Source organism: Chryseobacterium soli, from assembly GCF_000737705.1.
Classification (GTDB): Bacteria; Bacteroidota; Bacteroidia; order Flavobacteriales; family Weeksellaceae; genus Chryseobacterium; species Chryseobacterium soli.
In genome coordinates this window covers 1-57671 of sequence record NZ_JPRH01000003.1, presented here as the reverse complement: position 1 = coordinate 57671, position 57671 = coordinate 1, and the positions used below count along the sequence as shown (strand labels likewise).

Here is a 57671-nt window from a genome sequence, read left to right as displayed (position 1 = left end):
ATTCCATTTTCCTTTAATGCGATGATTTTTCCTGACGGGGTCTGAAAAGTGTGGGTGCCGATATTCTGTTGTGATTTCATTCTCAAAAAAATAACTTCTCTCCTTAAAATTAATTCAGTTTTTTGAAAAGAGAAAACTTTTCCGATTGTTTTTTTCTTTTAGTCATGGTAGAAGGAGAGCATTTATTTAAAAAGAATTGCCTTTTTACATCACAGGAAAGTACTCCCCTTTTGTAAATGGAAGTCCATAAGCTGATCAATTATAGGTTTAAAGGGAAAATTTAATGCAATGTTTTATATTCACTAGGGGAAACCCCAACCTTTGTTTTAAAAAGTCTTGTAAAATGCTGGGGATATTTGAAACCCAGATCATAGGAGATCTCACTGATTGATTTTGCAGGAATAAAGATCTGTTCTTTGGCGACTTCTATGAGTTTATTATGAATAAATTCCTGGGCAGAAACCCCAAGTTCTTTTTTTATTAAATCTCCGAAATAATTGGCGGAAAGATTAAGCTGTTCTGCAAAATAGTTAACCATTGGAAACCCTAAGTTTTTAGGCTTGTCAGAACGCAGATAGTCATCAAGAAGATGTTCAAATTTACCAATGAATCCACGGTTCACATGATCTCTCGTCACAAACTGACGGTCATAAAAACGCATGCAGTAGTTTAAAAACAATTCGATATTATTGACGATTAAAGATTTACTGTGTTTATCAATAGCCTGTTCCAGTTCATGTCTGATATTTTTGAAACATTCAAGAATAATTTCCCGCTCTTTTTCGGAAAGGTGCAACGCTTCATGTACGTCATACGAAAAGAAAGAATAATCATTGATATGCTTCCCGAGATTGGTCCCTTTTATAAGATCCGGATGAAATAATAAGGCATATCCTGCAGGCTGTCTGTACGTTCCGTCACCGGTAATTCCGCTAATCTGCCCGGGCGCAATAAACACCAGTGTTCCTTCCTGATAATCATACGTGTGTTTGCCATAATACATATCTCCACAATTGACGTCTTTCAGAAAAACCGTATAAAACCCATAATTCCTGCGGTACTGACAGATCGGATCAGATTTTGAAAAATCGACCACACTTACCAGTGGATGAAGGGTTTCCTGATTCACCATTCTGTTATAATCCGAAACATTATCTATTATTTCAACTTCTTGATTATCCATGAAATGCATTTTAAGCGCATTCAAAATTACTACTTTCTGATTTACCTTCTATGATGTCTGTAAAATTGGTAAGTATTTCCGTAATTTGTATAAGTCCGGTTCATCTAAAAGTATCGAATTTTGCATCGTTATGAAAACATTCAATAATGGTCGTTTTCCTATGACGATATCGAATGAATGAAGCCGGTACCGGATGAGGAATAATAACAATATAGAGTACAAACAAATATTAATAAAAAAATTAAATGAGCACAATCACAGTAAAAGCTTACGGAACTGAGTCTAAGACAGCAGACTTACAGGAAATGAATATTGAAAGAAGAGAGACCACTCCCAAGGATGTAGAAATTGAAATTCTATATTGCGGGGTTTGTCATTCTGACCTTCATACGGCACGTAATGACTGGGGCGGAACAATGTATCCTGCTGTTCCGGGACATGAAATTGTAGGGAGAATTACCAAAATCGGGAATGATGTCACTAAATTTAAAGTAGGAGATCTGGCAGCAGTAGGTTGCTTAGTAGATTCATGCGGAACTTGCGAAAGCTGTAAAAAAGATTTGGAGCAATACTGCCTGAATGGATTTACAGGAACGTATAACGGAAATGATAAGCATTTAGGAGGTCATACTTTCGGAGGATATTCTGAGAAAGTAATGGTAGATGAAAATTTCGTTTTAAGAGTGCCAGAAAATTTAGATCTTGCTGCGGTAGCACCCCTTCTTTGTGCAGGAATTACTACATGGTCGCCTTTAAGACACTGGAACGTAGGTCCGGATTCTAAAGTAGCGGTTGTAGGATTAGGCGGACTTGGACACATGGCAATTAAACTGGCAAAAGGATTAGGCGCTGAAGTAACATTATTCTCCAGAACTCCCGGAAAAACTGAAGATGCTAAACAACTGGGTGCAGATCACGTCGTGATCTCTACAGACGAAAATCATATGGATTCTGTAAAAGGAAAATTCGATGTTATTATTGATACGGTTCCTTATGTACATGATGTAAATCCTTATGTAGCTACTTTAAATATCAGCGGAACTTTGGTTTTAGTAGGATATTTAGGTGGATTAGAGCCTATTTTAAATACAGTTCCGATGATTATGGGAAGAAGATCTGTAGCAGCTTCTTTAATCGGGGGTATTGCTGAGACTCAGGAAATGCTGGATTTCTGTGGCGAGCACAATATTGTTTCCGAAATCGAAATGATCAAAATGCAGGATATCAACGACGCCTACGAAAGAATGCTGAAAAGTGATGTAAGATACCGTTTCGTAATTGATATGAAATCGTTGTAAAAACTCTTTCATTATTATAATATCATAAGACTGTTTACGTATGTAGACAGTCTTTTTATTTTAATGGTAACTTTTTATGATGATAACTATATAAAATATTACTATTCAATTATTTGCAAGTATATTTTCCATCCATATCTTTAAATGCCCACTCTGCCATTTGATGAATAACAGGAATTAATCCCTTCCCGGATTCACTCAATTCATAGGTGACATGAGGCGGGATGACAGGTTTTGCCGTTCGAATCACCAATCCATCTGCCTCCAGTTGTTTTAAATGTTGAATCAACATCTTCTCGGTAACCGCAGGAATTGCCCGTTTCAATTCGCTGTATCTTTTATCACCGCCTGACAGATGATACAAAATAATAGGTTTCCAGAATCCACCGATTTTTTCCATAACATAGGTTACCGGACAAAGATCGAGGGCGTATTTTTTATTCTGCTGAATGGTTGAGCTTTCTTTAATGGCTGTCATGATACATACTTTAGGGTAAGTACTTGTATAAAAGTAAGTACAAATATACCTTTGTTATCAGAAATAAAAAAATATTTATTATGAAAATTATCATCACAGGTTCTCTGGGAAATGTAGCAAAGCCTTTATCCCAACAATTGATCGCAGAAGGTCATGATATTACAGTGATCAGCAGCAATCCATCGAAAAAAAATGAAATTGAAGCATTGGGAGCAAAAGCAGCCATCGGTTCTATTACCGACGTACATTTTTTAACCACCACTTTTGAAGGAGCAGATGCCGCTTTTTTGATGACACCTCCCAATATGGGATTTGAAAATATAGTGGAAAACACAATTCAAGGAGGCAAAAATTATGCAGAAGCTATTTCAAAAACAGGAATAAAAAAAGTGGTTATGCTCAGCAGCGTTGGAGCAGATTCTCCAATCGATAATGGTCCTATTAAAGGACTTCATCATATTGAAAACTTATACCGTACACTGGAAAATACCTCCGTTGTTTTTCTAAGAGCGGGTTATTTCTATATTAATTTCTTTAATGATATTCCCTTACTTAAAAATGCCGGAATTATCGGTGGAAATTATGCTGGAAATATAAGCATTCCTTTAGTACACCCTACTGATATTGCTAAAGCAGCCGCAGAAGAGTTGGTAAAAAATTCTGATGGCAAAAAGGTAAGATATATCGTAAGCGATGTTCGACCGGCTAATGATTTTGCTCAAGTGCTTGGCGCTGCGATTGCAAAACCCGAATTGCCATGGATAGAATTTAAAGACGAAGAATCTCTAAATGGAATGCTTCAGGCAGGTCTTCCACAGGAAATAGCTAAATTATACGTTGAAATGGGGAAAGGAATCAGAACAGGCGTTCTTCAGGCTGATTTTATCAAGCAGGGTTCTCCGGCTAACGGAAAGGTTACATTAGAAGAGTTTGCGAAGGAATTTGCGACTCAATATAATTCTTAAATTTATTATACATATAAATATTCCGGCGCACCTTTGGTGCGCCGGAATATTTTATAAGTAATCTTATTTAGTATGTCAAATCTATTTTTTCAAGACTTGTTTCAGTACTTTAAGTTTCCCATCTACATGCTGATCTATTTTTAGTCCTAATACATCTGCAACCAATGGATAGACGTTTACATTCGAAAATTCGTCAATCACCAGATTATTTTTAAATACAGGTCCCCAGGCATAGAACGTTGCTTTCATTTCCGGGACTGTTTTCGGATTATAGCCATGCTTTCCTACGGAAGTCTTCTTCCCTTTTTCTAAAAATATTTTGGGAGCTTTCGGAATCAGAAGAATCTGCCCGATTCTGTTATACCGGTCATCTCTGGTTGCAAAATGAAGATATTTGGGAAGCTTTTTATCTAAATATACTTCGTAATCATCTGTTTTTTCTGCAGCCAATTGCTTATAAACCGCTTTCACCTCATCCGGGTTTTTAACGTATACCCTTAATAACGTCTGAGAATTATAAAAATCAAACTGGTCTTTATTGAAGAGCATTGCAGGAATTTCCAAAGGAGCTCCCCCATCTACTTTAATCATCCCATGATCGGAAACAAAAACAAAGTTTACATTGTTCAATCCTAAATCATGGACTTTCTGAACAAGGTCTCCTACGGCTTTATCTATTAAATGAACAGCATCTTCCGTTTCCCTGGTGTCCGGTCCGAAATGATGCCCGCTTCCATCCACTTCCGGAAAGTATAATGAAATAAAATGCGGTCTTTTATCCATTGGTAATTTCAACCAATTGACTACTTTATCTACTTTTTCAGAAGGGGTAAATTTTTCGTGGTAAGGGTAATAATACGTTGGTCTCATGCCACCGGCATCACTTGCCGAACCTACCCACATCAAAGATGCGGCAAGCATTCCCTGCTTTTCGGCCAATCCCCAAAGTGGAGTTCCGCCGTACCAGCTTCCGTCTTCAGCATTTTTTTTATTGCTCATCGCATAGGTCTCTTTTCTTTTGTAATCATAAAAAAAGTTATCAATTAATCCATGATGAGAAGGGTAAAGGCCGGTAACTAAGCTCCAGTGGTTGGGAAAAGTGATGCTTGGATAACTTGGAATCATTGCTTTAGCCTGGACTCCTTCACCTGACAGTTGTAAAAGATTCTGAGCATTATACTTTTTAGCATAATCATAGCGGAAACCATCTGTAGAAATCATAATGACATACGGTTTGGTTTGTGCATCAACGGAGTTATATCGATTGGGAATTACTACCTGTGCTGTATCTACATTTTCTTTTTGTGCAAAAGCAGTTAAAGAAATCAACAGTAGTAAAAATTGTAATCCTCGTTTCATTATAGAAATTTTCTACAAAGTTACAGCCCGGAATTCTTACAGAAAAGTTTCATGGGTTAAAAAAACATTAAATTGAGAAAGAAGAACAGAATGAAAAGTATTACAATTGAATATTCTCAGGATTGTCTTTTTCCTGTATATGGTTTTTGAGAAGAAAAAAACATTTCGAAATGCCCATAAAAAATATATCAGGCTATGAGATAGAAAATAAGAAATTAATTATTTTTATTACACAGCAATAAATATAATACCAAACACGTCAGGATATATTATACTTTAAGAGGCATCACTAGTCAGCAGGTAGATACTATAAAGAAATCTCTCGAAAAAATATAAAAAAAGTATTCTAGCTTCATTATGTAAAAGAAGTTGAAGGCTTTCCTTTTTTAAACACTTTACTATAAATATGCTCTAATAAGCCAAAGATTCTTTAGCAAATAAACAAGGAATCAATGCATTTTACTATTGTAACAATCTAACAACCGTAACCTTCCATTGATAGAAGGCAGGCACAAGAGGCCCTATGTTCTGATATGTACGAAAAAATAAAAAAAAGCTTACCCACAACTATATTCCGAATATAGCTTAACTAAACTGTCATATTCCGAATATAACTCGATTAAAACACTGGTAAACAAAAACATAAATACTTTAAACTGTTGTTGGAAATTAGCTTATCCTTGTTTATTTTGATTTACTAAGACACATAAATTTGTAAAATTAAAATACAATTAACTCCCATAAGACCTCTACATTGAATATCCATTTTCTCATTAAAAAAATATTGATCAGCATGATGTTGGTCCTATTTATTTTTGCCAATGCGCGCGAGAATAATGATTCTGTAGATCAAAAAAATATAAACCAAGATCCAGAAAAAGCAAGCATCTTTATTTCTGAAGAAACATCTATTTACGGAAAGGAGATTATTTATAACGCAAATTATATTGTAGTAAGAAAGAAAAAATCCAAAACAAATTATAAGCTTTCACTCAATAAAAATAAGCCCGTAAAAACAAAAAATAATATACCTGTTATAAAGAGAAATTTTTTAAAAAACATAACTCTTTATAATCCTAAAGAACTTTTTCCTTCTACTGATCAAAAAGCTCAATATATAAGATTAATAGAGCGACATGAATTAGGTCTGACTGTTATTGATTACACAGGTATACAATTGCATTATTTTAGGATGATATTGTTATCTGCTTATAATCAAATTTCAATTGAGCATGATAAAAATATAATTTTGAGTATCAGACCTCCTCCAGCGAATGAGGTTAAATACATACAAACAATTAAAAGAAGAGCATAAAGCTTTTCTTTATTTACTCTAAAATTTAAACCCAATAAGATGAAAAATAAAATATTTTATATGTTCTTGCTGATATGTTTCTCTGTAAGAATATTTGGACAAGTAGGGATAAATACCTCTGCTCCTAATACTAAATCTGCATTAGATGTAGTTTCCAAAAGCAATAATACAGGAATCTTGATTCCCCGCCTTACGACTGCGCAAAGAGATGCTATTGGAGTAGCCTCTACTGAAGATGGATTAACCATCTATAATACAGATGAAAAATGCTACAACTATTATCAGTCAACTAATGCAGCATGGTTAAGCTTATGTGGTACCTATCAAAAAGCAGTATACACAGTAAACTGTGCTAACATTAAAGTATTTGGCACCTACACACAAGGGACGTCGCTAAATACCAGCAATTATATTACAATGCCTATTACCGTAACAAAGGCAGGTACTTATAGCATTATTGCTAAAACAACTAATGGATATTATTTCGAAAAATCCGGTGTATTTCCGAATACAGGTACTTTCACCATTACTTTAGATGCTTCCGGAGCTCCAGTTGCCGGACCACAAACCGATACGCTTTCTTTTATATATGATGGAGTAACAGATACTACATGTACCAGCAAAACGATCAGTGTTTTGGGCTCTCAGGTGAGCTATACTATCAATTGTGGCAGTGCAGTGGTAAACGGAACCTATATGCAGGGTGAGTCTCTGGATGCAAGTAATTATGTAACGATACCTTTGTCCGGTGTTACTACAGGAGGTACAGTTACTATTGCTACAGGTACTAATAATGGCGTTACGTTCTCTACTACAGAGACTATTACTACATCCAGTACTTCTATTACACTGAAAGGTCAGGGTATTCCAACAAGTGCTGGGACGTATACCTTCACCTTTATTACCAATGGTGCAACCCCCGTTACTTGTTCTTTTAACGTGAAGTTTAATACCACAGTTGGAACTTTCGCCAATCCGGCAGACAGATGCTACCAGATATTACAAGCTGACGCAAGTAAGACAGATGGAGAATACTGGATAAAAACAAGCTCTTCTGATGCTACCCCTGTAAAAACACTTTGTGATATGACGAATGGCGGCTATACCCTTTTATGGTCTTATTCTGAAAAAACAGCGTATGTATCACCAGCAGATTTGTACGGAAATAGTGCTAATAATATGGAGATATCTAGTGGTGATGCATCTCGTTTTACACAAAATAGACCAAGAAATGTAGTTACTGCTAATGGTTCAAATATAGCAGGTACTAACATCGGACTATATAATGATTACAGACTTTCTCTAGCTACCATGCAAAATGTACGTACTGCAAATCCCGGAGATTACAGGGTGAGGATCACCGTAAGCCCAACAGACATGAGCGATACATGGGGAGTGAATAATTTTTTCAGAATAAAACCCACCTCAGGTTATGACTATATCGCAACTGTTAGCGCTAGCACTTGTGCTGAGTCTATCGTGCCCGCGTCTGGTAAACTATTTGGTAGGTCTTATGATGGTACAACCAATACAGCAACATATAATGGTGTTAATACTCCTGGAGATATTTGTCCTTATGTAGGATCTGGATATGGAAACCATTTTGATGCAGGTACGAGAATTGCCAATAACCCTACCAATTATACTGTAATCCCTGGAGGGCAGACATTCAACGCTTATTATTTTAATAACCTGTTTGGTTTCTTTGGAGAAACAGAAATCAACCACCATTTTGGTAAATGTGGTGCAGGATCAGATGATTATCTCTTTACAACAAACAACTGTAGCAATACCCAGTTAGTTCCACACTCATTCAACAGTGGAGAAGGAAGGGTATTGCAGTGGTTTGTAAAATAATGAAAAAAGAAGCCAGTTTGTAAAGGCTGGTTTATTTTTCAACTTCAAATACAAACATAAATTGTATATAAAAATATCCTGCTGTCTCTTATTATATTTTTTTCATAGACAAAATATAAGATTCAGCGGGGTATTTAATTTCAACCCATTCATATCCGATTAACATACAATGATTTAAACAAATTATTTTCTATCCCAAAACACAACATTATGGACCTATTAGAAAAATTTTTCAGCATCAGTATGATTGAAATGATTCGGTACATATTAATATCAGGTATTTTTTATTTGATCTGTTATATGATCTATAAAAAATCATTGGCTTCTGCCAAAATACAAACAGCAGAAGTTTCAAATAAAGATGTAAGAAGAGAAATCTATCATTCTTTAGTCTCTTCTGTCATCATGACATTTCTTATATTTTTCATTATAAGCACACCTATTGCTGCGGATACCAAATTATATCTAAATATTTCTGATTATTCTATCGCTTGGCTTATAACAAGTATCCCTATTGGAATGTTTATGCACGACACTTATTTTTATTGGCTGCACCGCTTGCTGCATCATAAAAAAATATTCAGGCATGTACATCTTGTACATCATCAATCTAATAATCCCAGCCCTTTTTCATCTTATTCGTTTCATATTCTGGAAGCAATTGGAGAAGGATTGATTATTCCTCTGCTGTTATTCATTATTCCGCTTCATCCTATTGCCATTTATAGTTTCATTTTCTTTTCTTTTATCATTAATGTATATGGTCATCTCGGATACGAAATTGCTCCTAAATGGTTTAGAAAATCGTTTTTATTTAATATTCTCAACACCTCGGTGTATCATAATATGCATCACAGTAAATTTCATGGAAATTATGGTTTATATTTTAGGTTTTGGGACAAGATCATGCACACAGAAAATCCCAGGTACATAGAATTATATGATGAGATTCAGTGTAACAGATTCCCAAGTTAATCCCAAATCTATTTTTATGAAGGCAATATCATCATCAAAAACCCATTCATCCCTATAAATTAATTTCATCTCATGAACCAGGATTCAAAAGAAAAGTTCAAGCATATCCATATAGGAAAATATCTGAAAACAAAAGTCGAAGAGCAGCAAATATCACAAGATAGAATCTGTAATTTTTTGAATGTAACCGATGATGAAATTCGAACCATGTACAGATCTGAAAGCATAGATACATATCTGCTATTAAGATGGAGTAAATTGTTAGGATATGATTTTTTCAGGCTGCATTCTTATCATTTACTACTGTATTCCCCCCTCCCCAAAAAACATATAGCAGATACCAGCCTGCCTATATTCAGAAAGAATACTTATACTAAAGAAATTATAGATCTGATCTTAGAAATGGTGAATACCGGACAAAAAACCAAGAAACAGATTATTAATGAATACGGGATACCAAAAACTACGTTACTTGCGTGGATATCAAAACAAATCGATAAAACCCCATAACATTATATTACATAAAAAAAATCTCTCACTTTGTGAGAGATTTTTTTGTTATTTTATTATTCTTTAACCAATTTTTCATACGTCAAACCGCCATCTTGTAACGTTATTTCAAGATAGTAAGTTCCTGATTTCAGATCGGAAATACCAATATCCCCGCCGTTCAGTTGTAGGGATTTAACCTTTCTTCCCGTAGATTCATAAATGTCAATAGATTTGATCTTATCTGCATTTTTGAAATGGACTGTGGATTTTGCAGGGTTGGGATAAAGACTTATTTTTTGACTCTTTAAAGCCGCTTCATCAGTTCCTAAAGTCCCAGCAAAAGAAACAGCAGTGGTACCACAGCTGTTAGAACCATGATAAGCAATCGTAAAATTTGATAATCTACGAGCATAAGTAATGTTCAAAGGGCCTGCCGGAGGCATTGTAAAAACATAATCATTCGGATCTCCCGTGTTTAAAGCTCTTGTAGCTGTTACAGTACGTACGCCTGCTGTTACACTATTGGATGTTACTGTCCAATTTTGCATCCCGTCCAACGGTGGTACAATCCCTTGGCCGTTAAACGTTCTGTCTGTTAAATTTGTTCCGTCAAAAATTACAGCATCCTTTCCCAGGTCATCCATATTAGTGGTATTAAAAGCCATGCCCAGCCATCCTGTAGATGGTCCGACAAGGGTGAGGGTAACCAAAGAAGGGGTAAGGTCTATCTTAACTGAATAAGCTAAATCTGTTCCTCCCGGAGTAGAAAAGAGAGGGACAGTTCCTGTAGAATACGTTTGACTTTTCACATTAAAAAAAGTCAAAAATCCGATCAGTAATAGGGTAATTTTACATTTCATACGATCAATTTTTTAATAAGTTAATAATATCTTGATTTTTAGAAAATAAAGCATATTCAAAAACAGTTTTTCCCTGTTTATCGGATAGCTTTTTATCTGCTTTGTTCTTTAATAAAAGTTCTACCATCTCCTTATTCTGGGCCTGGACAGCATACATGAGTGGAGTTACCCCACTGGCATTTGCAATATTCGGATCAGCCTTATTTAGCAGTAATTTTTGAGTGATATTTTTATCTCCTTTAAATACTGAAGCTGTTAAAGCCGTTCCTTCTCCGCTTACATAGTTTATATCCTTAACATGAGTGATTAAAAATTCTGCAACGGGAGTATTTCCTCTATAACATGATAAAATCAATGGTGAAAATCCATTTTCATTGGTCTGGCTGATAATATTGGGATTCTGCTTCATAAGATCCTGAACCTCAGCTACCGTTCCGCTTCTCGCAATATCAAAGATTGATTTTGCTTTTTCCTGTGCCTGCAGGCTTAAACATAGCAAGAATGCTGTTAATAGGATTATATTTTTCATTGTTTTACCAATATATAATTATACTCTACCGAAACATTTTCAGCTACTTTTTTAGTAACCATTTTAGGAATGGTCACATTATAATCTACAGGTTTTGCTGCAAACGTTCCCTGCATATAGATCTTACCGTCCTTAGCATAAAGTGTTGCGGCAGAAGAAACTGCCCTGTCAACTCCATGAAAATTCAGTTTGCCCTGAACCGTATATTTCTGAGGAGCGGGCGTAAGTTTATCCTTATCAAAATTTAGAATTTTTCCGGTAAAGGTCGCTTTAGGATATTTTGTGGTTTCCGCATAGTTTTCATTGAAATGTTCTTCCATTAATTTGACTTTAAAATGGAAATTTTTAACAATTGAAATAGAAGCCATATCTCCTGTATCTGCATTCAGGACAACAATATTATTGTCATCCTGTGCATGCACGTCTTCAAACAATGGTACTGAGGCCTCAAAAGTGACTTTTCCTGTTTTCGAACTGTATTTTTGGGCAAAAGTCAGAGAGGTCAGCAGTAGCAACGCGGTACATAATAATATTTTTTTCATAGTAATTGATTTAGTTTTCAATAAGCCCGTCGGTATTCCATTTGATAAAAATAGCAATCTGGGTGGGCGATAATGAACCACCTTTCGGCATTTTCTGAGGATCTCCGTTCGGCCTTTGGATCCGGTCAAGGATGCTTGCAATATTTGTTTTAACCTCATTATAGTTCGTTAGCGGTTCATAAGCAGCGGATCCTCCCGGAGCGTGACATCCGATACAATTGGCTTCTACGATAGGCTTCACTTCTACTGCATATCTTACCTGATCAGGCACTGGGGTTTTATCTGAGATTTCTTCATAAGTCCTGCTGTCACAGGAAACCATGAAAATGATAACGGGTAATAGGTATATTAACTTTTTCATTCTAAAACACTCTGTAAAGATTAAACCCAAAGAAAATCTGTCCTTTAGCCCACTTTCCCGCAGCATTGCTGAGATAGCCTATGTCTGAATTGAGCTGAGAATTACTGAATACAAGCTGAAAGACATGTCCCCCCGTTTCTATATCCATCCCTACGGATAATGGATTTTTATAGTAACTGTGATTGTCAAAATTCACAAAATATTCTGCATTAATAGAAATTCTTTTGGAAATTTTATAGCGGCCACCTAAACCTGTCAGAAACTGATTTTTATCTTCAATATGCTGGTCATACAGGTTTTTGTGAATAAAAGACGGTGTAAGCTGCAATGAAAGATTATCATTAAACCTTCTGGAAATAAGGGCTTGCGTAAGGTAAGACAGCCTGTCGCTAAATTTGAGACCTGGATAATTATCTTTATCCAGATCTGTATTGATTGCCAATACATTATAGCCTACCAGATCAACAGGAATGTCATCGTTCTGTTTCAGCACCCTGTATTTTGCAGCCAATTCAAAAGTTTTCATATTGGTTTCTCTTGAAAGGCTTAAGGAAAGACCGTCTGTAAGTCCATAAATAACTCCCAGTTTAGTAGATGCTTCATCCAGTCCGAAGAAGTTTTTAAACCCTGTGCTAATGTCACCAAAACGATGGGCTACCACAATATACCATTCATTTTTTGCAGTAAGTTTTGTAGACTGTGCAGTGACAATCTGGAGTCCTTTGAAAGCTGGCGGTGAAATTTCGGTGTTTGTTTTGATCGTGTCGATATCTTTCAGCAAGTCTTCCTGAGAAAAGACCAGACCTGATGAAAGGACCGACAAAAATAATAGAGTTTTTGTCATATAAAATTTAAATTATAATATGACAAACTTATAGAGTTATGAATTCAAAAGTGTGTGATAAAAGTCACCGATCAAATAGTTTTTATCAATCATATTTATAAATCATTGAAACTTTATAAATTAGTAATGTCTAACATTTTCATTTACAGGAATTTTTATGCCTTCTTTGGTCTGAATAATTTCGCCTTCATTTTCAATTTTTTTCAAAACACGGCTCACTACTTCTCTTGAAGTCCCAAGATTATTGGCAATTTCCCGATGCGTCAATTTTATAGGATTATGACCTGTAATGGCAATCTGCTGTTTGATATAGCTTAAGATTCTTTTATCAAGCCTGTGGAATACTGCTTCATTGACCATATTCATAACATCCGAAAACCGTTTATCATATTCACTGTAAAAAACCCTGTTGATTTCAGGGTAGCGGATCAGCCAGTCATGCATCACGGATACCGGTATCAGCAAAACTTCCGAATCTTCTTCTGCGATGGCATACACCCGGCTTTTATAGTCACTGAAGATAGAGGAAAAGGTCATCATACAGCTGTCATTAGGTCTGATGTAATAGTAAATCAGCTCCCGGCCGTCATTCAGGGAATATACTTTGATTGATCCTTTGATAAGAAAGGGAACAAATTTTATCTTCTGACCCTCAGCGATTATTTCCGTTTTCGCCTTTATAATACCTACATCTGTATACTTCTGTATTTCTGTTGAAAAATTTTCACCCAGAAAGCCAAATTTATTAAGAATAAATTGTTCATATACCATATCTATTACCATTTTCAAAAACAAATATATAAAATGGAATACTGATATTCATAAAAAAAAATCAATATAAGAATAAAGACAATTATTTAACATTTGATTATTTAAAGAAAAACTGCTTCACTTATGTGAAACAGTTTTTTAAAATTATAATCTGTATTTTAAATTCAGCCCATAAAAGAAATAGGATTTGTTTGGACCAGGATTGAGATCCGTAGCGACTCCTTTCGGGTAACCATTGCCCGTATCCGAATCATTAATACTATTTCCTAAGAACAGGAATGTATAATTGATTTGATTGGTTAAGTTATTTCCCATTATATATGCATCAAGATCGAATCTTCCAAAAGATTTTTTATAACCTAATTTTGCATTAAGTAAGCCAAAACCTTTTACGAGATTGGTATTTGCAAAATCTGAGTATACATTACCCAGGTAATTATAAGTATTTACAAGATAAAAGCCAGGTTTTGTATACAAATCCAATCCTATTGCATATTTATTTCTTGGAACTCCCACAACAGTTTCATGATCATACGTTTGTTCGCCACCCAATAATCTTGTCTTAAAATCTTTATATTTCGCATCATAATAAGAAAGATTCACAAAAGATAATATTCTGTTAATGAATGAATTGTCATTTTTATATTGATATCCAATACTGACTTCCAGACCACTATTTTTCTGACTTCCTGTATTTGCCCAATAGGTCTGGTTGTTAGAATTAGGTATCGTCAATTGTGTTAATTTATTAGAATAATCTATTCTGAACAAAGAAACCTGATAATCCAGCTTGGTATCCAATAATAGCCCATGCACACTGAAATCTATCATCTTTGCACGTTCCGGCTGTAGATCATTATTAGCGGTATTGGTATAATTTATAAAAGATGAACTTGCTGTAGGAGCATTATACCCTTCACTATAACTCACATTAAAAATCTGATGTTTCCATTCTTTTTGCAAAGCAAAATGCGGAGTATAAGCCGTTTCATACTGTTTTCCGAATGACTGATCTTTTCGCCCAGCAATTAATCCAGGCAGCGCATACAAATCTCTTCTGTCATAATTAGTTTTATTTGCACTTATTCCTGCAAGTAAAGTTAAGCCCCAAGGTTTATATGTTAAATAATCTATTGCAAAATAAGTTGCCTGATTATTATTATACTTAAAATAAGTAGCACCAGCAATTCCTGTAGTTTCTAACGGATTTGTAATTGAACCTGTAAAACGATAGCTTGATGTAGTAGATATTGAATTCTGAATTTCTGTACCAAAATCCAACCTGTTTTCGAAGTCTTTAAATTCATTTTTTAATGTAAATGTGGAACGTAAGCCTACGTTTGGTGCGCTTGTTACTCCATAAGCTCCCGCAGAAACACTTTCCGTATTTCCATTGTAGTAAAATAAAGTGGTGTAATTCCTAAGGTTCGGAAGAATATTAACAGAGTTACTAAGTCCCACTCTGGTAGATTTTATCTTTGTTCCTGAATTTTTACGAATGTATGCAGGATTTCCGTTATCGATTCCTGCATAATAATCATCATAAGAAATCTGTCCCGACGTGTGCTCATAAGAATAAGCCTGGCTTCCAAAGAAGCTCAACTGATCATTTTTTCCAAGTTTTACCGTTCCGTTTACGTTAAAAAAGTTTTTTAAACCACTTCCGTTCGGTCTGTAGCCATCGGTTTCAAGATGACCATAAGCTGCATTCACCGAATAGTTTTCATCAGCAACATTCAACTGAGTACGAGACTGAAATGTTTTAAAAGCTCCCACCAAAGCATTTTCGGAAACTGTAGCTCTTTTTGTAAAATCAGGACGTGTATAAAAGCGAACCACTCCGCCTACTCCGCCGCCATACATTGTTGCTGCAGGACCTTTGATAACCTCAACATTATTTACATATGCAAAATCCACATCATCCAAAATGGTGATTCCTTCGGCATTCGTTAACGGCATATTATTCCAATATGCCTTTACTCCCCAGTTATTGAACTTTTGATCGTTTCCGTATCCACGGACAACTAATCTCTGACCTCCGAAATTAGTTCGCTTATCAACCTGTAATCCGGGCATTGTGGATAAAGTCTGATCAATTGCTGCCGGATTATTTCTGTTTAATTCTTCTTCCGAAAGTGTTTCTACAGATTGAGCGTGTCTTTTAAACTCTGCACGTTCCTGTTTTATTTTTTTTCTTCCCTGGATCACAACTTCATCTATATTGCTTTCTGATGATTGCTGGGCATTTGCAATTGCACAGCTTAGTAAAGCTGCAATGCATATATATTTTTTCATTGATTAAAAATTAATTATTTGTCGTTTAAAAGTTTTACAAGAGTTTAAAACCATTCTTCCGGAGGCGGAATTATAATTGACAAGCAAGATGTATTTTCTAATCTTTTTACATATCCGGATTTTAATTTTAAGTAAAAATTGAAAAACTGTAATTCTTCACAATCAAAAAAAGCAAAAATATTGGAGATTTTCATTAGTTTTTTCCCTTGTAAAGGCACATCGAAATGTCGCCATGCATATACTTTTTTGGTCACGAAAAACCCGGAGAATTTTAAAATGGAATTCAGAACTATATCTTTTTTATCCAGATAACAATAAAAATATTTAGTTCCGTTTATAAAATTAATGTTGATGACATCATAAGAAAAACCATTGAGTATAAATTCCTTTTCCTCTTTCCATTCGGCATTCGTTAAATCTTTTTCAGAAAAACAAATAGTTTCCGATTTATTAAATTTGCGTTCTAAAATATGATATTGTGTTTTTTCGTATACTCCACTTTTGATATAAAAAATAACAGGATTAATCATATTAAAAAATATGATTAATAAAGGAATACATAGAAATATAAAGAATAGTTTTTTGTGCAAATGAAAAAAATTATTGTCTTTGAGGAATTAATTCTCCCTCAGGTTCTGCCGAAACAAATTTCGGAATATGTATTTTGTAGATTTTTTTAGAATTTTTTGACGTGTACTCTATCCAATTATCTTTTGGATTTAAAACAAATGATGGTTTATGATGTTCAACAGTGGATCCGGAAGGCGCATTTTCAAAATTATCCGCCTGATCTGTACTTTGCAAATTACCTTTTACGGTAATCATATTTCCAGAATTAGTTTGAGTAAAATTAATGATATTTCCTTCGGCTTTCAAAGATTTAACACTGATATTATTTTGTGATTGTAATGTAACTGTATAAACCGTACCCCTCACTCCTGGCCTTCCTCCAAACCAATCTGTTTTTTTAGCCGAAACTAAAACCACACGATCCTGATATAATGAGGAAACCGGCGCTTTACAGGAAAACGCCAGTATCCAAAATATGATTATAAATAACTGATTATTCATTTTTTAATCGTCTTCTCCATTATCACTTATTTTGCCTAAAACCAAATAATTTCCACTGTAAATAACTTCACCTTTGGATTCAGCTTTAAGGATATAATTTCCAGGCATTAATCTTTGTCCAAATTCCTCATCAGATTTCACATTTTTCTTGCTGTACACTAATCTTCCGGAAGCATCAAAAATACTGATGTCCACAGAATTGTATTTAGCAGAATCAAATCTCAGGTGCGAAATTCCTTTTGACGGATTCGGATATACTCTGGTTATATCTTTTTTAGATTTTACCTCTCCTGTTGCTAATGTAACTGATGTGTTTTGAGTCGTCCAAGCTCCTCTTCCATAAGTAGAAACCAACACTGTTCTTGTTGCAGGTCTGTAATCTAAATTGGTAACTCTTACATTGCCAATATTTCCGGTAACGGAAGCCCAGGTTGGCAATGCAGAAAGGAAATTTGTCGTTCCCCATACTCCCATTTCTGTTCCTACAATTACTTCATTGGCATCATCCGGATTTCTTAAAACTGTTCTTACCGGCATATCAGGAAGGTTTCCTTCTTTATTTTGCCATGTTGTCCCTCCATCTGTAGAATAGAAAATACTTGTAAGATTATAGTTGGAGAATGTTACCATAATTTCGTTTTCATTGGCTCCAAATTCTATATCGGAAATTGTTCCTACCGCAGGTGTTGTAATGGCAGTTGAAACATACGAAGTTGTATTAGCATTGGTTATTTTAAAGATTCTTCCCAGGTTAGTTCCTACAAACAGTGTTGTAGAAGCAGTTGTGTAAGGAGAAACCTTCATCCAGGAAATCTGCTCGTTAGTTTGTGCAGTTCCGGCTGTAACGGTATTATTGGTAAATGTTGTCGCTGTAGCAGACAAACCACTTGTTCTGAATAGTGTTAACCCTGAACGATAAGAATAGAACACATTATTTATCCTGTCTAACGCGATCTCGTTTACAAAGTGTCCGTAAGCATTTCTATTAGCACTAGAGACAAGATAATATGTACTGCTTGTCAATAAATAGTGATTATTGTAAACATAACTTGCAATTTCATAGTTATCCTGATCGTCATATTCCGTATACATTCCGTCTCCACCTGTAGCAGATTGAGAAGTCAGAAAATTATTTGCCTGAGGAACACCATACAACCACCAAGACCCATTATCCTGGGCGCCGGCTAACAGCTCTTCATCTGCAGGAGTTTTAGTAGGATTTAACATTGCAGTGTAAAACTGTGTAACATTATATCTTGTATTCCTTGGAGCAAAGCCTGCTGTTGTTCCGATAGTATTTTTATTAGCCGCAAAATAAATTCCACCATCATTTCCAAACATCATCTGATTGGTAGAATAGTTATTAAAAGGATTAAACACTATTTCATGTTGGTCTGCATGCACCTGAGAAACCGGCAGGGTTGCCATATTGTTATTATTCGACCATTTTGAAATCTGCGTCCAGTTTACCCCTCCATTTGTAGATTTATACAGATCAATTCCTCCTATATAAACGGTATTATCATCCAAAGGATCTGCAGCAATGACAAGGTCATAGAAAGACTGACCTCTTGTAAAATCGTTTGCAGCAATACTCGTATCTGCGGCTGTAGGAAGCGTAATCACAGGCGTTGTATCATTAGTAGCCTGCCAGGTTGCACCTCCATCTGAAGATCTTGCAATTCGAATCGGCTCCGAAGTACTGTTTGCTCCCTGCATGAATGCGTACACTTTATTAGCATCTGTTCTGGAAAGTGTAAAATTCACTCTTGAACCATTATTTCCAACATTATACACTTCGTTAAAAGTATTTCCATCTGCAGATTTTAAAATTCTTCCTCCTGAAGCTATATTAGAAAATCTTGAAGATATGGTAGAAACCCAAACAGAATTATCTGCTCCAATTTCTATTTGCTCAATAGAATATCCCGTTGAGCTTGTGGTATTTGTGGTTGTATTCAGTGCTAATAAACTGGTATTTTTGGTAAATGTAGCTCCGCCATCTGTAGATTTGTATAATCCTGCCTGATTTAATCCTTGCCATGCTCCATCATTATAATTACCGCTTACTCCTGCATACACCTCAGAAACTCCTGCATTATTTCTAACTTTGATATCATTAATATAAAAGTTTCCGTTTCTTATCGTCCCAGAATAGGTTGGTGAAATGGTGAAAATTTGGGTCCAGGTAGTTCCTCCGTTTGTAGATTTCCAAATTCCCGAACCTATCGCATCAGCTGTAGAAGATTCTCCTGTTCCAACATATAAGATTTGTGGATTATTTGGATCAAAAGCTATACAAGCAATGGAAGTATTTGCCCAAAATGTACTTAACGGTGTCCATTCATTCGTACTTACGGAAGGATCCTGATTTATCCAAAGGCCACCGGAAACACTTCCTGCAAAAACTCTTTTCCCTGTAGGATCATTCGGATCAAACATTATAGCCCGAGTTCTTCCTCCTACACTGTAAGGACCTCTTTCTATCCATGGCTCATTTATTACTTTTGCTGTAGAAGATCCACCTGCAGTGATAAAAGACATTGGCTTTGTAGGAGCATACTTTCCTTCAGTAATTTCCTGATTCAGTTTGGCAAGCTTATCAAAATTAGTTCCTCCTGTAACTGGATCCATGGTTCTTTTATAATCTTCTTCATTATAAAGATTGGGTGGAATTCCCGCTGACTTCGAAGATTTATGTTTCTTTTTTAAACCTTTATCATATTTAGAATATAATTCCTGAAGATGTTTTTGATTAGCTTTAAGTGTATTATCTTGTGCATAGAGGTTTCCAGCCATACACAACATAATACCAAGAATAGTATATCGTTTCATTTTTTATATTTTCCACAAATATACTCAAGTACAATAATAATCACATTAATTTCTATAAAATATTACAAATTTTACAAAATAAAATCTTTTAAAATGTGAAAATACAATTATTATGTTAAATTAAAAAAAATACTCAACTAAACCGGGTCTCAACTTCTTTGATTTCTCCAAAATTGTTGCTCGTAGTTTATGATATTTTGCTGAAGAGCTATAAGTTGTAAATGAGAAAATTTGAGCCCCTGACTTGTTGATAGGAGTTGGCATAATTTCAAGATTTTATCAATCCTTTATAGTAGTTTCATAGGGATAACAACTTGCTAGAAAAAATAAATATATCAATTAAACACATTTACAACCATTCATGTGTGTCAATTTTATTCAATTTAATTATCAAATACATAATTGTTATTCATTATTTTTTATATATTTGATTTTAACCAAAACTAAATTATTACCATGAAAAAAACAATTGTACTTTTAACAAGTTTATTGCTCTTATCTTGCAGCACTTCGGAAACCAGTCTTTTAAATGACAATAACACCCAATTAAACTCTAAAGGAAATTCTGCAAAAACTGTTGATCCTCAGGTGGGATATGAATCTCCATATGATATTTCCAGGTTTGGTACAGATATGATTTATAAGTTTGAAAATGTAACTCCGTTTCAAATCAAAATTAAAGCGTATGTAGGCCTGGCTTACTATGACAGCAGCAATCCAACCTCACCTGATTATATGGGCGTTGATTTGAGTAATGGTTATTATCCATTACTTTATAGTTCCAGTTTAAAATATGGTAATACGATTGTTTCAGACGAATTAATTCTCCCAATATCTTCAAACGGATTTGGTGTTGATTCTACGATAGGACATTTCCCAATTTCTCCTATAAGCCCCAATGTTTTTCCTCAAAATATTGCTTTTAGTTTTATTACCTCTGGTGCAACTGATAAGGAATTAGACTTACTTTACAAGGCGGGAAAAATATATTATATGAGCTATGAAGTACTTGATGCAAGTAATAATCTTATCACTAACGGTTTCATAAATTCCGGCTTTAAGCCAGGTATTGGTTCGTTCGGTATACTTCCTTCCAATTGGGCACATCTTAGCTATGATGCTAATTTTGGTAGAGAATTGATTTCAGAAAATAATACAAATGAAATAGTTGTAACAGATGATCTGACCTCTTTCGGATCTGTAGTTGATTTTGCATATGGCGGAAGTAATTATCAGTTGAAAATGTATTCTTATCCCGATGTTGTAGCTTTCGGAGCATATACAAATTAAAATAAAGGTAAGAATATACAATTACTAGACTTTATTCCTTCTTATTTTGTTGTCATTCTGAATATAACGGAGTGAAATGAAGAATCTCATTTATGAAAAGATTCCTCCTTCGTAGGAATGACAATAATTGCAAAATTGTATCTTATTTGTTAACTGTCAAAAGCCTCTTTTCTTTCACAGTAAAGAATGATACTACAGGAGACACTATACATAAGAATGCCCCAGCTATAGCTGGGGCATTCTTATGTATTGATAAGATAAATCTTAAGCTTGTATGTTGTTTGTACCTAATACGAAAGGCTCAACTTCTTTGATTTCTCCAAATTGTTGCTCGTAGTTAGCGATGTTTTGTTGAAGAGCAGATAAAACTCTTTTAGCGTGAAGTGGAGCAAGAATGATTCTTGATCTTACTTTAGCTTGTTGAACACCTGGCATTAATTGGATGAAATCTACAACGAACTCAGATGGAGAGTGGTTTACCAATGCTAAGTTAGCATATACACCTGCAGCTACCATTTCGTTCAATTCGATGTTGATGTTTCCGTCTTGAGGATTTTGATTTTGATTGTCCATGTTTTCTTTAAATATTTTTTGTTTAAAAAGTTTCAGGCCTCTAATTTAAAATTTAAACTCGAATCCTGAAACTTTTCTTTATTTTTTAGTTAATATCTTCGAATTCCTTTTTAGAACCTACGATAACATTCTGGTACTCTTTAAGACCTGTACCTGCAGGGATTCTGTGTCCTACAATTACATTTTCTTTAAGACCACTTAAGTAATCAACTTTACCAGCAACTGCTGCTTCGTTCAATACTTTTGTAGTTTCCTGGAATGATGCTGCAGACATGAATGATTTAGTTTGAAGAGCTGCTCTTGTAATCCCTTGTAATACAGGCGTTGCTGTAGCAGGAAGTGCTTCTCTTACTTCAACTAATTTTTGATCTTCACGCTTCAACTTAGAGTTTTCGTCTCTTAATTCTCTTGCAGTAATCATCTGACCTGGCTTAAATTCTTTAGAATCACCAGCTTCAGTTACTACTTTAAGACCAAATACTCTGTTGTTTTCTTCTAAGAAATCATATTTGTGCTCCAATGCTCCTTCAAGGAATTGAGTATCACCTCCATCAACGATTGATACTTTCGTCATCATCTGTCTTACGATGATTTCAAAGTGCTTATCGTCAATTTTCACCCCTTGTAGACGGTAAACTTCCTGAATTTCATTTACCAGATATTCCTGAACCGCGGTTGGACCTTTGATTCTTAAGATATCGTCTGGTGTAATAGAACCGTCAGAAAGTGGAGATCCAGCTCTTACGAAGTCATTCTCCTGAACCAAGATCTGGTTTGAAAGTTTCACTAAGTAAATTTTTCTTTCTCCTGTTTTAGCTTCTACAATAAGTTCACGGTTACCTCTCTTGATTTTTCCGTAAGAAACTACCCCATCGATCTCTGTAACAACCGCCGGGTTTGAAGGGTTTCTTGCTTCGAATAATTCGGTAACTCTCGGAAGACCTCCGGTGATATCCCCTGCTTTTGCAGATTTTCTTGGGATCTTGATTAAAACTTTACCAGCCTTAATTTTTTCACCATCGTTTACCATTAAGTGGGCTCCTACCGGTAAGTTGTATGCTTTTTGCTCAACTCCTTTAGAATCTACCACCTTCAGGGTAGGTACGGCTTTCTTATTTCTAGATTCAGAGATTACTTTCTCTTCGAATCCTGTTTGTTCGTCAATTTCCAGTTGGAATGAAATACCCTGGATGATATCTTCATACTCTACCTTACCAGCAGATTCTGCAATAATAACCGCGTTATACGGATCCCATCTACAGATTACATCTCCTTTTTTCACTTTATCACCTGGTTTCACAGCTAATATAGATCCGTAAGGCACGTTAGCGATCATTAACGGTGTTTTGGATTCGTTATCAGCAACCAATCTAAATTCTGTAGAACGAGATACTACTACTTCAGCAGTTTTACCAGCTTCATCTTCAGATGTAATGGTTCTTACATCATCCATTTCAACGATACCATCTCTTCTTGCAACAATTGATGGATTTTCTGAAACGTTACCTGCAGTACCCCCTTGGTGGAAGGTTCTCAACGTTAACTGAGTTCCCGGTTCACCAATTGACTGTGCTCCGATTACCCCTACAGCTTCTCCCATATGGATTACTTTACCTGTTGCTAAGTTTCTACCGTAACATTTAGCACAGATACCTTTTTTAGCTTCACATGTTAATGGAGAACGAACTTCAACAGCTTCTAATCCTGTTGCTTCAATTCTTTTCGCTAATTCTTCATTGATTACCTGGTCAGCTTCAGCGATAAGCTCATCTGATTCAGGATCATAGATATTATGAAGAGAAACTCTACCTAAAATTCTTTCTGATATTTTCTCAACGATCTCATCATTTTTCTTCAATGCAGTAACTTCAGTACCTCTTAAAGTACCACAGTCTACTTCTGTAACGATAACATCCTGAGCAACGTCTACCAATCTTCTGGTTAAGTAACCCGCATCGGCAGTCTTAAGAGCGGTATCCGCAAGACCTTTACGTGCACCGTGAGTAGAGATAAAGTACTCAAGGATCGAAAGACCTTCTTTAAAGTTTGCAAGAATCGGGTTTTCAATGATCTCCGCACCAGTAGAACCGGCTTTCTGCGGTTTTGCCATCAAACCTCTCATCCCTGATAACTGACGGATCTGTTCTTTAGAACCCCTTGCCCCAGAATCAAGCATCATGTATACAGAGTTGAACCCACCTTGATCGGTTTTCATTCTGCTCATGATCATTTCAGTTAATCCTGCGTTGGTATTCGTCCAAACGTCAATTACCTGGTTGTAACGTTCTGTATCTGTAATAAGACCCATGTTATAGTTAGCTCTAATTTCATCTACTGTTTCAATTGCGGAAGCCACCATCTGCTTCTTCTCAACAGGAACTACAATATCCCCTAGTGAGAATGAAAGACCTCCTTTGAATGCATTTGAATATCCTAAGTCCTTCATTGCATCCAAGAACTTCACTGTTGTAGGGAAGTCTGTATCTGCAAGAACTTTACCGATAACATTTCTTAATGATTTCTTCGTTAGAAGTTCATTAATATATCCTGACTGTTTAGGTACGATCTGGTTGAATAAAATTCTACCTACAGAAGTTTCGATTAATCTTGTAACCAATTCTCCGTTTTCTTTTACCGGTAGTCTACATCTTACTTTAGCGTTAAGAGAAACTCTACCTTCTGCGTAAGCAATCTCTGCTTCTTCAGGAGAATAGAATGCCAGTCCTTCACCCAATACTTTCATATCATCTGTTGAACTAAGCTCTTTGGTCATGAAATAAAGACCAAGAACCATGTCCTGAGATGGTACTGTAATTGGAGAACCGTTCGCCGGGTTCAAGATATTCTGAGAACCTAACATCAATAACTGAGCTTCCAAGATCGCTTCAGGGCCTAACGGTAAGTGTACCGCCATCTGGTCACCATCGAAATCGGCGTTAAATGCCGTCGTTACTAACGGGTGTAGCTGGATTGCTTTTCCTTCGATCATTTTCGGCTGGAAAGCTTGGATACCTAGTCTGTGAAGCGTAGGAGCCCTGTTCAATAGAACCGGGTGACCTTTCATCACGTTTTCAAGGATATCGTATACTACTGGTTCTTTTCTATCAATAATTCTCTTCGCAGATTTTACTGTTTTTACAATCCCTCTTTCAATTAGTTTTCTAATGATAAACGGTTTGTATAATTCCGCAGCCATATCTTTAGGAATACCACACTCGTGAAGTTTTAGGTTTGGACCTACAACAATTACCGAACGTGCAGAGTAATCTACCCTTTTACCTAGTAAGTTCTGACGGAAACGACCTTGCTTACCTTTCAATGAATCTGAAAGTGATTTCAATGGTCTGTTTGATTCAGATTTTACAGCTGAAGATTTTCTTGTATTATCGAATAATGAATCTACAGATTCCTGAAGCATACGCTTCTCGTTTCTTAAGATTACTTCAGGAGCTTTGATCTCCAATAATCTTTTCAAACGGTTGTTTCTGATGATCACTCTTCTGTAAAGGTCATTTAAGTCAGAAGTTGCGAAACGTCCTCCATCCAATGGAACCAATGGTCTCAATTCTGGTGGAATTACAGGAAGTACACGCATGATCATCCACTCTGGTCTGTTGATCATTCTTGTATTAGCACCTCTTAATGCTTCTACAACATTTAATCTTTTCAGAGCTTCTGTTCTTCTTTGCTTAGAACCTTCGTTGTGAGCTTTGTGTCTTAAGTCGAAAGACAATGCATCAAGGTTGATTCTTTTTAATAGTTCCTCAACAGCTTCAGCACCCATTTTAGCGATGAATTTGTTTGGATCAGAATCATCAAGATACTGGTTTTCAACCGGAAGAGTTTCCATGATATCCAGGTATTCCTCTTCTGTAAGGAATTCTTTATCATCGAAATCTGAACCGTCTAATTTTTTAGCAATACCTTGCTGAATCACTACATATCTTTCGTAGTAGATGATCATATCTAATTTCTTAGAAGGTATTCCTAAAAGGTAACCGATTTTGTTTGGTAAAGAACGGAAATACCAGATGTGAGCGATAGGCACAACAAGGTTGATGTGTCCGATTCTCTCTCTTCTTACTTTTTTCTCCGTAACTTCTACCCCACAACGGTCACAAACGATCCCCTTGTAACGAATTCTCTTGTATTTACCACAAGCACATTCGTAATCCTTGATAGGACCGAAGATTTTTTCACAGAACAACCCGTCTCTCTCAGGTTTGTGCGTTCTGTAGTTAATAGTTTCCGGTTTTAGAACCTCTCCTCTTGAATCCTGTAAAATGGATTCCGGAGAAGCTAAACCGATGGTTATTTTATTAAATCTACTTGATTTATTTTTATTTGACATAATTTAATTTTTGATTAAAAGATTAAAAGATTGAAAGATTTAAAATCACTTTCTATCTTATCATCTCAGAGTTAATTAATTCTTTAATTTTTTAATAATTAAATCTTTTAATTATTCCTCCAATCTTACATCAAGTCCAAGTCCTTGTAACTCGTGAAGTAATACATTGAATGATTCCGGAATACCTGGTTCAGGCATTGCTTCCCCTTTCGCAATAGCTTCATAAGTTTTTGCTCTTCCAATCACGTCATCCGACTTCACCGTCAAGATTTCTCTCAGGATATTAGATGCTCCGAATGCTTCAAGAGCCCAAACCTCCATCTCTCCAAATCTCTGACCACCAAACTGAGCTTTACCTCCTAATGGCTGCTGAGTAATTAATGAGTATGGTCCGATAGAACGCGCGTGCATTTTATCATCAACCATGTGTCCTAATTTCAACATATAGATGATACCTACTGTTGCCGGCTGTGTAAATCTTTCTCCCGTACCTCCATCATAAAGGTAAGTGTGTCCGAATTTAGGAAGGCCTGCTTTTTCTGTATATTCAGTAATCTGATCAAGAGTAGCACCATCAAAGATCGGTGTAGCGAACGTCATTCCTAATTTCTGACCAGCCCATCCAAGAACTGTTTCATAAATCTGTCCGATGTTCATACGAGAAGGTACCCCTAGTGGATTCAATACGATATCTACCGGTGTTCCGTCCTCAAGGAATGGCATATCTTCTTCACGAACGATTCTTGAAACGATACCTTTGTTACCGTGACGTCCTGCCATTTTATCCCCTACATTCAGTTTACGTTTCTTAGCGATATACACTTTAGCTAACTTCATGATTCCTGCTGGAAGCTCATCTCCGATTGAAATTGCAAATTTCTCACGGTTTTTAACCCCTTGGATATCGTTGAATTTGATTTTGTAATTGTGAATTAATTGTTTGATCAATTCATTTTTATCATTATCAACAGTCCAATCTGCACCACTAACGTTTACGTAATCTTCAACTGAAGTTAACAATCTGTGAGTGAATTTCACTCCTTTTCCGATGATTTCCTCATCAAGGTCATTGGTAACTCCCTGAGAAGTTTTACCGCTAACAAGAGTATTTAATTTTTCAATTAAAGTATTTCTCAGCTCATCAAACTTAGCCTTGTAAGTGTTTTCAATTTCTTCAAGTTTAAGTTTTTCTTCGCTTCTCTTCTTTTTGTCTTTGATGTTTCTAGAGAACAACTTTTTGTTGATCACCACTCCTCTTAATGAAGAGTCTGCTTTTAGTGAAGCATCTTTTACATCACCCGCTTTATCACCAAAGATTGCTCTAAGAAGTTTTTCTTCAGGAGTTGGGTCAGATTCACCTTTAGGGGTAATCTTACCGATCATAATATCACCAGGCTTCACTTCAGCACCTATTCTGATCATACCGTTCTCATCAAGATCTTTAGTAGCTTCTTCAGAAACGTTAGGAATATCTGCTGTCAATTCTTCCATACCTAATTTGGTATCACGAACTTCAAGAGAGTATTCATCTACGTGGATTGAAGTAAACCAGTCTTCACGAACAACTTTTTCGTTGATCACGATCGCATCCTCAAAGTTATACCCTTTCCAAGGCATGAAGGCAACCACTAAGTTTCTACCAAGAGCTAATTCTCCGTTTTCAGTAGCATATCCGTCGCAAAGTACCTGTCCTTTTTGCACTGTTTCACCAATTCTTACGTTTGGTCTTAGTGTAATGGTAGTACTCTGGTTGGTTTTTCTGAACTTAGTTAAGTTATATGTTTTAGTTGCAGATTCGAATGATACAAGATCTTCGTCATCGCTTCTTTCATATTTAATAGTGATTTTATCAGCATCCACGTATTCTACAATACCTGTACCTTCTGCATTAATCAAAATTCTAGAATCTCTTGCCACCTGCTGCTCAAGCCCTGTACCTACAATTGGAGCTTGTGGCTTCAATAAAGGAACTGCCTGACGCATCATGTTGGATCCCATCAACGCACGGTTCGCATCATCATGTTCCAAGAAAGGAATCAATGAAGCGGAGATACCAGAAATCTGGTTTGGTGCAACGTCGATAAGGTCAACCTGCTGAGGCTCAACTACAGGGTAATCACCGTCTAGTCTTGCAATAATTCTATCTGTTAAGAATTCACCGTTATCATTCAGTTCTACGTTAGCCTGAGCAATTACTTTGTCTTCTTCGTCTTCTGCATTCAGGTAAATAGGATCAGCCGTAAGATTTACAGTACTGTTTTCTACTTTTCTGTATGGAGTTTCGATGAAGCCTAAGCTATTGATCTTCGCATAGATTCCTAATGAAGAGATCAAACCAATGTTTGGTCCTTCCGGAGTTTCAATCGGACAAATTCTACCGTAGTGAGTATGGTGAACGTCACGAACCTCGAAACCTGCTCTTTCTCTAGATAAACCACCAGGCCCTAATGCAGAAAGTCTACGCTTGTGCGTGATCTCTGATAGAGGATTGGTTTGGTCCATGAACTGAGAAAGCTGGTTGGTACCAAAGAATGAGTTAATTACTGATGTTAATGTCTTAGCATTTACCAAGTCAAGAGGAGTAAATATCTCGTTATCTCTAACGTTCATTCTTTCCTTGATTGTTCTGGCAATTCTTGAAAGACCTACCCCGAACTGTCCTGCTAACTGCTCTCCAACTGTTTTAATTCTTCTGTTAGAAAGGTGGTCAATATCATCAACCTCTGCTTTAGAGTTTACCAATTCGATCAAGTGTCTTACGATCGCAATGATATCTTCTTTAGTAAGAACTTCAGTTGTTGTAGGGATATTAAGACCTAACTTTTTGTTTAGTCTGTAACGTCCTACTTCACCAAGAGAGTATCTTTGCTCAGAGAAGAATAATTTTTCAATAATTCCTCTTGCTGTTTCCTCATCGGGTGGATCTGCATTTCTTAACTGACGATAGATGTATTCTACGGCTTCTTTTTCAGAGTTCGTAGGGTCTTTCTGTAATGTATTCTGGATGATAGAGAATTCATTGCTGTTTTCTTTGTGAATCAGGATAGATTTCACACCAGCATCAAGAATAAGATCTAAGTGTTCTTTTTCAAGAATCGTTTCTCTGTCTAGGATGATTTCGTTTCTTTCGATAGAAACAACTTCCCCGGTATCTTCGTCTACGAAATCCTCGAACCAAGTGTTCAATACTCTCGCAGCCAATGTTCTTCCTTCTACTTTCTTAAGGGCAGCTTTAGAAACTTTCACTTCTTCTGCAAGGTCGAAAATCTGAAGAATATCTTTATCAGATTCAAAACCGATCGCTCTTAAAAGCGTTGTTAATGGTAATTTTTTCTTACGGTCAATGTACGCATACATTACGCTGTTGATATCCGTAGTAAATTCCATCCAAGATCCTTTGAAAGGGATAATTCTTGAATAGTATAATTTAGTTCCGTTTGCGTGGTAAGTCTGTCCGAAGAATACACCAGGTGAACGGTGTAACTGCGTAACGATAACTCTCTCTGCACCATTGATGATGAAAGATCCGCTGGCCGTCATGTAAGGAACCGGGCCCAAATATACATCCTGAACTACGGTTTGGAAATCCTCGTGCTCAGGGTCTGTACAATACAATTTAAGTCTTGCTTTAAGAGGAACTGAATACGTCAATCCTCTTTCCACACACTCATTGATTGAATAACGTGGAGAATCTACTAAATAATCTAAAAACTCCAATACGAATTGGTTTCTAGAATCCGTGATCGGAAAATTCTCTTGGAAGGTTTTGTACAAACCTTCGCTACGTCTGTCTTCAGGAAGGGTATCAAGCTGGAAAAAATCTCTAAAAGACTCGATTTGGATATCCAAGAAGTCTGGAGTGATGATTTTTCCTTTCGCTGATGAGAAATTAATTCTCTGGTTTCCCCTAGTTGTTGCTGTTGTTTTACTCATAAAACTTTTAAGAAAGGGTTAAAAAATATTTTGATTTTACAAAAAATATCAGAAAAAGACTGACAGATAAAGAGGTAAGAGAAAAGACATTTGATGTTTGGCGCTATCAGAAGTGGTCTTTATTCTAATTCTTTATTCTTATACTCTAATTCTAACTGCAACGCTGGTATATCTTTTCACAGCGTAATGCAAAATATTTTTAATGACTTTTGAGGCAAAATGCCGTAACATGTATAAACAAGAAATCCCTTTCATAATTACGAAAGAGTTGATTTACAATATTTTACTGATTTACAAACAATTATTAGCGCCAAAAGAGTTGCAAATGTACAAAAAATAATTCAGATACACAATATAAACATCTTCATTTTGAAGCAGTTAAATAATTCCCAAATAAAAATACTTCGCTATGCAAAGAACCTTAAAACAAAAAAGCCTGAGCAGTTATGCCCAGGCTTATTATGTAAGAGTAAAATGAATTACTTCACTTCTACTTCAGCACCAGCTTCTTCAAGTTGCTTCTTAAGAGCTTCAGCTTCGTCTTTAGAGATACCAGTTTTGATAGCAGCAGGAGCTCCATCTACGATATCTTTAGCTTCTTTAAGACCAGCACCAGTTAAATCTTTTACTAATTTAACGATAGCCAATTTAGAAGCACCAGCAGCTTTAAGAATTACGTCGAATTCAGTTTTCTCTTCAGCAGCTTCTCCACCACCTGCAGCAACTACTACAGCAGCAGCAGCTGGCTCAATTCCGTACTCATCCTTAAGGATAGTAGCTAATTCGTTTACGTCTTTTACAGTTAGGTTTACTAGCGTTTCAGCTAAATTTTTTAAATCTGACATTGTTGTAATGTTTTTGTTGATTATTTATTTAATTTCTTGAGTGTAATTATTCAGCACTTGGAGTTTCTTCCGTGCTTTCTGCAGCAGCTTCTGGAGCTTCAGCAGGAGTTTCTTCTACAGCGGGAGCAGCTTCTTCAGCTTTAGCTTCTACCGTTTCAGATTTGTTTTGAAGAGCAGAAACAACTCTTTGAATTGGAGATTGAAGTAATCCGATGATTTCTCCGATCATTTCTTCTCTAGACTTGATGTTAGCAAGTGCAGTTAAGTTTTCGTCTCCAACGTAGAATGTTTCCTGAAGGTAAGCAGACTTTAAAGCTGGCTTCTCTTCTTTCTTTCTGAATCCCTGGATTAATTTCGCTGGACCGTTTGCAGTCTCAGAAACCATTAATGCAGTGTTTCCTTTAAAAGTCTGGAACATTTCAGAGTAATCTACTCCTTCAATTTGTTCCATTGCTTTTTGTAAAAGTGTATTTTTTACAACTTTTACTTTGATATTTTGCTTGAAAGCCTGTCTTCTGAATTCTGAAGACTTAGCCGCGTTCAATCCGTCTAGATCTGCTACGTATACTACTTTTGCATCCTGAAGCAAGTCTTTGATCTCTTGTATTGCTACAACTTTTTGGTCTTTTGTCATTGTCTTAAGGATTTATATTAGTTAACAGATTTAGTATCAATTGCAATACCTGGGCTCATTGTAGAAGACAAATAAATGCTTTTTACATAAGTTCCTTTAGCAGCAGTAGGCTTCATTTTGATCAATGTCGAGATTAACTCCTGAGCATTTTCCTTCAATTTATCAGCATCAAAAGATACTTTACCGATACCAGCATGGATAATACCATACTTATCTACTTTGAAGTCAATTTTACCTGCTTTTACTTCAGCTACTGCTTTACCAATTTCCATAGTTACAGTACCTGATTTAGGGTTAGGCATCAAACCTCTTGGTCCTAATACTCTACCTAAAGGTCCTAATTTACCCATAACAGCTGGCATAGTAACGATAACGTCAACGTCTGTCCAACCTTCTTTTATTTTTTGTAAATATTCGTCAAGACCCACATAATCAGCACCCGCTTCTTTAGCTTCAGCTTCTTTATCCGGAGTTACAAGAGCTAATACTTTAACATCTTTACCAGTTCCATGTGGAAGAGATACAACACCTCTTACCATTTGGTTTGCTTTTCTTGGATCTACACCCAATCTAACAGCGATATCTATAGAAGCATCAAACTTTGCAGTATTTACTTCTTTTACAAGAGCTGACCCTTCGTCAAGGCTATAAACTCTACCTTTTTCTACCTTGCTTAAAGCTTCTTTTTGCTTCTTCGTTAATTTTGCCATTTCTCTAAGTTTTAAGCGTTAGTTGGTTTTGTTCCTGTTACTCTCAATCCCATAGATCTAGCAGTACCTGCAACCATAGAAAGAGCAGAGTCTAAAGTAAAACAGTTAAGATCAACCATTTTATCTTCAGCAATTTTCTTTACTTGTTCCCAAGATACAGCACCTACTTTGTTTCTGTTTGGTTCCCCGGAACCTCCTTTGATTTTTGCAGCATCCATTAACTGAATTGCAGCAGGAGGAGTTTTGATTACGAATTCAAAAGACTTGTCTTCGTATACAGTAATTACTACTGGCAAAACTTGCCCAGGCTTATCCTGAGTTCTTCCGTTAAATTGTTTACAAAACTCCATGATGTTTACACCGGCAGAACCTAATGCAGGACCTACTGGTGGAGACGGGTTTGCTGCCCCTCCCTTCACCTGAAGCTTTACCATTTTAAAGACTTTTTTAGCCATTTTTTATTTTTTAAATTTGAATAATTAATGAGTTTGGAAGCATTATTTATTCAGCAGGTTACCGCACTCACATATAGTAAGCCTACTTTTCGGACTGCAAAATTATGAAATATTTTTGAATTACCAAATATTAATTCTCTAAATGCATGAATAAAAGTTAAATATGTACTTAAAAAAAATTACTGCTCATTTCTGAACAGTAATTTTTTTCTTACTAACAATTAATTGCTTTATTATTATTTTTTAATAAATTTTTCGGTTACCACTTTATTTTTTGTTTTGATTTCCAATAAATACATTCCCGACGGAATAGATTGTACATCTATTTTCTTTTCTTTCCCGGTATGATTTATGATTCTCTGTCCGGAAGCATTATAGACTGAAACTGATATTATTTCATCATCAGTCTGGATATTAATAAAATCACCGGTAGGATTTGGATAAATTTTAAATGAATCGGCAGCTGCTACTTTTTCATCTCCTTTCATTTTTGCTGTCAGTTTTATGACCTGATTATCTGCCACTTTACCGCCCGGCAAAGGAGTATTATCCGTATAGACGTAAAAATACCCGTTGTCTATTTTTGTATCAGGTAAAATTAAACAGTAACCGGTTCCTTCTACTTTTATACCATTCCAGGAAGAATCGTTTGCTGATCTCACATCTGCACCTTCAATGATAAAGTTGCTTCCGCTTTTAACAACAACCCTGCTTTGAGGGGCCATTATTAATTTGCAGGTTGCTTTTAAACTTGAATTATTATCAATTTTCACATTGGAATAATTCCTGAAGTTAATATCCCACAGCTCATCAGAATTTACGTTCAAGTAGGTATTTTTAAATGAGTTTTCTGTGAAGTACTGTCGTACATTTGTTATTGAAGCCGTTTGAAACATCATTGAAACATCTTCAACACTCAGATAATCATGATTCCCTGCTGAATAGCTCATAAGATTTGAACCGCAGTCATGATGATACAGTCCCAGATTGTGCCCTAATTCATGAACCATAGCTCTCGCTCCCAAATCAGAATAATACCACTGCTTTACCGTATCCCAGGTAGGACTTCCAAAAACAGGATTGCCTACGGTATCATGTTTCCTGTAAAGAAAACCATTATAAATATCCGGCCAGGACTGTCTTGATTTCGCATCAAACTGATTATAAAGCGGAAACTCTGAAGCGGCCCAGCCTAAAGGAATCTGGCTATAGTTACCATTTTGGAATTGAGAATAGATCTGTCCGTTATTGGCAAATGTAATATTAATTCCGGGAGGGATGCTTGGATCATTATCATAATAAGAATAGTAATAGGTAGATCCCGGTATTAAAACACTATTATTATCATACGGATTATTGTTGGCCGGGTTAAAACCTGTTACCAGATAATCCCATGCAGGATCTACTTTCCAAATTTTATTGACAATGACTCTTATCTTGGTATCAGAGATCTGCTGGGAAGCGTTTTCACATCCGCTTACCGGACTCCCCAGATTGGCCAGCCGATAATTAATCATATCAACAAAGCTGTTAAGAAACGCGGTGTGTTCTGGATTATTCTGTTCAAAATTACCAGTACCATCCGGTTTGGTAGGGAAAATAAAATTCAATTTCACATAGATCACATCATCGCTTATCTTAGGAATATATCGCGGATTATCATGATAATTCTGATTATAGTACAACGATGTATTGCCACAATTCGGAAGGTTTTTCTGGGATTCGTTAGCAGAATTCTTCTTACTGATATCTATTATACAGCTTCTTGACTGAATGTCTGTCTGTGATTTGAAAGTAACGAATACATTGCATACAATTAAGAAAAAGAGAATTTTTTTCATAATTTATGTTTTTCTAATTGTTGTATTTTTTTGTCCTGCTTTTCAATCTTTTCATTCAAATCAATCAGATGCAAGGTAAGTTCCTCTATTTTTTTCAATAAAAGGACATTCATTTCCTTTAATTCAACCCCGTTTTTTACAACTTCATCTGCAGAAGGAACTTCAGGCAGGTGTTTATTTAATGTGATAAATTTCTTTACTTCATCTAAAGACTGCAGTTTATAACTGTCACTGAATACATAATCAGCCCAGCCATTAGCACTGGCAATTTCCACTTTAATTTTTTCAGTTTTAATGCCATCCTTCACAAACAATCTGTAACTGCTGCAGTCTGTACAAGAAGCCAGAGAAGAATTGTACGCATTAACTCCCATTAGAATTTTTCCGTTTTCTCTTGCAGAAAATATAGGATACTGCCAGTTTGCAGTAGATATGCTTAAAAGCCCAACATCATTAGCCTGAGGGTGAACACTTTTAATCCACACCACATCTGTTCCACTATTCTTGTTCGGAGTGTTGTCAATAATGTCAATACCATCTCCATCAATTGTATTAATATTGAAAAACGCCCTGCCATCAGCAATTTTAAAACGCTCCTCATTATTAGTCTTGAAGACTAACTCTTTATTATCTGTTGTCCCGATAAAGTTTGTTGCAGGATTTGTTCCAGAGTTACCCGTTAATGACCAACTCTGTGCTTTATTAAAAGCCATACATGACAATAATGTCAAAAGAAAAATTTTCTTCATGTTATTAATTTTAGGTTTAGGTTTTAGTTTACTCTATAAATTTAAATAATATTTCTCAAACTAAAGATATACTTTAAGAAAATTTAACCCTGAATACTGCAGATAGGTTTCTTTTAAGTTGATTGCATTCGATGAAACTAAATTGTATTCTGATGTAAATTTTAAGATATAACATTTGAAAAAATAACATTCAGCACAAATGAGTTTAGCAGATCATTAAACAAGTTTCAAAATAATACAGAAAGTCTACTAAACAAAAAGATCATTTTTGACAAAATGATCTTCAATTTTTATATAGATAATCAGTTAAAACAAATTCACTGTTTCTTTGTCAGATGGTTGTTTTTTGTTTAAATATTTCAAAAATATAAATAATGCAATTACTGAGTTTTGTATCCATTCAAAATCCAGTTTAAACCGGATATTCGCTGCATGCCCTACCAGATAAGGAAAGGTAAAGCCGGCAAATACGACACACAGAAACAGGAAAAGTGATTTGTTATTTTTAAAAAAGTATAGTAAGCTTAACAATAATAAAATATTAATGATCATCACATAGGCTTTTCTTCCAACGAGGATGGATAAACTATTATCATCAAAATATCTTTTAGGAACATACCATAAACTGATCAGGTTATTGATTCCTTTCTTTAGGGGCGCCCACTGATCTGCTTCAATGATCTTATGAACTTCATTTTCATAAATCTGTTCCCCTACAAATTCATCATTTTCCCCTATATGAACAGCAATTTTTTTCTCATCCTGCTCAGTAATAAAATGATTATCCGGTAGGATCTGATATTCTGAAACATATCCCAGATATATATTCTGCCAAACGGGAGATTTACTCATCACTAGTTTATCAAAACTAATATAATTCCGAATTACCCAAGGAGAATAGCAAATCCCGGCTATTAAAAAAACAAGTGCTATATTTTTTACTAAAAGTTTTTTATAAAAAAATAGAAGTAAAATCATTAATATCATAAGAGGTATAGCCACCACCTGAGTTAATGCCAATATAGCCGTCATCACGGAAAAGGTTATTAACTTCCAGAGTGATCTCCTTTGCATCCACAATTCTGAATAAAGATAGAGCCAAACAGCAAAAAACAAAATAAATAGGTTAGTTGCCTCCAGAATATTGGAATAATAAAAATATGACGGAGAAAAAATAAAAAGATAGGCAGATAAAAAGCCTGCGACTTTCAAATTTAAGTTTTCAAAAGTTTTAATGATTACAACAGGAATACTAAAATAAAAAATGTGCTGGGTAATAATAATAAACTTCACAGCCCCCAGAGCTCCGAATATTTTTATAAAAAAGCTTAAAAACAAGGGATAAACAGGAAGCTTATATGCAGAACTACCGTATTTCAAATTTAATGAATATACTTCATCCAGAGCTACATTTTTAGCAATTCTCCAATCTTCAAAATACTCAGCACTAAAATTGTGATATACTGAAAAGAAAATTTTAATTGCGAAAATAAGTACATTAAAAATAAGAAAGGTTTTCCAATTAAGAAAAAAATCTGCAAAGCGCATTTTTTGGGGACTCAACATATATAAACTTCTAATAGACAAAAATAAGAAAAGCGGATTAAAAAATCCGCTTTTCTTGTATGTATTGTTTTCGTTTATACTTTTTCTACCTGCATGTAGCTAAGCTCCATTGGAGTTTTTCTACCGAAGATAAGTACAGAAACTTCAATTTTCTTTTTGTCTTCAAGAATTTTTTCAACAGTTCCGTTAAATCCATTGAAGGGTCCGTCAATTACTTTAACGTTTTCACCTACCACGAATGGAATTTCAACATCACTTGCAAATTCAGAAAGCTCGTCCATTCTTCCTAACATTCTGTTTACCTCAGATTTTCTCATTGGAACAGGATCTCCACCTTTGGTTAAACTCAAGAAAGAGATTACACCAGGGATGTTCTTAATCGCATGAGGAATTTCACCCATCAATTCTGCTTCGATCATTAAGTAACCAGGATAGTAAGGTCTTTCTTTAGGAACTTTTTTACCGTTTCTAATCTGAATTACCTTTTCCATAGGAATAACCACTTGAGTAACGTACTGCTCAAACCCTAAACGTTTGATTTCTGTCTCAATATAGTTTTTCACTTTATTTTCCTGTCCGCTGATTGCTTTCAGCACATACCATTTCAATTCGCTCATTATGGGAAAATACTTTTTGTTAGTTGAACAAGTTGATGAGTATTCCTATTATGTTGCTGATTGCTTTTGAAAACAATTCATCAACTCCAAAGGTAAATAATGCCAAAATAACTGTCGCTATAGTCACTACGATGGTAGAAGACTGCAGGTCAGCCCACTTCGGCCATTCAACTTTATGTCTGAATTCGTTATAAGAACCTTTTAAAAAATCAATTAATGAACTCATAATTTATATTTGCACGGGCACAAGGATTCGAACCCTGATCAACGGTTTTGGAGACCGGTATCCTACCATTGGACGATGCCCGTAGATAAAAAGCTTCCGTAATTCCTTACGGAAGCCTTATTTATTTTAAGATGATTAGTCTAAGATTTCAGTAACCTGACCTGAACCAACTGTTCTACCTCCTTCTCTGATCGCAAATCTAAGACCTACGTTAAGAGCGATTGGTTGTAACAATTCTACAGTGATTTCTAAGTTATCACCAGGCATTACCATTTCTACACCTTCTGGTAAGAAGATCTCACCTGTAACGTCAGTAGTTCTTACGTAGAACTGAGGACGGTACTTGTTGTGGAATGGAGTGTGACGTCCACCTTCTTCCTTAGAAAGGATATAAACAGATGCTTTGAATTTTTTGTGTGGCTTCACAGAGTCTTTCTTAGCGATAACCATACCTCTCTTGATGTCAGTTTTTTCAATACCTCTCAACAATAGACCTACGTTATCACCAGCTTCACCTCTGTCTAGGATTTTTCTGAACATCTCAACTCCTGTAATTGTAGAAGTTAATTTTTCTTCACCCATACCGATGATATCAACAGGATCACCTGTGTTGATAATACCAGCCTCGATTCTACCAGTTGCAACAGTACCTCTACCTGTAATAGAGAATACGTCTTCGATTGGCATCAAGAATGGCTTATCTGTATCTCTTGGTGGTTGCTCGATCCAAGTATCAACAGCATTCATTAATTCTTCAACACTTTTGAACCACTTATCTTCTGTGTTAACAGGAGTTGCAGTAGCTGCAGTAAGTGCTCCAAGTGCAGAACCTTGAATTACTGGAGAGTTATCTCCGTCGAAATCGTAAGTAGACAATAAGTCTCTAAGTTCCATTTCAACAAGCTCTAACAATTCTGGATCATCCACCATGTCAACTTTGTTCATGAAAACAACGATTCTAGGTACGTTTACCTGACGGCAAAGCAAGATGTGTTCTCTAGTTTGAGGCATTGGTCCGTCAGTAGCAGCACATACTACGATTGCACCGTCCATCTGAGCAGCACCAGTTACCATGTTCTTTACGTAATCCGCGTGACCTGGACAGTCAACGTGAGCGTAATGTCTATTTTCAGTTTCGTACTCAATGTGAGCCGTATTGATAGTAATACCTCTTTCTTTTTCTTCTGGAGCAGAGTCAATAGAAGAGAAATCTTTTTTCTCAGCAAGACCTTTGCTCGCTAATACAGCAGAAATAGCAGCTGTAAGAGTAGTTTTACCATGGTCAACGTGACCAATAGTACCAATGTTCAAGTGTGGTTTGTTACGATTAAACGTTTCCTTTGCCATGATTTAAAATTATTTATTTATTGTTTATTCAAATTTTCGGTGTGCAAATATAATGAATTTTTAAATACTAAAAACTTTTTTATACAAAAAAATCAATATTCAAATCCAAAGAATTACAAACTCTATATATTTCTATAATTGAGACTGCAAATCTACACAAAAATCTCTATTTAAAAAATCCTTACTCTCTATTTTAACGAATGTTTTAACAAAAACAGGTCCCTCTTTTGTTGGTTTTTCTTCTTTTCGTCTGATTTTCAGGAACATGTTTTATCCTTTTATGAACTTTTATTAAAAGGTATAGTGTAAAAAAACATATCAAAATCCACAATACATTTTATATCGTATATAGAATATGAATCCATAAAATATGTATTATGAAAAAACTATTACCTCTTTATTTAGCATTTTTTGCCTTTACCATCTTCTTTTCGTGTCATAATTCTGACGACAATCCCATGCCTGAAAATACAATCATTGGACCTGATCTTATGGTTTACGGAATAACAGGAACTAATGAACTGGTTTCTTTTAATACCAAAAATTCAAGCACATTTACTTCCAAAACATCCATTACAGGTATTACATCGGGTGAAAAATTGTTAAGCATCGATTTCAGACCGGCCACCGGCGAACTGTACGCTTTATCCAATGCAAGTAAGCTTTATATTATCAACCTTTCGAATGCTACAGCAAGAATGGTGGGAACTACTGCTTTTTCTCCTGCTATTTCGGGAACGTTTGCTTCTATTGACTTCAATCCAACGGTTGACCGAATTCGGTTGGTGAGCAATACCGGGCAAAATCTTCGCCTACATCCTGAAACTGGAGCCGTTGCCGCAACAGATATGAATATTAATGGTTCCGGAACTCCTTCCATAGCCGGAGTTGCTTACACCAACAGCAAGTCAGGCGCTTCTTCCACTACATTGTTTGATATTGATATGAGTTCCGGTAAATTATTTAAACAGGATCCACCGAACAATGGGACGCTGGTAGAAGTTGGTAATTTAGGAATAACCTTCACAGGTCAGGCTGCTTTTGATATCAAATATGACAATAGTGTTGCATTACTCGCTACCCAATCGGGAACCAATGGTCATCTTCATGTATTGGATTTAAATAACGGAAAGGTTGTTACTCTGGGAAGTCTTCAGCAGCCTATTCTGGATCTTGCGATTCCTACTGAAGCAGTTGCCTATGCGATTGACAATTCTAATAATTTACAAATCTTTAATCCCAACAACCCCAATCCGGTATCTAAAACCATTGCAGGCCTGCAAACCGGTGAGAATATTCTTGGAATTGATTTCCGTCCTGCAAACGGCCAGTTGTATGCTTTAGGAAGTTCCAGCAGACTGTATACAATTAATCTTGGAACGGGTGCAGCAACTGCAGTAGGCACCTCCCCTTTTCCCACTCTTCTTGCAGGAACGGATTTTGGATTTGATTTCAATCCAAGCGTTGATAAAATAAGGATCGTAAGCAATACCGGACAAAATCTACGTTTAAATCCCGCTGACGGAACTGTAGCAGCAGTAGACGGAGTGCTTAATCCGGGAATACCCTCTATAAGCGCAGCTGCCTATACCAATAATTTTGCAGGCACTACGACAACGACTTTGTTTGTGATTGATCATACCACTGATAAGCTGTATCAGCAAAATCCACCGAATAATGGTACTTTAACAGAAACCGGTTCTCTGGGAATCAATATAAGTAACGCTAATGGTTTCGATATTGGAAGTGTAAGCCAAAAAGCATATTTAATGGCCAGTGTCAATGGTTCCACAAAAATCTACACGGTAAATACCTCCAACGGAGCTGCAACACCGCTTGCTGATTTTCCGAATGCAGTAAAAGCATTTGCTGTAGGGTTAGGATTCTAACACAAATTATATATATTCAACAACAAAAGCCTGAAATACAATGTATTTCAGGCTTCAATTAATATAAAATAAAAGAACTCTAGATCTGTTGCGATTTTTTAGTTCGGTTAAAGATCCAGAAAATGATCGGGAAAATAAGAAGGGTGAGAACAGTCGCTGTAATAAGTCCGCCAATAATCACAATGGCAAGCGGTTTTTGCGACTCGGATCCGATACCGGTAGATAATGCAGCCGGCATAAGACCAATAGAGGCCATCAGAGCAGTCATTATTACAGGTCTGGTTCTGGATTTCACCCCATTTAATATGGCAAGGTCCAAATGCAGCCCGTTTTTAACATTTTGATGGAATTCTGTAATGAGGATTACCCCATTTTGTATACAGATTCCCAGAAGGGCAATCATTCCTACCCCGGCTGATATTCCAAAATTCATTCGGGTAACGTGCAAGGCAATAATTCCTCCGATTAAAGCAAAAGGAACATTGGCCAATACCAGCAGTGAATCTTTTATATTTCCGAAGAGAATAAACAACAGGAAGAAGATCATCAGAATACTTACCGGTACAACCTGCGCTAATCGGTGCGATGCCCGCTGCTGATTTTCAAACTGACCTGTCCATCCGACTGAATATCCGTCCGGAAGTTCAATTTTAGCTACTTTTTTCTGTGCATCAGCAATGGTACTTCCTAAATCACGGTCACGGATTGAAAACTTCACTCCAATATATCGTTTGATATCGTCCCTGTAGATAAAGGCAGCTCCATTGTCTTTAACAATCGTACTGATTTCTTTTAATGGAATTTTTGCTCCGTCCTGTGTAGGAACCATCAAAGCAGCAATATCATTTTCATCTTTTCTGTATTCCTGTGAATATCTGAGACGAATCGGGAATTTCCGTTCTCCATCAAACATTTCTGAAGCTGTTTTTCCTCCAAAAGCCATTTCAAGAACGGCCTGTGCGTCTGCAGGCATTACTCCGTAGGCCGCCATTTTATCCCTGTCTAATACCACACTTACTTCCGGCTGGCCAATATTTTTAATGATTCCCGGATCTTTTACCCCATCAACATCTTTCACCTGCTGTAAAACTTCTTCTGCCAGTCTGTCCAGGGTTTGCAGATTATCACCATAAATTTTAATTCCGTTTTCTGCTTTGAAACCGGCAACGGCTTCTGCTACGTTATCTGAAATAGGCTGGGAATAATTAAAGGTAATTCCCTGATAATTTCTCAGTTTTTTATCAATTTCTTCGATCAGTTTCTCATAGCTGATTTTACGTTTCCAATCTTCTCGGGGCTGAAGATTGACCGCAAACTGCACGAATCCAAATCCATTGGGATCGGTTCCGTCATTACTTCTTCCGGTTTGCGCCAGCACATCTGTTACCTCAGGGAAACTCATAATATCTTTCTTGAGAAGATCTGCTGTTTTCAAAGATTCCTTTAATGAAGAACTCATCGGCATTTCTGCAGTTATCCACAGGGAACCTTCATTAAGCTGCGGTAAAAATTCAGTTCCTAAAAATTTTCCAGAAAACAGCGTTACTGCCAGAAATGAAATGGCAACGATTAAGCTCATCCTTTTATGTCTGAAGGTATAGTTGAATCCTTTTATCACAATTCTGTCCCAGAAGTTGACAAACGGATTGTTCTTTTCTTTTACATTTTTGTTTAAAAGTATATGGGAAAGGACGGGTACTAACGTTAAGGTAAATATCAAAGCTCCTGTTAGCGCAAATCCCAAGGTAAAGGCTAATGGTGAAAACATTTTACCTTCTACTTTCTGGAAAGAAAAAATAGGGATCAATGAGGTAATAATAATCAATTTTGAAAAGAAAATTGCTTTTCCAAGGCCAGTTCCGGTTTGTTTGATCCAGCCTCCTTTAGCCATTTTATTAAACTTTTCTTTTCCGTATTTCTGAGCTTTGTGGTCGAGCATTACAAAGAGCCCCTCCACCATGACGACGGCTCCGTCAATAATAATCCCGAAATCTACGGCTCCCAATGAAAGCAGGTTGGCACTCATTCCAGCCAGTTTTAAGCACAAGAATGCAAACAACAGGGATAAAGGGATAATAATGGAAACAATCAACGTGGTTCTCCAGTCTGCCATGAAAATTAAGACAATCACCGTTACTAATACAATTCCTTCAATAAGGTTATGCATTACGGTGTGTGTGGTAAAATCCATCAGGTTGTCCCGATCATAGAAAGTGACCATTTTAACATCTTTTGGAAGGATCTTTTCATTCAGCTCTTTAATTTTTGCTTTTACACCTACCAACACATCGCGTGGATTTTCTCCTTTTCTCATCACGACAATACCCTCTACAGTATCTTCGTGGTTATTCAGTCCTGCCTGCCCTACTCTAGGCATTGAACTTTCATGAACATCTGCCACATTTTTAACTAAAACAGGATTTCCATTATCATTCTGAATCGTAATATTACCGATATCCGCAACAGATCTCACCAAACCTATTCCCCGTACGACATAAGCTTGTCCGTTTTTCTCAATCACATCTCCGCCAACATTTAAATTACTTTTGGTAACAGCATCATAAACCTGAAGCGGTGTCAGATTATATTTATCCAACGCTCTGGGGTCAATACTCAATTCAAAAACTTTATCCTGACCTCCGAAAACATTAATATCTGCGACTCCGGGGACTCCTCTCAAAGCCCTGTCTACTACCCAGTTCTGAAGGGTTAAGAGCTCGCGCGAATCTTTTTTCTTACTTTCAAGGGTGTATCTGAAAATTTCTCCGGTTGGCCCGTAGGGTGGTTGTACTTCCGGGTCTACGTCATCAGGAAGGCTGACTGTTCTTAACTGGTTATTGACCTGATTTCGTGCAAAAGTATCGTCCACCCCATCATCAAACAGAATTTTAACAATGGAAAGTCCAAACATGGTGGTACTCCTCACACTTGTTTTCTTCTGTACCGGGCTCATTGCCAATTCAATGGGTGTCGTCACAAAGCGTTCTACTTCTTCCGCGCTTCGTCCATTCCATTGGGTAATGATTACAATCTGTGTATTGGTAACATCAGGAAAAGCTTCAATAGGCATATTTTTGAAGCTTATAAATCCTGCAACCGCCAAAATTGCCACCCAAATAAAGGTAAACGCTTTATTTTTAAGGGAGAAAGCAATTATATTTTTGATAAATTTATTCATAACGCTATACTAAATCTGAAAGTGAAAACGAAGACTAAAAAAACTAACGGGTCCTCTTGATTGATTATATGCTGGATGATTTACAAATTGGTAATCGGCAGAAAGATTATAATATTTCATAAAACAAAGATTATAATAAGCTTCCAAAGCAGTCTCCCTTCCATAATTAAGATTTCCATCCCCTATGATAAATCCATAGTGTCCATCTTTAAGATAATTCTGATGATCTTTTGAAATTCCGTTGATAACTAAAGCAATTCCGAAATTATCATCCGATCTGTGCCAAAGTTTACCATTTACATTAACGCCTGCACTCAAACTATTATCGATCTCAGTAAACGCCCACGTCTCATTTTTACCATCATTCCAGGACGTTCTCATAAAGCCTGAAAGATGTTCGGATAATTTTTGATAAAGGTTAAGCGAAAGCCCATATTTTGTATTTCTCTCTCCATTTATTTCTGTCAGATTTACATTTTGCTGTATTGCTAATCTGTAGGGCACCATTGGAGCCTGATTTCTATATCCCAGCAACATAATTCTTGTAAACAGATTACCCTCTTTGTAAAAATCCTTTTGAATTTCAAAAGTCAGCCCAAAATCTTTTCCCATTTTGTAGCTTAAATCTGCTCCATTTGCTGTAGTAGGTTCCAATGCATAATTGGCTCTTAACGACCAGTTATTCCGGAATACATATTCTGCCAGCAGCCCCATCGTATAGCCTCTGACATTGGCGGGATAATCCCAGGCCCCGGAACTCATCAAAGACCAGTTCATAAACTGTGTTCTGGGATCATGTGCTATGGGATTGTTATCAAAGTAGTCTGCTAAGCAATATTTTCCGACAACAAACCTTAACTGATTATCATTCTTAAAATCAAATCTTTTTTCCAAGGCTAGTCTGGCAATATATACTTTAGGGGTTGGCTCACCCACTCTGAAAATTTCACCGTTTGGAAATCCTGCAACTCCTGTAGCCCCGCTTAACCCTTTCCCACCTGCCACTTCAGGAGTAAAGATTATTTGAGTATTTTTATTAAAATGATAATTAATATATAAGGTTGATGTTAAAGATGTTGCAGATTCAGAGTTTGGCTGTAAACTGTTATCCCCTGTATAATCTGCAGAAAATTTAGGATGATGCTGGCTGATGATTGTTGCCTGAAATCCTATATTCAGTTTATTTTTTAAGCTATCCTGAGGCTTCTCCTGTGCCAACAAATATGAAAAAGCTGATGAAAAAGCTGAGCTTACTGCTAATATTTTTTTCATGCTCATCATAATTAGTTATTTAATGAACGATAAATTAACAACTGGTTATTGGTGATTACTTCTTCACCTTCTTCTAATCCCTCTGAAACATAGGTCGTATCACCGGCCTGTTTCATGACTTTTATTTCTTTAACTTTCAGATCTGCTCTGGATTTATAGATGACCACAAAACTTCTGTTATCATCAAAAATTACGGCTTTGGAAGGAACCGTAAGTGCAGTACTGTTTTCAGACTTTGAAACTTTGATAGTCGCCTTGCTATCCGGAATCAATAATCCATTGGTATTATCCAGCACTACCCTGGCCTGCATTGCATTCGTCTGCGGATCTATAATTTTAAATATTTTATCAATTTTTCCGTAAAAAATTTTGTCCGGATAAGAGAGTGTGGAAACTTCGGCTTTCATGCCCAGATTTATCTTATCAATATCGGATTCGTTCACGTTCATAATTGCCCATACATTGCTTGTATTGGCTACATCAAAAATATTGTCGCTTCTGTCCGCTCTCAGCTGCATATCTTTATTGATATTTTTTTGAACAATATAACCGCTGATCGGGGCAACAACACTGTAAATATTTCCTCTTTTTACATTATATACTGTACTTACGGCATTGGCTCTCTGCATTTGGTCCTGCGCTTTCTGCAACTGGCTTTTAGCTTCAAGAACATCTCTTTCGGTATTCAGTTTTCCTTCGTACATTTCTTTGGCAACCCGCACATTATTTTGGGCCACTACAAGATCAGTCTTTGCATCACTTACATCTTTTTGCACTTCTGCAAGCTCTGTACTTCTTATGGTTGCCAGGATCTGCCCTTTCTTCACATAATCTCCAAGTTCTACATTCACACTCATAACATTTCCACCCACTAACGGATAAACATCAATGTAGCTGTTTTTATCCGCAGATATTTTTCCGTAAAAATTGTATCCATCTTCTATATATCTCTTTTCAACTTTCGCCAAAGTGATTGATTTAAGCATGGTATTGCTTAATTCAAAGCCTTTTTTTGCTTGCGGTGCCTTATTTTCCTCTTTTTTGGAACAGGATAATAAAGACAAGGCTACCCACACGATAATAATATATTTTTTCATTGTTTAATAGAAGATTTTCGTTTGTACTAGTTGATTGAGCTGTTCTGCCGACTGGATGATATCGTTTTTCATATCATAGATCTGAAGTGCGGTCTGCCGGTAACTTTCCATAAAGTCTGTAAATTCGATCAGGCTGACGTTACCGCTTCTGAAATTTTTCAGCATTCCGTTATAAACCAAATCCATATTATTAAGATCTGTAGCTTTAATTTCTGAAAACTGGTCGTATTGTGTTTTCCATGTTCTGAAAGCAGACTGGACCTTCGTTTCAAGATTTAATTTTTGGTATTCTGCGTTTTTCTGATTCTGCTGGATGGCAAATCCTGCTTTTTCCACATTTCCTTTATTGCTTTTCCAAAGCGGCAACGGAATCCCAATCATCAGGTTGACCTCATTCTGGAAAGTTCCTCCATTTTGGTCCCACCCTGCTCCGAGATTAAGATCCGGAACATTCAGTGATTTCTGCCATTGGGCAAAGAGTTTGCTGTTATCAATCAATTTTAAATTGTATAGATAATCTGCATTATGTTCCAGGGCTTTCTTTTTCAATTCCTCTTCGTCTCCAAAAGGCTGGGAGGCCAGAATATCTGTAGCTTCAGCATCTGAAAGCTGCGGTTCTATATCGTCCATAACTCCTGTTAATACTTTTAGCGTTTGCTCCACTTCCAAAATTGTTTTATTGATTTCTACCTTATCATTGTTGAGCTGAATAACAATACTCTGCAGCCTCACTTCGTCCTTAAGGGAAACATTCCCTTTTGCAGACTGTACTTTATAGGCATTCAGCAACTCTTTCATATATCCAAGTTGCTTGTTGGTGTTTTCGAGTTTTAGTTTTTGAAAGTAAAGATTGTAATAGGTGGTGTGGAGCTGTGTTTTAAGCTCAACCAAGAGTTGGGAAAACTGAATCTGAGCAAGTTCTTTATTTGATTTGGCAAAAGCAATCTCATTTTTCTTTTTGCCACCCATGTAAATGAGCTGTGTAACCTGCGCTCCTTTTGAATGGCCTGCATCAAAAACTTTTTTATCCTGAGGATTATATGCGTTGATTTGTCCGCTTAACTGCGGGAGTTCCCATATTTTAGCCTGCAGAATATCTGCATCTGCCATATTGATATTATATTGTTCAGCAAGCAGTTGAAGATTGTTCTTCTGGAAAGCTTCTTCGCAATCCAAAAGCGACATATTCTGTTGTGCTGCCATGAATGAGGAAATGACAATAAACAGCCCTGCAATTTTGTTCATTTTTTTACTTTTAAATTACAAAATTGCCTTGAATCGATTAAAACAAACTTAAAGGAGGATTAAAAAAAAATTAAATTTTTTCGCTAACAGCTGTGTTTATGGGATTTTTTTAATTGTTATTAAGATATAAAATGTGCATTTTTCATTAAAATTGTACCGAATTTTTATAAAAAATCAACAAAAAACCAATGCGCGTTTCACTAAATAAGGAATTATAAAATGAAAAAATTACTTTTCAAAGATCACGCTGAATTTGTTGGTGCTTTCTGCGGGAGAAGAATAGATAATCTCTGCGCCGTGATATTCCAAAATTCGCTTTACTATTCGCAACCCTAATCCTGAACCTGAAATATTCTGTGAATTATTCCCTCTCATAAAGGCCTCAAATAGTTTTGACTGTTCTTGTTCAGGAATTGTTTTTCCTCGAGAAATAACATCCACTATCAGTTTCAAATTTGTTTCGGTAATCAGTACATCTACTTCTGTATGATCTGAATATACTGCTGCATTTTTAAACAAATTGATAAAAACAATATCCAGCAGTGACTGGATTCCATTTATGGTTAAAAGAGGGTTTTCAGAAGTTTCCTCAGAAATTAAAAAGTCCATTTTTAGCGTTGGATAACTTTTTTCTACGGCTTCAAAGGATTCAAAAATGACTTCATCAATTCTCACTTCTTCATAAATACTTTGAATATTTTCTTTGTCAAATTTAGTAAGCAGTAATAAAGAATTTGTTAGATCCGACAATTGATACACATCTTTTTGAATCTGTTGTAAAGAAAGCAGGGTTTCTGGGGAATGCTGCTTGAGCTTGATTAGATTTTCCAGCTGAAAAGCCATCCTAGTAATGGGTGTCCGGATTTCATGGGAGGCACTTGCGGTAAAGTCTCTCTGTGACTGAAAAACATCATCTAATCTGGCGATCATGGTATTGAAGGACTTGGCCAGAACATTTATTTCGTCATTGGATTCCTGAACGGGAATTTGGGTGGTTAATTTATGAGCAGTAACTTCTGAGATCTCTTTATTTAAATCTTCCAAAGGGCGGAGAAACTGCCCCATAAAATAATAGCTGAAAAATCCGATAAGAAGCGTACTCATCACGTAAGCCGCAATCAGCAGGTATTTAAGATAATTCAGTTTGGATTTTCCATTGGTATCGAAAGCACTGGTAAGAATATAATAGTTTTCCCCATTAATTGTTCTCAGGGCCGCATAAATTTCAGGAACTGTTTTTTCAGTATAAATAATCTTCTTTTCATCCAGCTCTTTGAGCAAAGCACTGTCCCAGGTGACATTACGGTCTTTTATTGTACTGTATATCAGTTCTTTTTCACCATTGAAAATTAAAATAGTTTCATTGAGAAGTACATTGTCCGCATTTTCGTTAAAAAAAATGGGAGCCTCTTCTTCAAAATCTTTTGACTTTGAGATAAAATGCGTTGTAAATTCTAACCGCTGCCTGAATCTTTCTTTGAATTCATCTCTTCTGAAATCATTAAAAGAGAGATAAATCACCGCCATCACCACACCAAAAAGCAGTGAAAAGGCAATACTGATCGTGAGGGCTATCTTTCTCTTTAATGACATTTTATAATGGGCTTAAATAATATCCGAATCCGGAACGGGTATGAATCAGTTTAAGTTTAAAATCTTTGTCGATCTTTTTTCTTAGAAAATTAATGTACACTTCTACCGTATTGGTGTTCGTATTGAAATTATGCTCCCAGACATGTTCGGTAATCTGCTGTTTAGAAACCGTTCTGCCCTGTGCTTCTGCAAGGTAAGCCAGCAGTTGAAATTCTTTTAAGGTCAGGGTAATTTCATTCCCGCCGCGATACACTTTCTGTTCGGTTTTATTAATAATCAAATCGTCTATTCTGATGATGTCCTGATCTGTATTCTCTGAAGGCATTTTTCTTCTCAATAAAGAATTGATCCGTAGCAGAAGCTCTTCAAACTGAAAAGGTTTTACCAGATAATCATCTGCCAGTCGGTTGAAAGCATCTTTTTTATCGGAAATATCGCCGTATGCAGAAATGATGATGATGGGTGTACTTTTATCAAAAGAACGAATGGTTTGGCAGACATCAAGCCCGTTGATCTTGGGAACATTGATATCAAGCAGGTAGAGTTCATAACTATTGTTTTTAATCTGGCGAAGAAATGTCTCCCCATCATAAATCTTATCACAAGTAAAATTATTTGACTCTAAGAACTTACAAAGCTCTGCCGAAAGAATAAGGTCGTCCTCTAATAAAAGAATATTCATCAAATTTATTTTATACGAATTTAACGAAAATTTTTATGATTTTGAATCAATGATAGAAGGGACTTCACTTTCTCAGGTATTTTAATTAAATTTTAATAGAATGTAGTGTGTTGCGGAAGTTGTTTTCAGGGGAAGAATATTGAAACTGAAAAATGCTATTAAACAAATCTCTAAATATATTTTCGGTAATAGCTTTAATAGAACATATCATTGACTCCAAGTCAGAGAATTTCATGATAAATTTCGGGCAAAAAAAAATCCCGATAGTATCGGGATGAAAAGTGGAGCCAACTACGGGACTTGAACCCGTGACCTCTTCCTTACCAAGGAAGCACTCTACCGCTGAGCTAAGTCGGCCTGAAACAAAAAAATCACACTATCTAGCATGATTTTTTTTGAGCGGAAGACGAGGGTCGAACTCGCGACATTCAGCTTGGAAGGCTGACGCTCTACCAACTGAGCTACTTCCGCAATTTTGTTTCCAAAATTATTGGTAAACGCTTTGCAAATCTAAGAAAATTCTTTCTATTCTGCAAATTATTTTTTCAATATAAACTGTGGGAAGAGCAGGATTCGAACCTGCGAAGCCGAAGCAACTGAGTTACAGTCAGTCCCATTTAGCCACTCTGGAATCTTCCCTAATGTTTATATTAAAATTGAGCCTCCAGAGGGATTCGAACCCACGACCCCGAGATTACAAATCACGTGCTCTGGCCAGCTGAGCTATGGAGGCAATTTTAAAAAAAGTACTGAACACTTTAGAGAATGCTACTCTATGCAATTCAGCTGTAAAAAAAAACCACCCTGTTAAAGTGTGATTTTATTGAGCGGAAGACGAGGGTCGAACTCGCGACATTCAGCTTGGAAGGCTGACGCTCTACCAACTGAGCTACTTCCGCAATTTTGTTTCCAAAACTATTGGTTAACGCTTTGCAAAGCTAGGAAAATCCTTTTAAACCTGCAAATTTTTTATTAAATAAAATGTGGGGAGAGCAGGATTCGAACCTGCGAAGCCGAAGCAACTGAGTTACAGTCAGTCCCATTTAGCCACTCTGGAATCTCCCCATAAGTTTATATTAATGAGCCTCCAGAGGGATTCGAACCCACGACCCCGAGATTACAAATCACGTGCTCTGGCCAACTGAGCTATGGAGGCAAATAAAAAAGAATTCAAAAGATCAACTGTTCCCTTTTTGCGAGTGCAAATATAGAACTGATTTTTTGAATTCTCAAACTTTTTGCTAACTTTTTTTAACTTTTTTTTCTAAGCCATTTCTTTTTTCTTGATTAATAGCTTTTTAGCTGCATCAACGCAAAGATCCAGACTTTCTTCAAAAGAGCTAGAAGTCTTTTTTACTACAATATCGTCTCCCGGAACAGCCAATATCAACTCTGCAGTTTTGTTTGCTTTATCCGATGTGTTTTCTACTTTTAGGAAAATTTTACATTCATGAATCTTGTCATAAAATGTTTCCAGTTTACTAACTTTTTTTTCAATGTGTGATTCTAATGGTTCGTGTGGAGTTAAACCAATTGATTGAACTGTGATCTTCATAATTCTTCTTTTTTAGATGCTCTTGGATGAGCCTGATTAAACACTTTTTTCAATTGTTCAATATTGGCATTCGTATAGACCTGAGTACTTGCAAGACTGGAATGCCCTAATATTTTTTTTACTTTAGAGATCTCCGCCCCATTATCTAAAACGTGTGTAGCAAAGCTGTGTCTTAGAATATGAGGACTTTTTTTCTGTTTCGTAGTTACAAGACTAAGGTACTTATTAACGACAACATAAACAAATTTTCCTGAGAGTTTTTTCCCTTTCGGGTTGACAAAAAAACATGATTCTTGTTTGTCTTCCGGTTTCCTTATTTCCAGGTAACTTCTCAACAGATGAGTTAAATCTTCAGATATAGGAACAAAGCGTTCTTTATTTCCTTTACCTATAATTTTTAATTCATTTTCGTCTAACTTAACATTGTCAAACATCAGGCCACAAAGCTCTGCTTTTCGAATTCCTGTCTGATATAATACTTCAATAATACATTTTTCCAGCAGATTGGGCTCTTCTTCCAAAACACGGTCATTAAGAGCCTGCATTTCTTCTTTGGACATAGGAGTCTGCTTTTCAGCATAAAACTTAAGGGAAGGAATTGTTTCGGTAGGAGAAACTTTAATTTCGCCTATTTTTAAAAGAAATAAATAAAAACTTCGGAGTGAAGACAATTTCCGGTTGATGCTTCTTTTTGCAATATTATTTTCACTGAGATCAACGATAAAATTTCTGATTACTTTTTTATCTGCTTTGGAAATATCGTCGGATGATTCTGTTTTGAGATAGAAATGAAGGAAATCTTCAAGGTCTTTTTTATAGCTTGTAATGGTGTGAGGTGAATACCTCTTTTCGAATTGTAGATAATCTAAAAATTTTTCTAACATGGTTGGGGCGCAAATAAAAAATTCACTCCTCAAATATAGTATTTAAGAAGTGAATTTAATATGTGTTTAAGAAAAAATTCTTAAGCCTGCTCTTCCTTGCTAAGTCCTCTTTGCTTGTAAGCAGCTTTCAACCTAGCTTGTCTTAAAGTTACAGAAGGCTTGATAAACGCTTGTCTAGATCTTAATTGACGAACTGTACCTGTTTTATCAAATTTTCTTTTATATTTTTTTAAAGCTCTGTCGATGGATTCACCATCTTTTACTGGAATTATTAACATATTTTACATCTCATTTTGGATTGCAAAACTAGACATTTTTTATTTAACTGCAAAATTAAACTCCATTTTCTTTAAAAAAACACATTAATAAGTTATCCACAATTATGTGTAATAATGTGGATAAGTCTAATATCTTTACATTTGAGTTTTCCTGTATCATCCTTTATATTGTTAATAACACCCGTAAATATGGCTATCCCGGGATTATCTGAAATGTATGTCATATTATGAACGGTATGTAAACAAAAAGTTTTATATTTGCAATCACTTAATTCATGGGGTTGACTGGTTTCGACAGCAAGATCAATGGGTAAGTAAGCATGCAGAGAACCGTAGCGCGATCTCTTTAATCCCTTGCTACACAACTTTAACTGGCAACGAAGAGTTCGCTCTTGCAGCTTAATCCGAATAAAGTAAGATTCAAGCGCTTTCCCGAAGATAGTAAGGAAGCAAGATATCTCACAAATGCTCCGTTCTACGGCGTTTGATCCTGAGATATAGGAATGTAGAAATAAGGTTTCAGATGCTTCGGCTGAAACTCGAAAACCTTAGAAGATAAGCTGGATGTTGGGTGTCTGCCCTCTGCCTTCAGTCGAAAATCAATGGTAGAATAAGCATGTAGAAGTCTTATGTGTTGCTTGTTTGGACGAGGGTTCGAATCCCTCCAACTCCACTTTTTAAACTAAAGAGAATTTGTAAATTATTGAATTTTAAATAATTACATTTTCTCTTTTTTGTTTTTGTGTCCGAAATTGTTCCCAATTTCTATAAGCTTTCTAATTTTATTATCTAAAGAACGGATACATTATTAATATTCTACAAATATAAACAATTACATATTTTTGACTAATTTATTTATAGTGCGAAAATGTATGAAAAATCAATCAAGAGTCCAATCATCCAATTCATTAAAATTAATGATTCTTGAATTTCTTGAAATTACAGGAAATCGTGAGACTACAAAATGTTTTATCTCCTCTATATCTGTGACTTTCTTAATCAAATATTCACGTTCTTCCTCTTTTAATAAAGCTTTTTCATAATATCTACACAATCTATTATTGTTTCTTGCTATTAAATTATAATTCAGGCTAACTGTTGAAATATCAATGAAATTATTTTTACATTGAAAATTATAAACTTTATTGTCTTTAATTGTAATTACATCAAACTCTCGCCTATCAATTCGAACAATTTCGGTTAATAAAAATCCTTTTTCTTTAAGTATTTCAGAAACTCTATCTTCGAATACAAAACCAGAATTTATTTGAAAAGACCTATTTTTTAATAATTTATTTGTTAAAGTTTTATATATGAATCTTTGAAGTAAAACCACAGTAGAATAATAATTATTTTCTGATTTCTGAAAGGGGGCAAAACTGTTTAAATTGTCAAAATAAAAATCACTTTCTAAATATAGCTGTAATAGTTTATATTTATTGTTTATTCTATTAAATTCATATTTATCTAAAACAATTTCATAATCATCAACTACAAATACAGCAATATCCACTAAAAATAAATTTAACTCTTTGTAGACTTTCAGCTCATCAATATTATATTTTTTGAACGCAGCCTGAAATGATTTCATTGCATTTGCAACCTCTACAAATGAAAAAATCTTATTATAACTAGTCTCTAACATTTCGATTTCTCCAATCAAATCTTGTCTTAATTCTAATTGGTCAATAAGAGATAGTCTTTCTGGCTCTAAAAAGAAGTTTTCAAGATGTTTATACTTATAGTTTCCTGTCAAATATTTACCATTAGATTCCATTTCAAAATCTGGCAAACATTTATTTAAAACAAGATTATAATATGCTGTTGTTATATTTAATAAACAGGCCTCTAAACCTGGCAGTATTTGATTTATTGTGTCAATATAAGGAAACTCTTTCTGTCCCTTTGAAATTTTTGACACAAGATTTAATGTCGTTCCTAAATATATCCTCCTACTTTGAAAATATGCTATACTATTTTCTATATTATAAAGATTTAGCTCCCCCAAAAACTTTAAAGTTCCTTGAAGACTAAATGCTCCATTAATTGCAAAAGACATTAAAAATAAATCTTTAAATCGTTGGGAAACATCTGTCCCAAATCTAATTTCTAAAATATTACAAGTGCTTTTAATTAATTGTAAATTTTGAGCATCGGAGAAATCAGAACTAACTTTTAAGAAATTCTCACATTCATTGGCATCATATAACTCCAATGGGATATTTATAAGTTCATCTGTAGACCTAACAAGATTCCTAATATTATCAAAAAGGGTTACTTTTTCGAATCCCAGTAAAATCTCATGAAATGATTTTATGTGATAATCTATTGATTGTAAGAAAAAAGCTTCAAGCTTTTCTCCTGAAATTTTTCCAACAGGTAATTGCATTAAATTTTATTTAAAATTTCATTTTTTCATTATTCTCTTTTGATAACAAAGTTGTTAACATTATTAGAATTAATAATAATGCTCATCAGATATATTAAAATCAATTCTTACATTTTCGTTAATTACTTCTATTTCTATATCGTCAGAATAATTTTCAGCATTTTCAACCTCTACATAAATAATCATAGATGAGTCAAATTCTTTTTTGTAAGTCTCAGTTGTTGTTTCTAAGTAATGATAACTTCTATCATCAGAATCATAATATTGGTATTCTTCATCGTCTGTTAAAATATCTACTTCCACAATAACCTCAGCTGTTATTTCTATTACTACAGTATCTTTATCAATTTCAATAATACTATGCTGTAAATCTCCAACTTGAATACTTTTAATACTGATATCATAAACATCTTTCCAATTTACCGCCTGGTAATAAAGAGACATATCATCTAGATTTGTTTTATACCACTCTTTAAATTCATTTCTAATTTTGACTTCATTCGATATGACAACCTGCTCTGCAATTTTTGCTTTTTCAATATTGGAATACTCATCATTTAAAAAGGTTTCGTAATCTTTACTAATTGTAGCTTTAGAATTGAGATTTGAAAAATCATTATCTAAAGAAAAAATCACAATATCTGTCAATTTTTTTTCATCAATATACTTTTCAATTAATTCTGAAGTAAACGCATCAGGAAATTCATGCTTTTTATTACCTATTCCAAATGGCGGTTGGGAGTTAAAATAATTATCAAAAACATTTGAAATATCTAGAACTCCATAGGGAATGATTTTTAATTCACCAGTTTTCACTAAGTCGTCAAGCCTAGTTTTAAAATCATTAAACACCTCTTCTTTCTTTATTTCTTGAAAAAGAATTTTAAGTCTATCATTATTTCTTAAATACCGTGCATCTTTTTTAAACTTTTTGTACAATGTCAAAGATTCAAATGAAAACTCATTAAATTTTTTCAATATTTCGTTGTAAGTAATTTGAGTAATGTAAAGATTTATACGACCATTACTACTTAGTTTTATTAAAGAGTTTATTTTTCTACTATGAAGAAAATTTTCACTTACAAATACACAAGTATCTAAAATTATATTTTTCATAAAATAATTACCTATTAATTATATTTTAATTTTCGTTTGTCAAATGCAGGCATTGTCCCTTCAAGAACATCAACTATTGATTTATTTATTGTGGGGTCTTCAATACCGCCTGATATGAAGTTAAATTTATAATTGTTTTTTTTGTCAATTGACACATGTATAATTTGCTCCGAATCGGAAACTACAGCTAAGTTCGGATTATGAGTAACAATTATTAATTGTCGCTTAATCTTTGCTGATTTAATAAATGGAACAAGAATTTGAAATACACTTTGATTATCTAAATTGTCTTCTGGCTGGTCAAATATTAATGGTATGTCATTTTTATCAAGCAAAAGATAAAAAACAATTAGAACCGCCCCTCTTTCGCCAGGAGAAAGTTGGTCTATTTTTTTATCATTAAATCTAAGTTCATAAATTTCCTCTAGATAATCTAAAGAAAAAATATAATTATAAAGCTCTCCTAAACTATACCCATCTTTTATTTGATTAAAAATATCATCATTTTTTTCATTCAGACTTTCAGTATTGTATTCAAGGTTATAAACAACATTGTCTAAAATTGTATACAAATTGTCAAAGTGCATTAAGTCCTTATCTTCTATTAGGTTATATACCTTTAAATTGCTTTCATTAATACCTTTAAATGAACCTCTTTTACCTTTGTCAATAAATTCTAAAAATCTATTTTTAAAGTTACCTAACAAAAAAGCTACGTTTATAGAAATATTATACTCTTCTATTTCTTTATCTGTTAATGCATTATCTATATTTGTTTTAATTTGAGAATAAATTTCAATTATTTTTCTTTTTTCATTGTAAATTTTCTCAGCAATCTCTTTTCTCTTTGCTTTTAATTCAACAATACTTCTTTCCAATTCATTTGAAATATATTTTTTTTCATTCTTTAAATACCTTAATGTTTCAGGAGCTGGTATTATCTTACTTTTACCAATTAGAGACAATGCTCTTTCTCTCCACTCTTCGACTGCTTTTTTATAATCCTCATGCTTTTTTTGTTTTTCATTTAAAGAGTTAGCCAAAGTTTCATATCTCTTTTCAAGGTTATTAATTTTAGTTTTTAGAGATTCATAATTGATATCAAAAGAAGGAGGTTGAGGTAATAAGTTCATTTCGACTTTTAAAGTCAAAATTTCTTGTTCAATAGAACTTATTTGTTGAATAATTGGTTGTGTCTGAATAATTGGCAATGGAAAAATAATGTTAATATCAATATTAAAATTGTTAATCTTATTATTCAACGAATTCCTAAATTCAATAATTCTATTAAATTCCAATTCAATACTTTGTTTAATTAAGTTTAAT

At 35.4% G+C, this 57671-nt stretch carries 47 protein-coding genes, 8 tRNA genes, 1 other RNA gene and 1 pseudogene (1 of these 57 running past the window's edge); 9 read left to right on the top strand and 48 right to left on the bottom strand.

The genetic code is table 11. The features are described 5' to 3' along the window. Nucleotides 1-80, bottom strand: partial view of a carboxylesterase family protein gene (locus IW15_RS07575; RefSeq protein WP_034710384.1) — the start only. 1264 nt of this gene lie to the left of the window's left edge; only the first 80 of its 1344 coding nucleotides appear in the window; the start codon lies at nucleotides 78-80; its stop codon lies beyond the left edge, outside the window. Between the two features lie 200 nt (nucleotides 81-280). Beyond that, nucleotides 281-1183, bottom strand: coding sequence for a helix-turn-helix domain-containing protein (locus IW15_RS07570; protein WP_034710383.1), 903 nt, complete (start codon nucleotides 1181-1183; stop codon nucleotides 281-283). Between the two features lie 245 nt (nucleotides 1184-1428). Here IW15_RS07570 and IW15_RS07565 point away from each other — a divergent pair, with 245 nt between their 5' ends. Further along, the gene (locus IW15_RS07565; protein WP_034710382.1) at nucleotides 1429-2481 is read left to right on the top strand and encodes an NAD(P)-dependent alcohol dehydrogenase; all 1053 of its coding nucleotides are present in this window, start codon (nucleotides 1429-1431) and stop codon (nucleotides 2479-2481) included. A gap of 109 nt (nucleotides 2482-2590) precedes the next feature. Here the strand turns inward: IW15_RS07565 and IW15_RS07560 are convergent, their stop codons facing one another. Then, entirely contained in the window at nucleotides 2591-2959 is a 369-nt protein-coding gene (locus IW15_RS07560; RefSeq protein WP_034710380.1) for a winged helix-turn-helix transcriptional regulator, read from the bottom strand. 80 nt (nucleotides 2960-3039) lie between these two features. Here IW15_RS07560 and IW15_RS07555 point away from each other — a divergent pair, with 80 nt between their 5' ends. Next, nucleotides 3040-3924 (top strand): NAD(P)H-binding protein, encoded by an 885-nt coding sequence (locus tag IW15_RS07555; protein ID WP_034710379.1) that lies wholly within the window; start codon nucleotides 3040-3042, stop codon nucleotides 3922-3924. 81 nt (nucleotides 3925-4005) lie between these two features. On the opposite strand, the gene IW15_RS07550 is transcribed toward IW15_RS07555, so the two are convergent. After that, entirely contained in the window at nucleotides 4006-5283 is a 1278-nt protein-coding gene (locus IW15_RS07550) for an alkaline phosphatase family protein (RefSeq protein WP_034710378.1), read from the bottom strand. Nucleotides 5284-6076: 793 nt separating this feature from the next. On the opposite strand from IW15_RS07550, the gene IW15_RS07545 reads away from it, so the two are divergent. The 4 genes from IW15_RS07545 to IW15_RS07530 all read left to right on the top strand — a co-directional run bounded on the left by IW15_RS07545 (nucleotide 6077) and on the right by IW15_RS07530 (nucleotide 9940). Further along, on the top strand, nucleotides 6077-6598 hold the full coding sequence (locus IW15_RS07545) for a hypothetical protein (RefSeq protein ID WP_034710376.1): 522 nt from the start codon (nucleotides 6077-6079) through the stop codon (nucleotides 6596-6598). A 39-nt stretch (nucleotides 6599-6637) separates the two neighbouring features. After that, nucleotides 6638-8455: a fibrinogen-like YCDxxxxGGGW domain-containing protein gene (locus IW15_RS07540; protein WP_034710375.1), complete on the top strand. Its 1818-nt coding sequence runs from the start codon at nucleotides 6638-6640 to the stop codon at nucleotides 8453-8455. A gap of 210 nt (nucleotides 8456-8665) precedes the next feature. Beyond that, nucleotides 8666-9430 carry a sterol desaturase family protein gene (locus IW15_RS07535; protein WP_228384322.1) on the top strand — a complete coding sequence of 255 codons (765 nt, stop codon included), beginning with the start codon at nucleotides 8666-8668 and terminating at the stop codon, nucleotides 9428-9430. Nucleotides 9431-9502: 72 nt separating this feature from the next. Beyond that, the gene (locus IW15_RS07530) at nucleotides 9503-9940 is read left to right on the top strand and encodes a transposase (protein ID WP_034710372.1); all 438 of its coding nucleotides are present in this window, start codon (nucleotides 9503-9505) and stop codon (nucleotides 9938-9940) included. A 56-nt stretch (nucleotides 9941-9996) separates the two neighbouring features. On the opposite strand, the gene IW15_RS07525 is transcribed toward IW15_RS07530, so the two are convergent. The 10 genes from IW15_RS07525 to IW15_RS07480 all read right to left on the bottom strand — a co-directional run bounded on the left by IW15_RS07525 (nucleotide 9997) and on the right by IW15_RS07480 (nucleotide 20030). Beyond that, nucleotides 9997-10782: a T9SS type A sorting domain-containing protein gene (locus tag IW15_RS07525; RefSeq protein ID WP_084681383.1), complete on the bottom strand. Its 786-nt coding sequence runs from the start codon at nucleotides 10780-10782 to the stop codon at nucleotides 9997-9999. Nucleotides 10783-10786: 4 nt separating this feature from the next. Continuing rightward, nucleotides 10787-11311 carry an ankyrin repeat domain-containing protein gene (locus tag IW15_RS07520; RefSeq protein ID WP_034710371.1) on the bottom strand — a complete coding sequence of 175 codons (525 nt, stop codon included), beginning with the start codon at nucleotides 11309-11311 and terminating at the stop codon, nucleotides 10787-10789. Next, nucleotides 11308-11853, bottom strand: a complete 546-nt coding sequence (locus IW15_RS07515) for a YceI family protein (RefSeq protein ID WP_034711040.1) — start codon at nucleotides 11851-11853, stop codon at nucleotides 11308-11310. Before IW15_RS07515 ends, IW15_RS07520 begins: the two co-directional genes overlap by 4 nt. A gap of 10 nt (nucleotides 11854-11863) precedes the next feature. Then, nucleotides 11864-12214, bottom strand: a complete 351-nt coding sequence (locus tag IW15_RS07510) for a c-type cytochrome (protein ID WP_034710370.1) — start codon at nucleotides 12212-12214, stop codon at nucleotides 11864-11866. A 1-nt stretch (nucleotide 12215) separates the two neighbouring features. After that, nucleotides 12216-13058 carry a DUF5777 family beta-barrel protein gene (locus IW15_RS07505; RefSeq protein WP_034710369.1) on the bottom strand — a complete coding sequence of 281 codons (843 nt, stop codon included), beginning with the start codon at nucleotides 13056-13058 and terminating at the stop codon, nucleotides 12216-12218. A gap of 120 nt (nucleotides 13059-13178) precedes the next feature. Next, nucleotides 13179-13841: a Crp/Fnr family transcriptional regulator gene (locus tag IW15_RS07500; RefSeq protein ID WP_228384338.1), complete on the bottom strand. Its 663-nt coding sequence runs from the start codon at nucleotides 13839-13841 to the stop codon at nucleotides 13179-13181. A gap of 132 nt (nucleotides 13842-13973) precedes the next feature. After that, nucleotides 13974-16124 (bottom strand): TonB-dependent receptor, encoded by a 2151-nt coding sequence (locus IW15_RS07495; protein ID WP_034710368.1) that lies wholly within the window; start codon nucleotides 16122-16124, stop codon nucleotides 13974-13976. A 44-nt stretch (nucleotides 16125-16168) separates the two neighbouring features. Then, nucleotides 16169-16654 carry a hypothetical protein gene (locus IW15_RS07490; RefSeq protein ID WP_034710367.1) on the bottom strand — a complete coding sequence of 162 codons (486 nt, stop codon included), beginning with the start codon at nucleotides 16652-16654 and terminating at the stop codon, nucleotides 16169-16171. Nucleotides 16655-16724: 70 nt separating this feature from the next. Then, a complete protein-coding gene (locus IW15_RS07485) occupies nucleotides 16725-17195 on the bottom strand; it encodes a hypothetical protein (protein WP_034710365.1) in 471 nt (156 codons plus the stop codon). Between the two features lie 3 nt (nucleotides 17196-17198). Next, complete coding sequence (locus IW15_RS07480; RefSeq protein WP_051881839.1) at nucleotides 17199-20030, bottom strand: T9SS type A sorting domain-containing protein; 2832 nt, start codon at nucleotides 20028-20030, stop codon at nucleotides 17199-17201. Between the two features lie 456 nt (nucleotides 20031-20486). Here IW15_RS07480 and IW15_RS07475 point away from each other — a divergent pair, with 456 nt between their 5' ends. Beyond that, the gene (locus IW15_RS07475) at nucleotides 20487-21320 is read left to right on the top strand and encodes a hypothetical protein (protein WP_034710364.1); all 834 of its coding nucleotides are present in this window, start codon (nucleotides 20487-20489) and stop codon (nucleotides 21318-21320) included. Nucleotides 21321-21584: 264 nt separating this feature from the next. Here the strand turns inward: IW15_RS07475 and IW15_RS07470 are convergent, their stop codons facing one another. The 15 genes from IW15_RS07470 to tuf form a co-directional block, all read right to left on the bottom strand. Continuing rightward, on the bottom strand, nucleotides 21585-21893 hold the full coding sequence (locus IW15_RS07470) for a DUF3467 domain-containing protein (RefSeq protein WP_034710363.1): 309 nt from the start codon (nucleotides 21891-21893) through the stop codon (nucleotides 21585-21587). Nucleotides 21894-21978: 85 nt separating this feature from the next. Continuing rightward, nucleotides 21979-26244 carry a DNA-directed RNA polymerase subunit beta' gene (gene rpoC, locus IW15_RS07465; protein ID WP_034710362.1) on the bottom strand — a complete coding sequence of 1422 codons (4266 nt, stop codon included), beginning with the start codon at nucleotides 26242-26244 and terminating at the stop codon, nucleotides 21979-21981. Between the two features lie 111 nt (nucleotides 26245-26355). Next, complete coding sequence (gene rpoB / locus IW15_RS07460; protein WP_034710361.1) at nucleotides 26356-30177, bottom strand: DNA-directed RNA polymerase subunit beta; 3822 nt, start codon at nucleotides 30175-30177, stop codon at nucleotides 26356-26358. A 479-nt stretch (nucleotides 30178-30656) separates the two neighbouring features. Further along, nucleotides 30657-31022, bottom strand: a complete 366-nt coding sequence (rplL, locus tag IW15_RS07455; protein WP_034710359.1) for a 50S ribosomal protein L7/L12 — start codon at nucleotides 31020-31022, stop codon at nucleotides 30657-30659. Between the two features lie 46 nt (nucleotides 31023-31068). Beyond that, nucleotides 31069-31656: a 50S ribosomal protein L10 gene (gene rplJ / locus IW15_RS07450; protein WP_034710358.1), complete on the bottom strand. Its 588-nt coding sequence runs from the start codon at nucleotides 31654-31656 to the stop codon at nucleotides 31069-31071. Between the two features lie 17 nt (nucleotides 31657-31673). Further along, nucleotides 31674-32366 carry a 50S ribosomal protein L1 gene (gene rplA / locus IW15_RS07445; RefSeq protein WP_034710357.1) on the bottom strand — a complete coding sequence of 231 codons (693 nt, stop codon included), beginning with the start codon at nucleotides 32364-32366 and terminating at the stop codon, nucleotides 31674-31676. Nucleotides 32367-32377: 11 nt separating this feature from the next. Next, nucleotides 32378-32821 (bottom strand): 50S ribosomal protein L11, encoded by a 444-nt coding sequence (gene rplK / locus IW15_RS07440; protein ID WP_034710356.1) that lies wholly within the window; start codon nucleotides 32819-32821, stop codon nucleotides 32378-32380. Between the two features lie 236 nt (nucleotides 32822-33057). Continuing rightward, nucleotides 33058-34662 carry a zinc-dependent metalloprotease gene (locus tag IW15_RS07435; protein WP_034710354.1) on the bottom strand — a complete coding sequence of 535 codons (1605 nt, stop codon included), beginning with the start codon at nucleotides 34660-34662 and terminating at the stop codon, nucleotides 33058-33060. After that, on the bottom strand, nucleotides 34659-35411 hold the full coding sequence (locus IW15_RS21940) for a hypothetical protein (protein ID WP_131368519.1): 753 nt from the start codon (nucleotides 35409-35411) through the stop codon (nucleotides 34659-34661). The genes IW15_RS07435 and IW15_RS21940 overlap by 4 nt, the downstream gene beginning before the upstream one ends. 306 nt (nucleotides 35412-35717) lie before the next feature. Continuing rightward, nucleotides 35718-36263, bottom strand: coding sequence for a hypothetical protein (locus IW15_RS22995; RefSeq protein ID WP_228384321.1), 546 nt, complete (start codon nucleotides 36261-36263; stop codon nucleotides 35718-35720). A 100-nt stretch (nucleotides 36264-36363) separates the two neighbouring features. After that, nucleotides 36364-36513: a hypothetical protein gene (locus IW15_RS22990; RefSeq protein WP_228384320.1), complete on the bottom strand. Its 150-nt coding sequence runs from the start codon at nucleotides 36511-36513 to the stop codon at nucleotides 36364-36366. Between the two features lie 538 nt (nucleotides 36514-37051). Next, a complete protein-coding gene (gene nusG / locus IW15_RS07420) occupies nucleotides 37052-37594 on the bottom strand; it encodes a transcription termination/antitermination protein NusG (protein WP_034710351.1) in 543 nt (180 codons plus the stop codon). Nucleotides 37595-37613: 19 nt separating this feature from the next. Continuing rightward, nucleotides 37614-37820, bottom strand: coding sequence for a preprotein translocase subunit SecE (gene secE, locus IW15_RS07415; protein WP_034710350.1), 207 nt, complete (start codon nucleotides 37818-37820; stop codon nucleotides 37614-37616). A gap of 12 nt (nucleotides 37821-37832) precedes the next feature. Next, a tRNA-Trp gene (locus IW15_RS07410) sits at nucleotides 37833-37903 on the bottom strand. Nucleotides 37904-37955: 52 nt separating this feature from the next. Then, the gene (gene tuf / locus IW15_RS07405; protein ID WP_034710348.1) at nucleotides 37956-39167 is read right to left on the bottom strand and encodes an elongation factor Tu; all 1212 of its coding nucleotides are present in this window, start codon (nucleotides 39165-39167) and stop codon (nucleotides 37956-37958) included. A 377-nt stretch (nucleotides 39168-39544) separates the two neighbouring features. Between tuf and IW15_RS07400 the strand changes: the two genes are divergently transcribed. Beyond that, nucleotides 39545-41056, top strand: coding sequence for a DUF4394 domain-containing protein (locus tag IW15_RS07400; RefSeq protein WP_034710347.1), 1512 nt, complete (start codon nucleotides 39545-39547; stop codon nucleotides 41054-41056). 79 nt (nucleotides 41057-41135) lie between these two features. On the opposite strand, the gene IW15_RS07395 is transcribed toward IW15_RS07400, so the two are convergent. The 16 genes from IW15_RS07395 to rpsU form a co-directional block, all read right to left on the bottom strand. Beyond that, a complete protein-coding gene (locus tag IW15_RS07395) occupies nucleotides 41136-44234 on the bottom strand; it encodes an efflux RND transporter permease subunit (protein ID WP_034710345.1) in 3099 nt (1032 codons plus the stop codon). Between the two features lie 9 nt (nucleotides 44235-44243). Then, on the bottom strand, nucleotides 44244-45506 hold the full coding sequence (locus IW15_RS07390) for a carbohydrate porin (protein WP_084681407.1): 1263 nt from the start codon (nucleotides 45504-45506) through the stop codon (nucleotides 44244-44246). Between the two features lie 11 nt (nucleotides 45507-45517). After that, on the bottom strand, nucleotides 45518-46603 hold the full coding sequence (locus IW15_RS07385) for an efflux RND transporter periplasmic adaptor subunit (protein ID WP_034710343.1): 1086 nt from the start codon (nucleotides 46601-46603) through the stop codon (nucleotides 45518-45520). Nucleotides 46604-46606: 3 nt separating this feature from the next. Continuing rightward, nucleotides 46607-47848, bottom strand: coding sequence for a TolC family protein (locus IW15_RS07380; protein ID WP_084681381.1), 1242 nt, complete (start codon nucleotides 47846-47848; stop codon nucleotides 46607-46609). Nucleotides 47849-48076: 228 nt separating this feature from the next. Next, a complete protein-coding gene (locus IW15_RS07375; RefSeq protein WP_034710342.1) occupies nucleotides 48077-49441 on the bottom strand; it encodes an ATP-binding protein in 1365 nt (454 codons plus the stop codon). A 1-nt stretch (nucleotide 49442) separates the two neighbouring features. After that, nucleotides 49443-50123, bottom strand: a complete 681-nt coding sequence (locus tag IW15_RS07370) for a response regulator transcription factor (protein ID WP_034710341.1) — start codon at nucleotides 50121-50123, stop codon at nucleotides 49443-49445. Nucleotides 50124-50405: 282 nt separating this feature from the next. Beyond that, nucleotides 50406-50480 (bottom strand) — tRNA-Thr (locus IW15_RS07365). Between the two features lie 41 nt (nucleotides 50481-50521). Further along, nucleotides 50522-50594, bottom strand: a tRNA-Gly gene (locus IW15_RS07360). Between the two features lie 87 nt (nucleotides 50595-50681). Then, nucleotides 50682-50762, bottom strand: a tRNA-Tyr gene (locus IW15_RS07355). A 20-nt stretch (nucleotides 50763-50782) separates the two neighbouring features. Beyond that, nucleotides 50783-50856: transfer RNA gene (locus IW15_RS07350), tRNA-Thr, on the bottom strand. A 93-nt stretch (nucleotides 50857-50949) separates the two neighbouring features. Beyond that, nucleotides 50950-51022: transfer RNA gene (locus IW15_RS07345), tRNA-Gly, on the bottom strand. 85 nt (nucleotides 51023-51107) lie between these two features. After that, nucleotides 51108-51188 (bottom strand) — tRNA-Tyr (locus IW15_RS07340). A gap of 17 nt (nucleotides 51189-51205) precedes the next feature. Further along, a tRNA-Thr gene (locus IW15_RS07335) sits at nucleotides 51206-51279 on the bottom strand. A 108-nt stretch (nucleotides 51280-51387) separates the two neighbouring features. Further along, on the bottom strand, nucleotides 51388-51678 hold the full coding sequence (locus IW15_RS07330; protein WP_034710340.1) for an HPF/RaiA family ribosome-associated protein: 291 nt from the start codon (nucleotides 51676-51678) through the stop codon (nucleotides 51388-51390). Beyond that, nucleotides 51675-52562, bottom strand: a complete 888-nt coding sequence (locus tag IW15_RS07325; RefSeq protein ID WP_034710339.1) for a tyrosine-type recombinase/integrase — start codon at nucleotides 52560-52562, stop codon at nucleotides 51675-51677. Before IW15_RS07325 ends, IW15_RS07330 begins: the two co-directional genes overlap by 4 nt. An 80-nt stretch (nucleotides 52563-52642) precedes the next feature. Then, on the bottom strand, nucleotides 52643-52840 hold the full coding sequence (gene rpsU, locus IW15_RS07320) for a 30S ribosomal protein S21 (RefSeq protein ID WP_034702010.1): 198 nt from the start codon (nucleotides 52838-52840) through the stop codon (nucleotides 52643-52645). Nucleotides 52841-53117: 277 nt separating this feature from the next. On the opposite strand from rpsU, the gene ssrA reads away from it, so the two are divergent. Further along, nucleotides 53118-53516, top strand: a transfer-messenger RNA (tmRNA) gene (gene ssrA / locus IW15_RS22320). Between the two features lie 204 nt (nucleotides 53517-53720). On the opposite strand, the gene IW15_RS07315 is transcribed toward ssrA, so the two are convergent. From IW15_RS07315 to IW15_RS22725, 3 genes and pseudogenes are all read right to left on the bottom strand, one after another. Continuing rightward, on the bottom strand, nucleotides 53721-55229 hold the full coding sequence (locus tag IW15_RS07315) for a hypothetical protein (protein WP_034710338.1): 1509 nt from the start codon (nucleotides 55227-55229) through the stop codon (nucleotides 53721-53723). Between the two features lie 69 nt (nucleotides 55230-55298). Beyond that, nucleotides 55299-56345 (bottom strand): PIN domain-containing protein, encoded by a 1047-nt coding sequence (locus tag IW15_RS07310; RefSeq protein WP_131368518.1) that lies wholly within the window; start codon nucleotides 56343-56345, stop codon nucleotides 55299-55301. 14 nt (nucleotides 56346-56359) lie between these two features. Continuing rightward, nucleotides 56360-57671 (bottom strand): annotated as a pseudogene (locus tag IW15_RS22725) (TrlF family ATPase); the annotation flags it as partial.

What these genes read in the sequence shown, in the direction of transcription:
- IW15_RS07510 (WP_034710370.1), bottom strand. Translation starts at nt 12,214, where the DNA reads ATGAAAAAGTTAATATACCTATTACCCGTTATCATTTTCATGGTTTCC.
- IW15_RS07495 (WP_034710368.1), bottom strand. Translation starts at nt 16,124, where the DNA reads ATGAAAAAATATATATGCATTGCAGCTTTACTAAGCTGTGCAATTGCA.
- IW15_RS07525 (WP_084681383.1), bottom strand. Translation starts at nt 10,782, where the DNA reads ATGAAATGTAAAATTACCCTATTACTGATCGGATTTTTGACTTTTTTT.
- IW15_RS07540 (WP_034710375.1), top strand. Translation starts at nt 6,638, where the DNA reads ATGAAAAATAAAATATTTTATATGTTCTTGCTGATATGTTTCTCTGTA.
- rplK (WP_034710356.1), bottom strand. Translation starts at nt 32,821, where the DNA reads ATGGCTAAAAAAGTCTTTAAAATGGTAAAGCTTCAGGTGAAGGGAGGG.
- IW15_RS07545 (WP_034710376.1), top strand. Translation starts at nt 6,077, where the DNA reads ATGATGTTGGTCCTATTTATTTTTGCCAATGCGCGCGAGAATAATGAT.
- IW15_RS07485 (WP_034710365.1), bottom strand. Translation starts at nt 17,195, where the DNA reads ATGAATAATCAGTTATTTATAATCATATTTTGGATACTGGCGTTTTCC.
- IW15_RS21940 (WP_131368519.1), bottom strand. Translation starts at nt 35,411, where the DNA reads ATGAAGAAAATTTTTCTTTTGACATTATTGTCATGTATGGCTTTTAAT.
- IW15_RS07370 (WP_034710341.1), bottom strand. Translation starts at nt 50,123, where the DNA reads ATGAATATTCTTTTATTAGAGGACGACCTTATTCTTTCGGCAGAGCTT.
- secE (WP_034710350.1), bottom strand. Translation starts at nt 37,820, where the DNA reads ATGAGTTCATTAATTGATTTTTTAAAAGGTTCTTATAACGAATTCAGA.
- rplA (WP_034710357.1), bottom strand. Translation starts at nt 32,366, where the DNA reads ATGGCAAAATTAACGAAGAAGCAAAAAGAAGCTTTAAGCAAGGTAGAA.
- IW15_RS07570 (WP_034710383.1), bottom strand. Translation starts at nt 1,183, where the DNA reads ATGGATAATCAAGAAGTTGAAATAATAGATAATGTTTCGGATTATAAC.
- IW15_RS07520 (WP_034710371.1), bottom strand. Translation starts at nt 11,311, where the DNA reads ATGAAAAATATAATCCTATTAACAGCATTCTTGCTATGTTTAAGCCTG.
- IW15_RS07395 (WP_034710345.1), bottom strand. Translation starts at nt 44,234, where the DNA reads ATGAATAAATTTATCAAAAATATAATTGCTTTCTCCCTTAAAAATAAA.
- rpsU (WP_034702010.1), bottom strand. Translation starts at nt 52,840, where the DNA reads ATGTTAATAATTCCAGTAAAAGATGGTGAATCCATCGACAGAGCTTTA.
- IW15_RS07400 (WP_034710347.1), top strand. Translation starts at nt 39,545, where the DNA reads ATGAAAAAACTATTACCTCTTTATTTAGCATTTTTTGCCTTTACCATC.
- IW15_RS07555 (WP_034710379.1), top strand. Translation starts at nt 3,040, where the DNA reads ATGAAAATTATCATCACAGGTTCTCTGGGAAATGTAGCAAAGCCTTTA.
- IW15_RS07435 (WP_034710354.1), bottom strand. Translation starts at nt 34,662, where the DNA reads ATGAAAAAAATTCTCTTTTTCTTAATTGTATGCAATGTATTCGTTACT.
- IW15_RS07515 (WP_034711040.1), bottom strand. Translation starts at nt 11,853, where the DNA reads ATGAAAAAAATATTATTATGTACCGCGTTGCTACTGCTGACCTCTCTG.
- IW15_RS07490 (WP_034710367.1), bottom strand. Translation starts at nt 16,654, where the DNA reads ATGATTAATCCTGTTATTTTTTATATCAAAAGTGGAGTATACGAAAAA.
- rpoB (WP_034710361.1), bottom strand. Translation starts at nt 30,177, where the DNA reads ATGAGTAAAACAACAGCAACAACTAGGGGAAACCAGAGAATTAATTTC.
- IW15_RS07550 (WP_034710378.1), bottom strand. Translation starts at nt 5,283, where the DNA reads ATGAAACGAGGATTACAATTTTTACTACTGTTGATTTCTTTAACTGCT.
- rplJ (WP_034710358.1), bottom strand. Translation starts at nt 31,656, where the DNA reads ATGACAAAAGACCAAAAAGTTGTAGCAATACAAGAGATCAAAGACTTG.
- IW15_RS07310 (WP_131368518.1), bottom strand. Translation starts at nt 56,345, where the DNA reads ATGAAAAATATAATTTTAGATACTTGTGTATTTGTAAGTGAAAATTTT.
- tuf (WP_034710348.1), bottom strand. Translation starts at nt 39,167, where the DNA reads ATGGCAAAGGAAACGTTTAATCGTAACAAACCACACTTGAACATTGGT.
- IW15_RS07380 (WP_084681381.1), bottom strand. Translation starts at nt 47,848, where the DNA reads ATGAACAAAATTGCAGGGCTGTTTATTGTCATTTCCTCATTCATGGCA.
- IW15_RS07325 (WP_034710339.1), bottom strand. Translation starts at nt 52,562, where the DNA reads ATGTTAGAAAAATTTTTAGATTATCTACAATTCGAAAAGAGGTATTCA.
- IW15_RS07475 (WP_034710364.1), top strand. Translation starts at nt 20,487, where the DNA reads ATGAAAAAAACAATTGTACTTTTAACAAGTTTATTGCTCTTATCTTGC.
- IW15_RS22995 (WP_228384321.1), bottom strand. Translation starts at nt 36,263, where the DNA reads ATGAGTAAATCTCCCGTTTGGCAGAATATATATCTGGGATATGTTTCA.
- IW15_RS07560 (WP_034710380.1), bottom strand. Translation starts at nt 2,959, where the DNA reads ATGACAGCCATTAAAGAAAGCTCAACCATTCAGCAGAATAAAAAATAC.
- nusG (WP_034710351.1), bottom strand. Translation starts at nt 37,594, where the DNA reads ATGAGCGAATTGAAATGGTATGTGCTGAAAGCAATCAGCGGACAGGAA.
- IW15_RS07390 (WP_084681407.1), bottom strand. Translation starts at nt 45,506, where the DNA reads ATGAAAAAAATATTAGCAGTAAGCTCAGCTTTTTCATCAGCTTTTTCA.
- IW15_RS07470 (WP_034710363.1), bottom strand. Translation starts at nt 21,893, where the DNA reads ATGGACAATCAAAATCAAAATCCTCAAGACGGAAACATCAACATCGAA.
- IW15_RS07500 (WP_228384338.1), bottom strand. Translation starts at nt 13,841, where the DNA reads ATGGTAATAGATATGGTATATGAACAATTTATTCTTAATAAATTTGGC.
- IW15_RS07375 (WP_034710342.1), bottom strand. Translation starts at nt 49,441, where the DNA reads ATGTCATTAAAGAGAAAGATAGCCCTCACGATCAGTATTGCCTTTTCA.
- IW15_RS07330 (WP_034710340.1), bottom strand. Translation starts at nt 51,678, where the DNA reads ATGAAGATCACAGTTCAATCAATTGGTTTAACTCCACACGAACCATTA.
- IW15_RS07385 (WP_034710343.1), bottom strand. Translation starts at nt 46,603, where the DNA reads ATGAAAAAATATATTATTATCGTGTGGGTAGCCTTGTCTTTATTATCC.
- IW15_RS07535 (WP_228384322.1), top strand. Translation starts at nt 8,666, where the DNA reads ATGGACCTATTAGAAAAATTTTTCAGCATCAGTATGATTGAAATGATT.
- IW15_RS07530 (WP_034710372.1), top strand. Translation starts at nt 9,503, where the DNA reads ATGAACCAGGATTCAAAAGAAAAGTTCAAGCATATCCATATAGGAAAA.
- IW15_RS07505 (WP_034710369.1), bottom strand. Translation starts at nt 13,058, where the DNA reads ATGACAAAAACTCTATTATTTTTGTCGGTCCTTTCATCAGGTCTGGTC.
- rpoC (WP_034710362.1), bottom strand. Translation starts at nt 26,244, where the DNA reads ATGTCAAATAAAAATAAATCAAGTAGATTTAATAAAATAACCATCGGT.
- IW15_RS07315 (WP_034710338.1), bottom strand. Translation starts at nt 55,229, where the DNA reads ATGCAATTACCTGTTGGAAAAATTTCAGGAGAAAAGCTTGAAGCTTTT.
- rplL (WP_034710359.1), bottom strand. Translation starts at nt 31,022, where the DNA reads ATGTCAGATTTAAAAAATTTAGCTGAAACGCTAGTAAACCTAACTGTA.
- IW15_RS07565 (WP_034710382.1), top strand. Translation starts at nt 1,429, where the DNA reads ATGAGCACAATCACAGTAAAAGCTTACGGAACTGAGTCTAAGACAGCA.
- IW15_RS07480 (WP_051881839.1), bottom strand. Translation starts at nt 20,030, where the DNA reads ATGAAACGATATACTATTCTTGGTATTATGTTGTGTATGGCTGGAAAC.